Below are 55,785 nucleotides of genomic sequence, written 5' to 3' on the forward strand. Positions count from 1 at the left end.
CGCGATGCAGGTCGCGTGCGCGCCGCTGCTGGGCCGGCTGTCGGATCGCTACGGCCGCCGGCCGGTTCTGCTGGCGTCGCTCGCCGGCGCGACGCTCGACTATCTGGTGGCGGCGCAGGCGACGGGGCTGGCGATGGTTTATGCGGCGCGCATCGTGGCCGGCATCACCGGCGCGACCGGCTCGGTGGCGTCGTCGTGCATCGCGGATGCGGCGGCGCCGCGCGAGCGGGCGCGCTACTTCGGTCTGATCGGCGCGTGCTACGGCGGCGGCATGATCGCGGGGCCGGTGCTGGGGGGGCTGCTGGGCGGCGTTTCGTTGCAGGCGCCGTTCGTGATGGCGGCGCTGCTGAACGGCGCGGCATGCGTGGTTGCGTGGCGGCTGTTGCCTGCCACGCAACGCGGCGGGCACGCGCCCGAATCCGCCGCGTCCGGGCCGCGCCGTTCGCTGCGGTTCGATGCGAATGCGCGACGGCTGATCGGCGTGTACTTCGTCATGCAGTGGGTGGGACAGGTGCCGGCGACGCTGTGGACGATCTTCGGCGCGGACCGTTTTCACTGGAATGCCGGCATGATCGGCGGATCGCTGGCGGGCTTCGGCGTGTTGCATCTGCTGGTCCAGGCGCGCGTTGCCGGGCCGGCGGTCGAGCGATGGGGCGAGCGACGGGTGCTGATCGCCGGCATCGGTATCGACGCGACGGGCTACGTGCTGGTCGCGTGCGCGGCGAGCGGATGGCAGATGATCCCGGCGATGTTGTGCCTGGGCGCCGGCGGTGTCGGCATGCCCGCGATGCAGGGCTTGCTGAGCCGGCAGGTCGAGCCGGACCGGCAGGGCGAGCTGCAGGGCGTGCTGGCGCGCGTGACGGGCGTCGGCGCGATCGGCGGCCCGCTTGTCTTCAGTGCGCTGCATACGGCGACGGCCGCGTCGTGGGATGGCTGGACATGGTTGGCCGGCGCGTCGCTCTATCTGCTATGCGCGCCGGTGTGGTTGAGTCGCCGCGTGGCGCGTCGCGGCGACGCGCGACAAGGCAATGGGCGGGGCGGCGCCGGGTTGGCATGAATTGATGCATGATTGTCATTTCAGCCAGATGTCCGGATGGGACGATACCACTCATGCGAGGCTCCAGTTCGGGTGCTTGGCGTCCGCTGCCCGGCAGATCGTCGGACAGCCGTTGAAACGCCGCGCGGAGCGACTGAGCGCAGCGCCGTGCCGGCACCGGTCCGCGACGATCGCGCCGGGCCGCCGGATCGAACCAGGGAGACGCAATGACGAAGCAGATCGCGGGGACCGTGCCGCCGGTCAGGCATGTGGTGTTCGCGGTACCGCCCGATCTCGTGCTGCTCGATGCGGCCGGGCCGCTCGAAGCGTTCTGGCGGGCCGAACTGATCTCGGGTGGCTCACGCGACGCGGCGCGGGCCTATCGCCTGACGGTCGCATCGATCGACGGCGGACTGGTGGACAGCTATCCGGGGCTGCCGATTGCGACCGTGCGCCTCGATACGCTCGACGGCGCGCCGATCGACACGCTGATCGTGCCCGGCATGCCGGGCGATGCCGGGCCGTATCTGCAACCGGCGCTGGTCGACTGGATCGCTGCGCGGGCGCCGTCGGTGCGGCGCGTGTGTTCGGTCTGCACTGGGGCCTTCTATCTGGCGGCGGCGGGGCTGCTCGACGGACGGCGCGCGACCACGCATTGGCGCAGCGCGGCGTTGCTCGCGAGCCGCTTTCCGCGCGTCGAGGTGGACGCCGAGCCGATCTTCATTCGAGACCCGCGCGGCAGCCGGGCGGTCTGGACCTCGGCGGGCGTGACGGCGGGGATCGACCTGACGCTCGCGCTGATCGACGAGGATCTGGGCCATGCGGTGGCGATGCAGGTCGCGCGGCGGCTCGTGGTGTACATGAAGCGCCCGGGCGGGCAGTCCCAGTTCAGCGCGGCGCTGGCGGTGCAGACCACCGAGGGCTCGGGCGCGTTCGATGCATTGCACGGCTGGATGGCCGCGCATCTGCGCGGCGACCTGTCGGTGGCGCGGCTGGCCGAGCGGGTACGGATGAGTCCGCGAACGTTCGCGCGCCGCTATGTCGACGAAACGGGCCACACGCCGGCGAAGGCCGTGCTCGTGATGCGGGTCGAGGCAGCGGCGCGCGCGCTGGTGGACTCGCGCCGGCCGCTGAAACGGATCGCGCTCGAATCGGGGCTCGGCAGCGAACAGACTCTGCGGCGGGCGTTCGTGCGGCGCTTCGGCGTGCTGCCGCTCGACTACCGGGAACGCTTCGCCACGCCGCTCTGAGCCGGCGAGGGGGCGCGGCGGCTTGTCGCAGCCCGCCGTATAATCGAGCCCTTCCCGCAATACAGCAGAACGGAGCCATGATGCCCACCTCGCCCACCGCACCGGTCGATCGGACCGAAACCGTGTTTCGCTTTCTTGCCGAGCCGACGTCCGTGAATTTCGGCGGCAAGGTGCATGGCGGCGCGCTGATGAAATGGATCGACGAGACCGCTTACGCGTGCGCGGCGATCTGGTCGAGCCGCTATTGCGTGACGGTCAGCGTCGGCAATATCCGTTTCCAGCGGCCGATCCTGGTCGGCAACCTGGTCGAGCTGAAAGCGCGGGTGGTGGCGACCGGCCGTACCAGCATGCATATCCACGTGTCGGTGCATGCGGGCGATCCGAAGGGCGGCGTGCTGCGCCAGACGACCGATTGCCTGGTGGTGTTCGTGGCCGTCGACGAGAACGGCAATCCGGTACCCGTGCCCCCGTTCGTGCCGGCCAACGACGAGCAGCAGCGGCTCGCCCAGTACGCGATGGACGTGAAGGCGGCGCTCGACAAGATCGTCGAACTGAAGCCGGAAGAGGTGGCCAAAGGGGCGGTCTGAGCATCGGGTTGCCGGATCCGCAGGCCTGCGCCGCGCGGGATGCGCGCGCCGGGTTGCCGTTTTCGCGATGCGCCCGGCCGGCGCGGCGTCGGCGGGCCGGCCGGAGGTTCGACCGGCCGCGGGCTGAATGCAGCGTTGCGCAGCGGGTTGCGCGCGGACGACCTGCCGTGACCTGTCCCGCACGTGGCGAATCGCCCGGCTTTCTCTTTCTATCGGGTGCCGGGCGTTCCCGTACCGCCCATCCTGCCCTTCGCCCATCGGATCGTCTTGCCGATTCCCATGCGCAGCCTTTGCTCGACGCGGCTCGAGATGCGCATCGCTTGCCAGGACGCCAGCAGGATCGCGCCGACGATCACGGCCGTGGACACCATCACGGGCGAGCACGGATGGACGTCGAACGGGTGCCATGACGCGAACGTATGGAACTGGGCGCAGAACGGCACGTCCCGACTTTCCTTGATACCGAGGCTGCTCCAGGCGCCGATCGTCACCAGCATGAGCAGACCGGCCAGGAACTGGAACAGATCCCACAGAGCGACGGCGAAGAACAGTCCGACCAGGCTCGCGCCGATCAACCTGCCGTCCACATGCAGGAGCAGGTGCGCAAGCGCCAGGAGGACGACGGCGAGTGCCATGACGATCGTTCTCGGAATGCGGGCGACGGCCATCAGCAAACCATAGGCGGCGAATGCCCAGCCGGCGGTCGCGATCGCATCCGGAATCGCGGTGTCGAGGGCGATCCGCAGACCGACCAGCAGCACGCCCAGCGCGAAGATCGCGCCGTTCAGCGCGGCGCTGGTGCGCGACTGATGCGTGAGGCCGTTGGCGACGAAGTAGAACCCCAGGATCGGCAGCTTCAGCGACGCAAACAGGATGCCGACCGGTCCGAGTCGCGCCGCCTTGCTCGCCAGCGTGTTCTGCAGCGTGGCGAGCGTGTGCGCGAGGGTTCGCGTGAACAGATCCGACCCGGCCTCGCCGAGCAGGGTTTCGCTCGAGACCAGCCCGTCTTCGAGACGCTGCGCGGCTTGCTCGGGGGAGAACGGGTGGGCCGAGTCCCCCACGCCGAGCGTTTTCAGCATGGCTCCGCTCGCATTGGCGTTGTCGGCGCCCTTCGACTGATCCCAGGCGATCGCGTCGTACAGCGCGGGCAGTTCCTCGCGCAAGATGCCGTAGTGCAGGCGCAGCGTAACGATCTCGGCGCAGATCGGCAGCGAATCCGGCAGCGGCTGGCTTAGATCGTCCAGGAAGGCGAGTTCAGCCCGGAGCAGACGCGCATAGCAGCGCTTCGCCCAGGTACAGAGCAGTTCGTTCTTGAGCGGCCTGGACGGCACGGAATCGAGCGAGATGTCCTTGATCAGCGCGAAGGCGGCGTCCGCATGCCTGAAAAAGAACCGGTGCAGGCGCTCCGGATTCAGCAGGATCCGGGTCAGCCGTTCGGCACCGTCCAGCCGTCCGTAGGTCCAGTCGTTCGCGCGCCACGACTGTTTGTAGAAGGCGGCGAAATGGCCCAGCTGCAACCCCAGCAGTTTCTGTTTCGCGGCGTCAGGGCCGCCGATCGGACTCTTCGCATTGCCGCTGATCTGGATCAGTTCGATCACGGCGTCCTCGGCCAGCGAGTCGTGGTCGTTGAACGCGTATTCGATGACCTCGAATTGCAGGAGCCGGTACAGGATCGACTCTTGCGTCGGCGCTTCCCCGGGGTCGGTGGCGCTCAGGCGGGAGGCAAGCGTATTCAGCGCCTCGGCTTGCGACCGGTCGGCTTCTCTCAATCTGCCGTGTTGCTTGCTGGCCTGCACGATGCCGATGGCGACGCCTGTGGCATCCAGCAGCACGCCGGCGATGTCGAACATGAGGACTGCGCACTGCTCGCGTCGCTCCGTCGTCGACAGGAAGCTGAACATGTCGATGAACTGCTGCTGGACAACCTCGATGCCGCCGGCCTGGCCCGCGTGCAGGTGAGGGTTGGCGAGATAGACCGAATCGGCGAAGGCGTTCGCCTTCGCTGCCCAGGTGCGCTGTTCATCCGCGCGCTGCTTCGTCGACAGTTTGACGATTGCGTATGCGCGTTGCCAGAGCGCGGGGAGGACGGGGTGTGACGCGGACGCCGGCACTGCATCCGGCTCGCTGTCGGGCACATCGGGGTTCCACGTCCAGACCGCCGCTTGTTTGTCCCGGCGCCATCCCCGGGGTCGCGGCCTTCGCGTATGCGCCGCCGTTTTCCCCTCGTCGCGTCGATACGAATCGGACCAGTCGCCGGTGCCGGTCTCCGCGTTTTCGCCGATGTCGGAGGCGGCCGGCCGCAGAACCGGCGGAACGCCGGGCGCCGCGTAGTCCTGCAAGTTCTGGGCGATGCGAAGCAGATCCAGCAGAACCTTGATCGCGAATTCGACCGGGAAGAGACCCCATTCCCAGCTTGTCTTGCTGTTGTCCTGGTGCGTGGCGTGCGACGGCCACGTTTTCGGGATCCAGCCGTCCCAGTCGATCGATTCGAACACGTAGCGCATCTGCTCGCGTCCGCGTTTGCTCATCAGCCGATCGGGCACCCGGCGCTTCGCCTCCTGCAGATCGTTGCAGACGCTCTGGAAGGCATCCGTGATCCGTCGCGTGCGGTATACCTTGAACAAGGAGCCGGCGAGTTCGGCGAGCTTGCCCGGATCGAGCGTGGCCAGCGTCAAGACGTTGTTGCGGCGATGCCGCACTATCTCGTTATGGGAGGCGATCTCCTGCAATTGATCGGCGATGGTCTGCGATTGCGGAATGCCCAGGATGCTCGCGGTCAGCACGTCGGAGAGCGGCGGCATCGAACCGTCGGGATGTTTGGGCGGACCGTCGCCCGGGTCGGGATTGACATACGCGAGTACCCGGCGCACGCCGTGGTGCCGAGGCATCTGGAACATCGCTTCCAGCGCGCCGTGAAACGGCTTGTTGTCGAGAATGCCGCCGTCGACGACATAGCGCCGTTCAGGAAGCGGCTTGCCCGATGCGTCCTGAAGGTGGGTGTCGCACGGACGCCCCTTGACGACGGAAGGCTCGAATGCGAACGGAAACGACGCGCTCGAGCGTGCCGCGCGGGCCAGCGGGCCGATCACGTCGTCGCGATTCGCGAAATCGTCGTGGTTTTCCTTGCGGCCGAAGTGGAAGCTCGCGCGGTAGTCGACGTCGTTGACCGGCGTCCCGAGGTCGTCGACATGGTGACCCTGACGGCCGCTCAGCAGCGTGGCGGTCAGACGCAAGTCGATCGGCATCGCATCCGGACCCAGGATCGGCGTACTGCGGTTGCGGGCAAGCTCGGCGAGCGCGCTCTGGATGCCGGGGAGAAAATACTCGTCGCCCTTCAGCAACGAGCCGGGGTTTTCGCCGATCGGATGCCGCAGCAGATCGTCGAAGGTCGCGGTCCTCATCCAGACGTTGCGCAGCTCCGAGAACTCCCCGCCGTACAGCAGCGCGACGGCCAGCGCCGCGCCGTTGATCCCGCCCGCGCTGGTGCCGCTGATGACATCGACGCGCGCCGACGTGCGGGTCATCGCGAGCAGCCGGGAATAGACCGGGTGCTGGCGACGAACCAGCCGGAAGATTTCCTGGGTGACGCCGCCCATCCAGACGGCCAGACTCACGCCGCCGCTCATCACGAGGGCGATCCGGAGTTCTTCGTCGTTATCGCTGGTCATCGCTCATCTCCCGAACGATCCGGCGTCGGCGCGTCGATCGAAGCCGCTGCCGTCCCGCGCCGTTGCGCAGTCGGCGTATCGCGACAGGGCTCCCCTCAGGCGCTACACCGGGCGCGGGATGCCGCGAAGGCGATCCGACGTTCCCGTCGCGCGGAGCCGTGCCCGCGGACGCATCGGTGACGCGCGAGATTCCATGTACCCGACGTCGCGGGACGACGCGTCGATTCGATCAACATCTTGCGGCACGCTGTCTGGCGTGCCGCACCGGAAATGGATTCGACAGCGCAGCGTCGGGGAGATGTGGGAAGCGCGGCGACGGAATCTCAGCATCGAGCCGCGATGGCGTGCGCGCGGGCGCGCCACGCGCTCGGCGGATGTCCCGCCGCCGCATTCATGCGTGACCCCGTTGCTGTGGTTCGTGTTCCGCTGTCTTCCTAACCACTAAACATAGGTCAAACAACTCGAATGAAAATGAATTCCTGCTAAGGGGTTGTGCGGATGAGGCCGGTTTGCCCGGCGCGTGCCCATTGGCGAAGTTGGACGACGGGCGGAACGCATCGCGGTCCGTCTCGCACGGACGTGCGTCGGTGCGTCATGTCATCGGGCAATGACGTGCGCGAAGGCCGTCGACCGTTGCGCGGAACCGCACGATGTGCCGGAGCAGGGTGATCCGGCGCGCGAGGCGGCCGGATGCCGTGCGCGATCTTTCCATGAGGAGAGGGTGTCGGCGTCGACGCGGGATGTCGCGCCGAGGCACCGAGGGCGAGCGCGGCGGCGATCGCCCGTTCGACGCCGAACGCCGCGCTCCGTTTCCTCGTCGAGCGGCGTTTCAATGGCCGCCGACCATCTCCGCCGGGCGCACCCATTCGTCGAACTGCGCTTCGGTGACATACCCCAGCGCCAGCGCCGCGGCCTTCAGCGTGGATCCTTCCTTGTGCGCCTTCTTTGCGATCTGCGCGGCCTTGTCGTAGCCGATATGCGGATTGAGCGCCGTCACCAGCATCAGCGACTCGTTGAGCAGCGTGTCGATCCGCGCGCGATTCGGCTCGATGCCGACCGCGCAGTGATCGTTGAAGCTGAGCGCGCCGTCGGCGAGCAGCCGCACCGACTGCAGCACGTTGTGCGCAATCATCGGCCGGAAGACGTTCAATTCGAAATTCCCGCTCGCCCCGCCGAAATTCACCGCGACGTCGTTGCCGAACACCTGGCAGCACAGCATCGTCAGCGCTTCGGACTGCGTCGGGTTGACCTTGCCCGGCATGATCGAGCTGCCCGGTTCGTTCTCCGGAATCGACAGTTCGCCGAGTCCGCAGCGCGGACCGCTCGCGAGCCAGCGCACGTCGTTGGCGATTTTCATCAGGCTCGCGGCGACGGTCTTCAGCGCGCCGTGCGCGAACACCAGCGCATCCGCCGCCGCCATCACCTCGAACTTGTTCGGTGCGGTCACGAACGGCAATTGCGTCAGCTTGCCGATCTCGGCGGCGACCGCGGCGGCGAATGCCGGATGCGCGTTGAGGCCGGTACCGACCGCCGTGCCGCCCTGCGCGAGCTGGTAGAGATGCGGCAGCGCCGATTCGACGTGCCGGATGCCCTGCTCGAGCTGCGCGACGTATCCGGAAAACTCCTGGCCGAGCGTCAGCGGCGTCGCGTCCTGCAGGTGCGTGCGGCCGATCTTCACGATGCCGGCGAACGCCTTGGCCTTCGCGTCGAGCGTCGCGCGCAGCGTCTCCAGCGCGGGCAACAGATGGCGGGTGATCGCGTAGGCGGCCGCGACGTGCATCGCGGTCGGAAACACGTCGTTCGACGATTGGCCGCGGTTCACGTCGTCGTTCGGATGCACCTTGCGCGCTTCGCCGCGCACGCCGCCGAGCACTTCGCTCGCGCGGTTCGCGATCACTTCGTTCAGGTTCATGTTGGTCTGCGTGCCGGAGCCCGTCTGCCAGACGGCCAGCGGAAATTCGTCCGGATGCCGGCCGGCGATGATCTCGTCGGCGGCGGCGACGATCGCGCGGGCCTTGTCGTCCGCCAGCACGCCGAGTTCGAGATTGACCGTGGCCGCGGCGCGCTTGATGACCGCCAGCGCGTGGATCAGCTCCGGCGACTGCTTTTCGGTCGAGATCTTGAAGTTCTGCAGCGACCGCTGCGTCTGCGCACCCCAGAGCCGCGCATCGGGCACGGCGATCTCGCCGAACGTGTCGCGTTCCATCCGTACTGCTTCGCTCATGATTCACTCCATCGGATAAGAGGAAAGGCCGCGCGGCGCGCGGCGAAATAGCGTAAGTAGGGACATGGGCGCCGTTCTGGCGACGGCGTCCTGAAACGACAAGCATAGCGCCGCGCGCGATTTCGCGTCGCGGCGCCGGCTCAGGCGCGCGCGGCGAGCGATGCGCTCTTGCGGTGAAAGCGCCACGTCATCAGCACGGCGACGCTCGCCAGCCCGGCGGCGAGCCCCCACCACAGCCCGCGCACGCCGAGACCGGCATGGAACGCGAACCAGTAGCCGGTCGGGAAGCCGATGCCCCAGTAGCCGAGGGTCGCGGCGAGCATCGGGATGCGGGTGTCCTTCAGGCCGCGCAGGCAGCCGGAGCCGACCGTCTGCATGCCGTCGACGATCTGGAAGATCGCCGCGATGCCGAGCAGCGACATCGCGAGCGCGACGGTATGCGCGTTGGCCGGATCGTCGAGGTTCAGGTACAGGCCGACGATCGCGTGCGGCGCGACGATCAACACCAGACCCGACAGCGACATGAACGCGACGCCGAGCCCGAGCGCGACGAAGCCCGCGTGGCGCGCCGCGACGGGCGAGCCCGCGCCGGCCCAGAAGCCGACCCGCACGTTGGCCGCCTGGCCGATCGAGAGCGGCACCATGAAGGCTACCGACGCGACATTGAGCGCGATCTGGTGCGCGGCCAGCGACGATTCGCCGAGCACGCCGATCGTCAGGCCGGTGGCGAGGAAGAGCGTCGACTCGACGCCGTAGGTGATCGCGACCGGCCAGCCGATGCCGACCAGCTCGCCCATCAGCGGCAGCTTCGGCCGCGACGCGGTGACGAAATGCCGGAACGCCGGGCGGCCGTGCAGCAGCAGCACGAGCGTGATCGCGGTCAGCCAGATCGTGATCGTGGTGGCGGTCGCCGAGCCGAGGAAGCCGAGGCGGGGCAGCCCGAACGCGCCGTGGATGAGGCCGTAGTTGAGCACGCCGTTGACGCCGACGCAGCCGATCGACACCCACAGCAGGCGCTTCGCGGCGCCGATCGCGGGCAGGAACGAACGCATCAGCCCGACGCCGATCAGGCTGCCGAGCGTCGCGAAACGCAGCACGCCCGCGTACTCGCCGACGTTGTGCGCGAGCATCGGCGGTTCGTGGAACATCAGCAGGATCGGCTCCGCGAACGACAGCAGCACGAACGCGGGGATCGCGAGCAGCACCGACAGCGCGAACCCCGTCCAGTAGATATGCGGCACCTCGTGATCGGCCTGCGCGCCGCGCGCATGCGCGACGCTGACGCTGACCGACGTCAGCACGCCCTGCAGCAGCGTGACCACGACGAAAAAGAGGTTCGCGCCGAGCCCGCCGGCCGCGAGCGAGTCGGGGCCCAGCGAGCCGAGCAGCACGGTGTCGGTGACGCTCATCGCCATCTGCGACAACTGGGCGATCGCGAGCGGCGCGGCGAGGCGCGCGGTATCGGAGGCGTGACGAGAAATCGACGGCGCAGCGGCAGCCGCGCGGAGACCAGGATGCGACATGGAATGAGCGCTCGCGCGGGTGCCGGCCCACGCTGTGTTTATTTTTGAGAGACGATCAGCTTAAGGGTTTCGCGCGGCGCTGTCGAATCCGGGCGGCCAAGGCCCTCCGATCGGCAGGGGAACGCTACGCTTCGCGCACGGCGATCCGGGTATCGCCGAGCAAGACGACCTGGCCCGCGCGGATCTTGCAGGTCTTGCGCAGCTCGACCGCGCCGTCCACCTTCACCGCTCCCGACGCGACGATCATCTTCGCCGAGCCGCCGCTGTCGGCGAGCCCGGTGATCTTGAGCAAATTGTGCAGTTCGACGAATTCGCCGGTCAGTGTGAAATCCAGGTTGGGCATGGCGGGCAGAAAGAGGGGCGCGAGCGGCGCCGGGCGGATGGCTTCGCATGATAAGCCAGAGCGGGCCGCCCATGTAAGCGAGTGTGAGCGAGTCGTCAGCAAATGAAACGGTGGGTAACAGTCTGCGTGTTCGGCGAACCCGGCCCGAAGCGCGCCGGTCTGTAGTCGTACTCGCTGCATGTCGCGGCGGGCGGAGGCGACGGGCCGGCATGGCCGGGCCCGCGTCTGCCACTTTCTTGAGGAGGATTGCAATGTCCACGATTCGTACGATGCTGGTCGGTGCCGCGGTGGCGGCGTTTGCAACGACCGCCGCGTTCGCGCAGACGGCTGGCGTCTCCGCGCAGGGTTCGGCGGGCGGCTCGGCCGCGGTGTCGGGCCAGCAGGCCGGCGCGGATGCGCAACTGAAGGCGGGCGGCGATGTGTCGACCGCGACCCCGGAAAACGCGACGAACGCGGTCAAGCATTCGGCCAGGAAGCATGTGTCGCATGCGAAGGCGAAGGCGGGCGGTGCTGCCGACGGCGCGACGAACGGGCTCGGCGGCGCGGCCGGCGGCTCGGTGTCGGTCAACGGCGGCGCGAAGGCCGGCACGGGCGAATAAGTCCGTCAGGGTACGCCGGCGAGCGGCCGGGCGGTTCGCCCCGGAAGGCCCGCCCGAGGTTCGCCGGCGTGCCCGGTCCGACAGGGCCTGATGCGGTCCATCGGCATCCTTGGCCGGGCCCGTTCGCGGGTCGGGCAGCGCGGCCCGTGAGGGGCCGCGCGCCGTTTACGGGCGGCGTTGTCGCGGTTGCTGCTGTTGAGGCTGGCCGGATGCCTGGCGCGCCGGCACGGCGACCATGAAGAGGCTGCGCAGCCACGCGGCCATCCGCGAGAAGATGTCGTACGGCTCGTCGATGAAGATTTCGGGTTTCAGGAGCCGCAGATATTCCATGATCTGCTGCGCCTCCTGCTTCTGGAACGAGCCGTGCGCGAGCCCGAGCCTCAGCAGGCCGCGCAGTTCGCCGAGTTTCTCGCGCGCGGCGCTGCCGACACTCATCTCGCAAGCGATCTTTGCCTCGTACACCCGCTGTCGCAGCGATTCGGCGAGCCGCCACGCGGGCGTCTGCATCTGTTCCTCGAGCGACTGGATATCCTGCGCGGCCGCCTTGATCTGCGCGGCGAGCGGATCGATCAGCACTTCCTCGCCCTCCGCGTCCGTGACGATCGCGGCCGCCCAATCGCGGCAGGCCTTCGCGAGTTCGTCCGGAGTCCATTCGGAGCGCGACGCGAAGCCGAAGCCGAATTCGCCCGCCTGCCGCATCAGGACCGCGACGACGTCGGGAAATTCCTTGTCGAGCGTGCGCTTCGCCCACGCGTACTGGCCGCCCTGGAGCATCCGCTGCACCGCGTGCTCGGTGAGCGGCACCATGTTGTCGAGCAGCTTGGCGCGCAGGAAATCCTCGAACGACGGCGTCGCGAACTGCGGATCGAGCTTGAGCGACACGCGCAGGAACGCTTCGTAGTCTTTGCGCAAGGAGTCGAGGGTGTCGTCCTTGATGGATAGGGTGATCTGGCCCATGGGTTTCTCGATGCTCGATGCCGGCCGGCGTGAGTGGCGTGCCGACGTCAGGAAGCCGGGCCGCAGTGGCGGCGGCAGGCGCGCGGGCTGTACGGGCCGGACAGCCGGACGCGCGCCGGCGGTCTGCGCCGCTCGCGCTGCTGACGTCAACAGGTCGGATCCCGCCGCGACCGATGGCGGGTCTACACCCGCTTAACGGCAGCCGGGGCCGGAACTTGAGGCCGCCCGCCGCGACGGGGGCGGCGGCTCAGACCGGCAGCCAGCCGCGCGGCAGGACGACGCCTTGCCAGAAAAAGAACACCGCGAGGCCGACGGCAATCGTCAGCAGCGGCCGACGCGTGGCCGCCGACACCAGCACGGCGGCCAGCCCGCCGATCAGCTGCGGGTTGCGCCAGGTCAGTTCCGCGCCGCCGCCGTGTGGCGCGATGGTCATCGGCACGACGATCGCGGTCAGCACCGTCACCGGCACGAAACCGAGCGCGGTGCGCAGCAGCGGCGCAAACGTCAACCGTTCGCCGAACAGGAAGAGGGTTGTGCGAATCGCGTAGGTGATGAAGGCCATCCCGACGATCAGAAGCAGATAGGTCACGATGCGGCCTCCGGGCGATTGTGTCCGGCCGCGAAGTCGCGCAGCGACAGCGCGACGCCCACGGCGACGCCCACCGCCACGGCGGCCAGCAGGCCGAGCTTGTACGGCCATGCGTGGCAGGCGTACGCGAGCGTGCCGGCGGTCGCGGCGGCCGCCAGATAGCGCAGCGCGACGAGCTGCGGCACGACGATCGCGATGAAGGTCGCCGCCATCGCGAAGTCGAGACCGAGCGCCTGCAGGCCGGGAAAGGCCGCGCCGAACAACAGCCCGGCGATCGTCCAGACCTGCCAGTTCACGTACATCGCGAGACCCGAGCCGAAGCAGTAGTGCGGACCGATGCTGCCGGGCGCGAAGTGCCGGTAATGCGCGTAGGTCACCGCGAACACCTCGTCGGTCAGCAGCGCGCCGAGCGTGGCGCGCCAGCGCAGCGGCAGGTGCGCGACGTAGGGCGCGAGCGTCGCGCTGTACAGCAGGTGGCGCAGATTGACGATGAAGGTCGTGGCGAGTACGACGGTGAAGCCCGCGCCGCCGGCGATCAGGCCGAGGGCGATGAATTGCGCGGAGCCCGCGAACACGGCGAGCGACATCAGTTCGCCGTGCCACCAGGCGAGCGGCCCGGCTGCGACCAGCGTGCCGAAGATCACGCCGAACGGCGCGGCGCCGACCATCATCGGCAGGGTGTCGCGGGCGCCGTCGACGAATTCGCTCAGCGGGCGGCGCGGTTCATGGATGGGGTAAGACGGGTTCTGCACGGACTCCTCCTGGTTTCCTGGAGGATAGCGAAGCGGACGGCGCGGCGACTTGTATGTTTTTGCGCAAGCCGGCTATCGGGATGAGCGGGCTCTGGGTCGTCACGCCCGTTGCCAGCGGCCGGGCGGCACGCCGAACATCCGTTTGAAATGCCGGGTGAAGTGGCTCTGGTCGGTGAAGCCGCTCGCTGCGGCGATGTCGGTGACGGCCGCCCCGGCGCGCAGCGACGCGAGCGAGCGCTGCAGGCGCAACTGGTTGCGCCACGCGTGCGGCGGCATGCCGGTCGCGCGCGTGAACAGGCGCGTCGCGTGGAACGGCGACAGGCCGGCCGCGTGCGCGACCTCGGCGAGCGTCACGGTTTCGCCGAGGTCGGCGGCGAGCCGTTCGCGCATCGCTTCGATGCGGGGCTCGGCGGCCGCGAGCGGCTGCGGCCGGGGACGGGTGCCGGAATGACGGGCGAGCAGTGTCGAGAACGCGTCGAGCATCGCGGTTTCGGCCGCGAGCGGATCGTCGCCGGCCTCCATCGCGCGGTACGCAACGACGAGCCGTCGCGCGAGATCGGGGTCGTGGATCACGCCGGCTCTGAACCACGGCGCATCCTGCGGCGTGCCGGCGATCGCCCGCGCCAGGTCGCGGATGAAATCGACGGGGACATAGCCGACGCGATAGCTCCAGCCGTTGTCGTCCGCGCGCGAGCCGGTGTGCACGTCCCCCGGATTGATGACGGGGACGGAGCCTGTATCGGCGATGTAGCCGCTGCCTCGGGAATCGTAGCGCTCGGCGCCCGTCTCGATGACCGGGATGGTGTAGGCGTCGTGCCAGTGCGGCGCGAATTCGTGATCGCGGTAGCGGGCCGTGACGAGGTCCGCGCCCGGCAGCAGCGGGGTGCGCCAGTAGCGGACGGATTCGCGAAAGCGGGCGGCGGTCATGACGGAGCGGGCGAGGCGGCGGGTCGGCGGTCCTCCAGTGTAGACCGCCGCGTGCGGTGTGCGGCCGCTCGGCCGCCGCCCGGCGGGGCTACTTGAGCGGAATCGGCGTGCCGGCGGGCACCGGCACCGCGGTGACGCTGTTCTTCGGGCTGCCGGTGGCGATCCGGTCGCTGTAGGTCAGGTACACGAGCGTGTTGCGTTTCTGGTCGACGACGCGCACGACGTGCAGCGTCTTGAAGATGAACGACATGCGTTCGCTGAACACGTCGGTCTGTTGCTTGAGCGGCGCGGTGAAGCGGATCGGCGCCACCTGGCGGCAGGCGATCGACGCTTCGCTGGGATCCTCGGCAATGCCGAGGCTGCCCTTGATGCCGCCCGTTCGCGCGCGCGACACGTAGCAGGTCACGCCGTTGACGAGCGGGTCGTCGTACGCTTCGACCACGACGCGATCGGAGCCGGTCAGACGAAAGTTGGTGTTGACGCTGGCGACTTCCTCGGCCTGGGCAACGGATGCGGCGAGGATGGCGCAGAGGGCGAGGGCGGCGAAGGAGCGGGGATTCATCGGCTGCGGGCGTGACGGTGGGGCAAGGAGCACGACTCTAGCATGGCCGCCGCGCGCGTTCGGTGCGCGAAAAAACAAAAGGCCCGTCATAGACGGGCCTTTCATTGTTTGGCTCCCCGACCTGGGCTCGAACCAGGGACCTACGGATTAACAGTCCGGCGCTCTACCGACTGAGCTATCGGGGAATAAAAACTGTGCTGCGTGTTCGACGATCATGAAAAAGCCCGTCAGTAACGGGCCTTTGCAATTCTTGGCTCCCCGACCTGGGCTCGAACCAGGGACCTACGGATTAACAGTCCGGCGCTCTACCGACTGAGCTATCGGGGAATAAAAACTGTGCTGCGTGTTCGACGATCATGAAAAAGCCCGTCAGTAACGGGCCTTTGCAATTCTTGGCTCCCCGACCTGGGCTCGAACCAGGGACCTACGGATTAACAGTCCGGCGCTCTACCGACTGAGCTATCGGGGAATAAAAACTGTGCTGCGTGTTCGACGATCATGAAAAAGCCCGTCAGTAACGGGCCTTTGCAATTCTTGGCTCCCCGACCTGGGCTCGAACCAGGGACCTACGGATTAACAGTCCGGCGCTCTACCGACTGAGCTATCGGGGAACAAACAGCAGAGAAACGAGATTTTATGAGGTGCTGGCCAGTCTGTCAATACCTTCGGCTGACTCCGGCTGAAATTCCACGCCCGCGGCGACAGCCCGGCACCGGGCGATCAGCGCTCGAGCAGGTGCAGCTTGTCCTGGACGTCCTTCCATTCGTCGGCGTCGGCCGGCGCGGGCTTGGTCTTGGTGATCGACGGCCAGTTCTTGGCCAGTTCGGCGTTCAGCTCCGTGAACGATTGCTGGTCGCCGGGAACATCTTCTTCCGCATAGATCGCATTGGTCGGGCATTCGGCGACGCACACGGCGCAATCGATGCACTCGTCCGGATCGATGGCGAGAAAGTTCGGGCCTTCACGGAAGCAATCCACCGGGCATACATCGACGCAATCCGTGTATTTGCACTTGATGCAGCCTTCGGTCACAACGTGAGTCATTCAAAATGCTCCTGCTTGGCGGTATATATGGGGTAGGCGTGGCGCCAAAAGCGGCATTGTAACTGAAGCGCCAAACCCGTATATCCGAGTGGGCTTTCCACCTTATACCGTTTCGTGATTAGTTTATGGCGCCGGGCCGAGCGCCCCCGCGCGGCCCGGATGGTCCGGCCCGCATTCGGGTAACATGCGTGAACCGGACCGGGCAGCGCGCAGGTGCGCGCGGACATTCAGGCTCTGTCGCGATCTAGGCAGTTTCGACTCATGATCATCACTTCGCTGCTCGACACCGACCTGTATAAATTCACCATGATGCAGGTCGTCCTGCATCATTTTCCGGCCGCGAGCGTCGAGTACCGTTTCAAGTGTCGCACGCCCGGCGTCGACCTCGTGCCGTACATCGACGAGATCCGCGCCGAGCTCAAGGCGCTGTGTCAGTTGCGCTTCACCGACAGCGAGCTCGACTACCTGCGCCGCATGCGTTTCATCAAGAGCGATTTCGTCGATTTCCTCGCGCTCTTCCATCTCAGCGAAAAATACATCGATATCGCCCCTTCGCCGAAAGGCAACGGCGAGATCGAGATCGAGATCAAGGGACCGTGGCTGCACACGATCCTGTTCGAGATCCCGATGCTCGCGATCGTCAACGAAGTGTACTTCCGCAATACGCAGCGCGAGCCCGACTATCGCGAAGGGCGCGAGCGCTTGCGCGAGAAGATCGCGCTGCTGGGCGGCCAGCCGGAGTTCGCCGATTGCAAGATCGCCGACTACGGCACCCGGCGGCGCTTCTCGAAGGTCTGGCACGAGGAGGTGGCGCTGACGCTGCGCGACGGCCTCGGGCCGCAGTTCGCCGGCACCAGCAACGTGTATTACGCGATGAAGCACGGGATCACGCCGCTCGGCACGATGGCGCACGAGTACCTGCAGGCCTGCCAGGCGCTCGGGCCGCGGCTGCGCGATTCGCAGACCTATGGCTTCGAGATGTGGGCGAAGGAATATCGCGGCGACCTCGGCATCGCGCTGTCGGACGTCTACGGCATGCAGGCGTTCCTGCGCGACTTCGACATGTACTTCTGCAAGCTGTTCGACGGCGCGCGCCATGATTCCGGCGATCCGTTCGACTGGGGCGAGCGGCTCATCAAGCATTACGAGGACAACCGCTGCGACCCCCGCACCAAGGTGCTGGTGTTTTCGGACGCGCTCGACATCCCGAAGGTCATGCAGCTCTACGAACGGTTCCGCTCCCGCTGCAAGCTCGCGTTCGGGGTCGGCACCAATCTCACCAACGATCTCGGCTACGTGCCGCTGCAGATCGTGATCAAGATGGTGCGATGCAACGGCCAGCCGGTCGCGAAGCTGTCCGACTCGCCCGGCAAGAGCATGTGTGAAGACAAGGCGTATCTCGCCTATCTGAGGCAGGTGTTCGGGATCGAGCAGCCCGCCGACGAGAGCGACGCCGCCGGCAAGTGACGCCGGCGGACCGCGGCGCGCCACGATCCGGGTTCGCGCGCGGGGCATGGCCGGTATAATTGCGCCGGTATCGGATGCCATCGTCACAAGGATCGTTCATGGACACATCGGCCGCGCGCCGCAACATCCTGGCGCGCATTCGCGCAGCCCAGGGCCGTCCGGCGGAGCCCGACGCCGCGGAACGCGAGCGTGCCGCCGATTATCTGGCGCGTCATCCCGAAGGGCCGCGTCCGCTCATGCCGGCGGATCTCGCGGCCCGCTTCACCGAGGAAGCCACGCGGCTTTCGACGACCGTCGACACGGTCGCGTCGATGGCCGATGCGCCCGCCGCCGCGGCCCGCTACCTCGGCGCGCACGGCCTGCCTGCGGAGGCGATCGCCTGGCGCACGCTCGACGGGCTGGACTGGCGTGCCGCGGGGTTGACGGTCGCGTTTCGCCAGCCGGGGAACGCCGACCTGGTCGGCATCACCGGATGTTTTTGCGCGACGGCGGAAACCGGATCGCTCGTGCTGCTGTCTAGTCCCGAGACCGACGTGTCGGCCGCTCTGCTGCCCGAAACGCACATCGCGATCGTGCCGGCGTCGCGGATCGTGGCGGGGCACGAGGACGCGTTCGCGCTGATCCGCGCCGAGCGCGGCGAATTGCCGCGCGCCGTGAACTTCGTGTCGGGGCCGTCGCGGACCGGCGACATCGAGCAGACCATCGTGCTCGGCGCGCACGGGCCGTATCGCGTGCATGCGATCGTCGTCGGCGGCGCGTGAGCGCGGCATCCTCCGTCGCACCTGCAATCCATCTGTATTTCAAGAGGTAGTGAATATGAAACGACATGCCGCCTGCGCGGGCATGGCGCTGGGAGCCGCACTCTGCGTCTTTCCCGCGCTCGCATCGGCCGCGACTCTCGACGGCGCCACGCTTTCCGCGCTCTGGGGCGTCCCGTTCGCGGGCATCCTGCTGTCGATCGCCATTTTCCCGCTGGTCGCGCCGGTGTTCTGGCATCACCATTTCGGCAAGATCGCCGCTGCGTGGGCGATCGTCTTTCTCGTGCCGTTCGCGTTCGCGTTCGGGGCCGGTACCGCGTTCGGCACGCTGGTACACGCGCTGCTCGAAGAGTACATCCCGTTCATCGTGCTGCTGACGACGCTCTATACCGTCGCGGGCGGCATCTGCGTGCACGGCAACCTGCACGGCACGCCGAAGCTCAACACCGGCATCCTCGCGCTCGGCACCGTGCTCGCCAGCATCATGGGCACGACGGGCGCGGCGATGCTGCTGATTCGCCCGCTGCTGCGCGCGAACGACAACCGCAAGCACGTCGTGCATGTGGTCGTGTTCTTCATCTTTCTGGTCGCGAACGCGGGCGGCTCGCTGTCTCCGCTCGGCGATCCGCCGCTGTTCCTCGGTTTCCTGAACGGCGTGAGCTTCTTCTGGACCACGACGCATCTGGCGCTGCCGATGCTGTTCATCTGCGGCGTCCTGCTCGCATTGTTCTTCGCGCTCGACACGTACTTCTACCGGAAGGGCGGCGAGGAACGCAAAGCGTTCCTGGACCCGACCCCCGACAGCCACGGCATCTCGATCGACGGCAAGGTCAATTTCATCCTGCTCGGCGCGGTGATCGTGCTCGTGCTGATGAGCGGCCTGTGGAAGCCCGGCATCACGTTCGACGTGTTCGGCACCCATGTCGCGCTGCAGAACGCGGTGCGCGACGTCGCGCTGATCGCCGTTGCGCTGCTGTCGCTCGCGATCACGCCGCGTTCGGCGCGCGAAGGCAATGCGTTCAACTGGGCGCCGATCGAGGAAGTCGCGAAGCTGTTCGCCGGGATCTTCGTGACGATCGCGCCGGTGATCGTGATCCTGCGGGCGGGACAGGACGGCGCGTTCGCGCAGATCGTCCATCTCGTGACCGGCGCGGACGGCAAGCCCGTCGACGCGATGTATTTCTGGGCGACGGGCGTGCTGTCGTCGTTCCTCGACAATGCGCCGACCTACCTGGTGTTCTTCAACCTGGCGGGCGGCGATGCGCAGACGCTGATGACGACGGGGGCAACCACGCTCGCGGCGATTTCGGCGGGGGCGGTGTTCATGGGCGCGAACAGCTACATCGGTAACGCACCGAACTTCATGGTGAAGGCGATCGCCGAGTCGCGCGGCGTGAAGATGCCGAGCTTTTTCGCCTACCTGGGCTGGGCGCTGACGATCCTGGTGCCGGTATTCCTGCTGGCGACGTGGATTTTCTTCTGAGCGTAAGCTGACGGATTTCGATGATCGACGAGCGGCACACGGCGCGATGCGCACCGTGTGCCGCACGCAGTATACGGAGAGGGCAATGCAGAAAATATTGGTCGCGCGTCCGATCTTCCCGGACGTGGTGGAGCGGCTCCGGCAGTTTTTCGAGGTCGACTGGAACGACGGCGAAGCGCTCGCCTCCGATGCGCTGAGCCGGCGTCTGTCCGACAAGGACGGCGCGCTCACGGCGGGCGATCCGATCGGCGCGGCCGCACTCGCCGCCGCGCCGCGGCTGCGGGTCGTGTCGAATATGGCGGTCGGCTACAACAATTTCGATATGGCGGCGTTCAATGCTGCGAACGTGCTCGGCACCAACACGCCCGACGTCCTGAACGAATCCACCGCCGATTTCGGCTGGGCGCTGATGATGGCGGCCGCGCGCCGGATTACGGAATCCGAGCACTGGCTGCGCGCGGGCCGCTGGCGCAAATGGGAGTACGACGGTTTCCTCGGCTCGGATCTGTACGGCTCGACGCTCGGCGTGATCGGCATGGGGCGGATCGGCCAGGCGCTCGCGCGCCGCGCGCGCGGCTTCAACATGCGGGTGATCTATCACAACCGGTCGCGGGTCGCCCCCGCGATCGAAGCGGAGCTGAACGCCGAATACGCGACGAAGGAAGCGCTGCTCGCGCGCGCCGATCATGTCGTGCTGGTGTTGCCCTACACGAAGGATAGCCACCACACGATCGGCGCGGCGGAGCTGGCGCTGATGAAGCCCACCGCGACGCTGACCAACATCGCGCGCGGCGGCATCGTCGACGACGCGGCGCTTGCCGCCGCGTTGCGCGACAAGCGGATCGCCGCGGCGGCGCTCGACGTGTTCGAGGGCGAGCCGGCCGTTCACCCGGCGCTGCTCGAGGTACCGAACATCGTGCTCACGCCGCATATCGCGAGCGCGACGGAGGCAACGCGCCGCGCGATGGCGGATCTCGCCGCCGACAACCTGATCGCGGCACTGGGCGAAGGTCCGCGAGCGGGCCGTCCGCCGAACCCGATCAATCCCGAGGTCATGGGGAAGAACCGCTCATGACGTCCGTGCTGCTGGCTGCCGTCCTGATCCTGGCGGCGGCGCTCGTCATCGCGCTCGTCGTCGTAATGCGCGGCACGGGGCGCGACCAGGTCGAACTGCTCGGCGAGCAGCTCGACGAAGCGAGCGACGCGCAGACGCGCTCGGCCGAACGGCTCGAGCGCGAACTGCGCGGCGAGATCGTCACCAGCGCGCGGGGCGCACGCACCGAGATGACCGGCAATTTCGCGCAGCTGCAGCAGACGCTGGCCGCGCAGCTGACGAGCGTCGCGACGCTGCAGAACAACCAGATCGAAGGGTTCGGGCAGCAGTTGGCGTTGCTGGTAGCCGGCAATACGCAGCAGTTCGACGCGATGCGCGACACGCTGCAGCGGCAGGCGCAACTCGCGCGCGAAGAGCAGGGCGTCGCGCTCAAGCATTTCGGCGAGGCGCTCAATCAGCAGCTCAAGCAACTGAGCGAGGCGAACGATCGCCGGATGGGCGAGGTCCGGGCGACGCTCGAGCAGCGTCTGAAGGACATCGAGGCGAACAACGCCGCGAAGCTGGAGGAGATGCGGCGGACGGTCGATGAAAAACTGCATGCGACGCTGGAGCAGCGCCTCGGCGAATCGTTCAAGCTCGTTTCCGATCGGCTCGAACAGGTGCATCGCGGTCTGGGGGAAATGCAGACGCTCGCGGCGGGTGTCGGCGACCTGAAGAAGGTGCTGACCAACGTCAAGACGCGCGGGACCTGGGGCGAAGTGCAGCTCGAGGCGCTGCTCGAACAGATCCTGACGCCGGACCAGTACGCGAAGAATGTCGCGACGGTGCCGAAGAGCAGCGAGCGGGTGGAGTTCGCGATTCGCTTGCCGGGACGCCAGGACGCGTCCGGCCCCGCCGACACGCAGCCGGTATGGTTGCCGATCGACGCGAAATTCCCGCGCGAGGACTACGAGCGTCTGATCGATGCGCAGGAGCGCGCCGATGCGGCGGCGGTGGACGAGGCGGCGCGCGCGCTGGAGGCACGGATCCGGACGGAGGCGCGCAGCATTGCCGAGAAATACGTGGCGCCGCCGCACACGACCGATTTCGCGCTGCTGTTCCTGCCGACCGAAGGGCTGTATGCGGAGATTGTGCGCCGGCCCGGCCTCACGGATCTGCTGCAGCGCGATTACCGGGTGACGATCGCCGGCCCGACCACGCTGACGGCATTGCTGAACAGCCTGCAGATGGGTTTCCGGACGCTGGCGATCGAGAAGCGTTCGAGCGAGGTGTGGCAGGTGCTGGGCGCGGTCAAGACCGAGTTCGGCAAGTTCGGCGACGTGCTGGCGAGAACCAAGTCGCAGCTCGAGACGGTCACGCGCTCGATCGAATTGGCGGAGCAGCGCACCCGCGTGATGAATCGCAAGCTGAAGCAGGTCGAGGCGTTGCCGGGCGACGAGGCGAGCGGCTTGCTCGGGGGCGACGCGCAGGAGCCGGACGACGCCTGACGATCGGGCGAGGCGCGCCGGCGCACTGGTTTGCCGATATGAAACGGGGCGCCTCAGGGCGCCCCGTTTCGTTTATCGCGCTCGCCGCGCGAGCCGTTACCGCACCGGTTGCGCGAGTTGCGTCAGCGCATCGCCGGTGATGCGCGCGACCCGCCAGTCGGGCAGCACGGTCGCGCCCATCTTCTCGTAGAAGTCGATCGCGGGCTGGTTCCAGTCGAGCACGGTCCACTCGAAGCGCCCGCAGCGGCGCTCGACCGCGAGCGCCGCGAGACGGCGCAGGATCTGCGTACCGAGTCCCGACCCGCGCTGCGATGGCTGGACGTACAGGTCCTCCAGATACAGGCCGCGCCGGCCGAGAAACGTCGAATAATTGTGGAAGAACAGGGCGTAGCCGACCAGGGCGCCGCCGCGTTCGGCGACCAGCGCCTCCGCCGAGGGCCGTGAGCCGAACAGCGCGTCGGCGACGTCCGCATCGGTGGCGACGAACAGGTGCGTGAGCTGCTCGAATTCGGCCAGCTCGCGCATCAGTGCGACGATCGGTGCAACGTCGTCGCGGGTCGCCGCGCGGATCGTCGCGGCCGGCTGCGCGGCTATGCTCACGCTTCCTCCGGCGCGTCCGACAGCACGATTTCGATGCCGCCGAATCGCGACGCGACCCAGTTGTACGCGTGACAGGCGATCCACAGCAGCACGAAGCCGAGAATGGCATTGAGCAGCAGCGCGCTGAAGATCGTGCTCAGTTCCACCGAACCGTAGCGAACGAACGCGACCAGGATGCCGAGCAGCACGATCGGTACGCTGAACGTCAGGTAGACGAGAATCAGCGCCTTCGCGGTCTGTCCTGCGGCAATGGATGAGATTTGCTTTTTCATGTGCGAGTAGCCCCCGTCAATGTGTGCTGAAAATGAATCTAGATTGAGCCGTCGAACGGCAGGATATCGACCGTGGCGCCGGCGTCAACCCGTGCGGTGTCGTGCGCGAGCACGATGAAGCAGTTGGCGGCGGCGAGCCCGGCGAGCGACGCCGAGCTTTGCGAGCCGGCCGGCGTGACCTGCCAGGCGCCGTCGGCCGTGCGCGATGCGATGCCGCGCAGGTATTCGGTACGGCCCGGGCGCTTGGGGAGGGCGTGCGTGCAGACGGCCGGATAGTGCGGCGTCGGCTGGGGTTCGGCGCCCATCATCGCGAACAGCGCGTCGCGCACGATCACGTGAAAGGCAACCGCCACCGCGACGGGGTTGCCCGGCAGGCCGAACAACAGCGCGGGCCGTGCGCTACGCTCGCCCGACCAGATGCGCCCGCAAGCGAGCGGCCGGCCGGGACGCAGCGCGACACTCGCGAAAGTGACGTCGCCGAGCCGCGCCATCAGGACGCGCGTGAAGTCCGCGTCGCCGACCGATACGCCGCCCGACGTGATGATCGCGTCGGCTCGCGCGGCGGCGGTGCGCAGCGCGTGTTCGAGCGCGGCGGGATCGTCGCGGACGATGCCGAGGTCGAGCGGTTCGACATTGAGCCGTGTCAGGATGCCGTAAAGCGTGGCGCGGTTGCTGTCGTAGAGACCGCCGGCGCCCAGCGGTTCGTCGGGGGTGCGCAATTCGTCCCCGGTCGAGAAGAACGCGACGCGCAGCCGGCGGCGTACCGCGACTTCAGCGATGCCGAGCGACGCAAGCAGGCCGAGATCCGCGGCGCGCACGATGCGGCCCGCGTGCAGCACCCGCGAACCGCGGCCGAGATCCTCGCCCGCGCGCCGGCAGTGGTCGCCGCGCGCGACGCCGACGCTCGAAAATCGCACTGTGTCGCCGTCGAGCGCGATCCGTTCCAGCGGAATCACCGTGTCGGTGCCGGCCGGCAGCAGCGCGCCCGTCATGATCCTGACGCATCCGCCCGCCGGCACCGCGCCGTCGAACGGATGACCGGCCAGCGCCTGGCCGGCGACCGTCAGCGCGAGGGGGTCGGATTCGGCTCGCGCCGTGAGCAGCACGCCGTCGAACGCATAGCCGTCCATCGCGGAATTGTCGTAGGCCGGCACGTCGAGCGGCGACGCAACGTCGTCGGCCAGTACGCGGCCGAGCGCATCGCGCAGCGCGACCCGCTCGCTTGTCTCGACCGGCTCGGCGAAGCGCCGGGCGAGCGCGCGTGCGGCCTCGACCGGCAAGACTGCATCGGTGTCGGGCGGCGCGGGCGGGAGGGAGGTGGTATGCGTGGTCATCGATGAAGAAGCGCCGCGAGGCGTGCTGGATTCGTGGCCGGAGTGCCAATGCCGTGTTCTGGCAGAGCGCGCGGCGGCGTAAGCGGCGAGCGGCGCGCAGGAGCGGCGGGCGGTCAGTTGCGGTTCAGTCCGGCCAGTTCCTGCAAAGAGTTGGCATTGTAAAACGCGCGCTCGTCGTCAAAAGCCACTTCGACCGTCTTGTGGCGCGCGTACCACGCACGCATCTTGCGTTCGCCCGCGTCGAGCCGGGCCGCGAGATCGTCGGCGAGCGCCGTGCGCACGAGCGCGAAAACCGGCTGCGGGGACGCCGTGCCGTGTGCATCGACGGTCGTTGCCATGGCGATGTCGGCGCCGGCGGCGTCGAGTGCCGCCGCGAGGCGCGCGCCGAGATCGGCGGGCAGGAACGGCGAGTCGCATGGGGCACACAGCACGCGCGGCGCGGCGGCGGCGCGCATGCCCGCCAGCAGCCCGGCCAGCGGGCCGGAGAAATCGGCGTCGGCGTCGGCGACGACGCGCGCGCCAAACGGCGCGCCCAGCGCGGCGTAGTCGTCCAGGTGGCGATTCGCGCTGATCACGAGCCTGTCGACCTGCGGCGCGAGGCGCCGCAGTCCATGCAGCGCGAGCGCTTCGCCGCGCAGCAGCTGCAGCCCTTTGTCGACGCCGCCCATCCGCATGCCGCGTCCGCCGGCGAGCAGCAGTCCGGTAGCGGCGACGGAGGCATGGAGCGGCGGCATCGTGGAGATCGGGAGGGAAAATAGAGCGGGCGGCGGGCGGCGCTCAGCCGCCGATGTAGGACATCTCGACACGCTTGGCGTCGATCGCCGGTGCCGCCGCGCTGCCGCGCAGCTGCGAATAGCGGTCGGTGCGCGCATGCCAGATCCGGGCGATGGCGGTGCTGATCGCGGCGTCGCTCGCGCCTGCGCGCAGCAGTGCGCGCAGATCGTGGCCCGACGATGCGAACAGGCACAGGTACAGCTTGCCTTCCGTCGACAGCCGCGCGCGGGTGCAATCGCCGCAAAACGCGCGGGTGACGCTGGAGATCACGCCCAGTTCGCCGGTACCGTCCGCATAAGCCCATCGCTGCGCGGTTTCGGCGCGGCTGTGCGCATCGAGCGGGACCAGCGGGAAATGTTCCGCGATCCGTTCGAGCACCTCCGCGGACGGTAGCACTTCGGTCATGTCCCAGCCGTTCGATGTGCCGACATCCATGTATTCGATGAAGCGCAGGATGACACCCGTGTCGCGGAAGCGGCGCGCCATCGGCAAGATCTCGCTGTCGTTGGTGCCGCGCTTGACCACCATGTTGACCTTGATCGGCCCGAGTCCGGTCGCCTGCGCGGCGAAGATGCCGTCGAGCACGTCGGCGCTCGCGAAATCGGCATCGTTCATGCGCTTGAACAGCGCCTCGTCGAGCGCATCGAGGCTCACCGTGACGCGGGTCAGCCCGGCGTCCTTCAGGCTTCGGGCCTTGCGCGCGAGCAGCGATCCGTTCGTCGTCAGCGTCAGATCGAGCGGGCGTCCGTCGACCGTCGACAGGCGCGCGAGCCGCTCGATCAGGAATTCTAGGTTCTTGCGCAGCAGCGGTTCGCCGCCGGTAATGCGGATTTTCTCGACGCCGTGCGCGACGAAAAGCCGCGCGAGCCGCTCGATTTCCTCATGAGAAAGCAGGGCACCGTGCGGCAGGAACGGATAGTCCTTGTCGAACACCGTGCGCGGCATGCAGTACACGCAGCGGAAGTTGCAGCGATCCGTGACCGAGATGCGCAGGTCGCGCAGCGGCCGGGCGAAAGTATCGCCCAAGGCGCCGCTCGGGATGTGGGCAAGGCCGGTGATGTCCGGCATGCCGCTCACATCGGTCACAGGAATGATGCGTCGGGACATGATCGTTGAAAGGTGAGTCAGACTTCCATTTTAGCTGGAAGCCGCGGGTAGGGCCGGGGCACGGAAACCCCCGAAAAAGCAGCACAGACGAAAAAGCCCGCCTCGAGAGGCGGGCTTTTTCACCGGAACACGTCGAATTTAGTGGTTCGACGTCGTTTCGACCTGCTGCATCGGCGCCGAGTCGACGGGCGGCAGCGGTTTGCGTTCACGCGGTGCGCGGACTGCCGGCGCGTGCCGCTCGGCTTCGGCCTGGGCGGCGCGCAGCTTGTCCGTGTCGGTGTTGACCCACACGAGGCCGGCGGATTCCAGCACCGAGTCGAGGTTCGCGGCTGCCGGAACGGCAACCGGAGCCCGCGGCGCGGCCGGAATGCTGACCGGCTCGGGCTGCGGTGCCGGTTCGACGGCCGCGGCTTGCGGTGCGACGGGCTCCGCTGCCCCGACTGCCGGCGCGACAGACGCGACCGGTTCCGGATGCGGTTCGACGGCGATGGACGCCACGGCGGCTGCCGGTTCGGCCTGCGGCGCGGCAACCGGCGCTTCGACCTGAACCGGCGCGGCTTCCGCTGCGACCGGAGCGGCTTCGACCGGCGCTACCGCGACGGGCTCGACGTGCACTGAGGGCGTGTCGGCGACGACGGCGGGCTCGACCGGCGCGATCGAGACGACCGGCTCGGTTGCCTGCACGGCTTCGGCGGCGACTGCGACCGTTGCGACGGCTGCTGCTGCCGGCGCGGCCGCATGCACGGCGGCTTGCGGTTCGACGGCTGCGGCGGGTGCCGTATCGGCGTGAGCCAACCCGGTTTCAGCGGCTTCGTTGCCTTCACCACCTTCATCGGTCGGGTTTTGCACCGCACCCAGATTCTCGTCGTCGCGCTCACGGCGGCCACCACGACGGCCGCGGCGGCGGCGGCGGCGCTCTTCGCCGTCACGTGCGCCTGCTTCCGCGTCGATGGCTTCCTCGCCGGGTGCGTGGGCCAGCTTTTCCGCCTCGTCCGCGTGCGCTTCGCTACCGCGATTCACCGTTTCGAGCGTGGCGGCGTGCTGTACCGGCTTGCGGCGTTCGCCTCGCTCGCGGCGCGGCGCGTCGGCCGTTTCCGGCTGGTCGGCGCGTTCGCGCGGCTCGCGGGCTTCGCGCGGTTCACGACCTTCGCGGGGCTCCCGCGCCTCACGCGGTTCACGGCCTTCGCGAGGTTCCCGTGCTTCGCGCGGCTCGCGGCCTTCGCGGGACTCCCGTGCTTCGCGCGGTTCACGGCCTTCGCGCGGCTCGCGCGCTTCGCGGCCTTCACGGTTGCCGCGACCTTCGCGACCTTCACGCGGCTCACGGCCTTCGCGACCCTCGCGCGGCTCGCGTTGTTCGCGGCCTTCCTTGCCTTCGCGCTCGGCGCGCGGCTGTTGCGCGCGGCCGCCTGCCGCAGCCTGGTCGCGGCCGCCTGCTTGCTGCTGGCCGTTGGCTCCGCGACGGTTGCGGTTGCGCTCGCCGCCGCGCTCCGCCTTGTCGCCGCGCTCGCCGCGTTCACGTGCCGGACGGGCCGGTTGCTCCTGCGCCGGAGCCGGGGCGGGGGCCGCCGCCGGCTGGCCGCCGAACAGATTCTTCAGCCAGCCGAACAGGCCGCCGCTCGCCGGTGCCGCGACGGGCGCGGCCGGTGCGGGCTGCGCGCGCTGCGGCGCGGGGCTCGGGGCCGGCCGTTCGGGGGTAATACCCTTCACAGCGGCTTCCTGCTTCGGCTTCACGTCCTCGGTGCGCTTGCTGTAGCCGGTTTCCGATTCGAGCTCGCGGGCGGCTTCCTCGGCCATCTTCCACGAAGCGCGCGGATCGTCGAGGCGGGCGTCGTCGTGGCGCAGGCGCTCGAGCTTGTAGTGCGGCGTATCGAGATGCTTGTTCGGGATCAGCACGACGCCGACCTTGAAACGAGACTCGATCTTGTTGATTTCCTGGCGCTTTTCGTTGAGCAGGAAGGCGGTCACCTCGACCGGCACCTGGCAGTGGATCGCCGCGGTGTTCTCCTTCATGGCCTCTTCCTGAATGATCCGCAGCACTTGCAGCGCGGACGATTCGGTATCGCGGATGTGGCCGGTGCCGTTGCAGCGCGGGCAGGTCACGTGGCTGCCTTCCGACAGGGCCGGACGCAGGCGTTGGCGCGACAGCTCCATCAGGCCGAAGCGGGAGATCTTGCCCATCTGGACCCGGGCGCGGTCGTGCTTGAGCGCGTCTTTCAGGCGCTGCTCGACTTCACGCTGGCTTTTCGCCGATTCCATGTCGATGAAATCGATCACGATCAGGCCGCCGAGGTCGCGCAGGCGCAACTGGCGAGCCACTTCGTCGGCGGCTTCCAGGTTGGTGCGAGTGGCCGTTTCCTCGATGTCGGCGCCCTTGGTGGCGCGCGCCGAGTTCACGTCGATCGCGACCAGCGCTTCGGTGTGATCGATCACGATCGCGCCGCCGGACGGCAGCGGCACCGTGCGCGAGTACGCCGTCTCGATCTGGTGTTCGATCTGGAAGCGCGAGAAAAGGGGCACATCGTCGTGGTAGCGCTTCACCTTGCCGACATTGTCGGGCATCACGATGTCCATGAACGCGCGGGCCTGATCGTGGATCTCGGTGGTGTCGATCAGGATTTCGCCGATATCCGGCTGGAAATAGTCCCGGATCGCGCGGATCACGAGGCTCGATTCCAGATAGATCAGCATCGGCTGGCCGGCGTGGCCGCTTTGCGATGCGGCTTCGATCGCGCGCCACAATTGCAGCAGGTAGTTCAGGTCCCACTGCAGCTCTTCGGCGCTGCGGCCGATCCCGGCCGTGCGGGCGATCATGCTCATGCCTTCCGGCAGTTCGAGCTGCGCCATGGTTTCGCGCAGTTCCTGGCGCTCGTCGCCTTCGATCCGGCGCGACACGCCGCCGCCGCGCGGGTTGTTCGGCATCAGCACCAGATAGCGGCCGGCGAGCGAGATGAACGTGGTGAGGGCGGCGCCCTTGTTGCCGCGTTCTTCCTTCTCGACCTGGACGATCAGTTCCTGGCCTTCGCGCAGCGCATCCTGGATGCGCGCGGAACGCATGTCGATGCCGTCCTTGAAGTACTGACGGGCGACCTCCTTGAACGGGAGGAAGCCGTGCCGATCTTCGCCGTAGTTGACGAAGCAGGCTTCGAGCGACGGTTCGATGCGGGTAATGACACCCTTGTAGATATTGCCTTTGCGCTGTTCGCGGCCGGCGGTTTCGATGTCGATGTCGATGAGTTTTTGCCCATCGACGATGGCGACGCGCAGTTCTTCCTGCTGCGTCGCATTGAACAGCATGCGTTTCATTGAACGACTCCAGGCGGCGTTGTCGGCGGCGCCTCGCGGTTGTCAGCCGGAGGGCGGGAACGACGGCAGGCCGCGCCTTGTTGTGTTGTCACAAGCACGCTGGAGCGGGAATGCTGGCGGGAGAATTGCCTGAAGAGGCACGGGCCCGAACGACGGGGCCGGTGGCCATAGGGCACTGCGAATACGGCTTCAAAGCACGGTGTCGACACTCCGCGCGCCTCAGGGCGCGCTAAGCCTCCGACCGGGCATTGCCGCAATGGCGCGGCGCAAGGTGCGCGCGACGCCGATGGGCGGCATATGCTGCGGCTGGGCCGCAGCGGGGAGTATCGAATCCAGCCCGACTTTCCCGCCTGGGGTGTTCTTCCTTGGTTTGACGTCGCCACATTCCGCACTCTTCGCGAAACGACATCGGGCGCACGCCGCAACATTCGCAACCGGAAGCGCGAGCCCGCTCACATCGCGCTGCATCGAAGCTTCCAATTGAATTCTTTTTGTCCAACGTTCCGTTACCGCGGCATGGCTTCAACCGAATGCGCCTGTGGGCGCGATCCCTGCCGAAGACGGGTGCCGTGCGTGCAACTTGCTGCTTCTCTTTCATTAAGGACGAGCAGCGCGCCCCCGGCGCAAGTAAAATGACGGTTTGCGCTTGCGCCTTGCACAGTCCGCCCGAACCGGCCGATCAGGCCGCCCGCAGCGGAATGCTGGGCAAAATTATATTCAGTATGAATGAGTTAGGCAAAATATCCCAGAAATCGATCGCAAGCGGCCAGGTATCGATGATCGAAATTGACGAGGGCGCCGCCGGTCAGCGCATCGATAACTTCCTGTTACGCGTCTGTAAGGGCGTGCCGAAGAGCCATATTTACCGGATCCTGCGCAGCGGCGAAGTCCGGGTCAATAAGGGTCGGGTCGATGCCCAGTACCGGCTCGTGTACGGCGACATGGTCCGGGTACCCCCCGTCCGGGTCGCGGCGGCCGATCTTGCCCGCGCCGACACGCCCATCGTTCCCGCCACCGAATTCGAGATCCTGTTCGAGGACGACGCGATGCTGGTGATCAACAAGCCGGCGGGCGTGGCGGTTCATGGCGGCAGCGGCGTCGCGTTCGGGGTGATCGAGCAGTTGCGCACCGCGCGGCCGCAGGCGAAATTCCTCGAATTGGTGCACCGTCTCGATCGCGAGACGTCCGGCGTGCTGATGCTGGCGAAGAAGCGCTCGGCGCTGGTCGGCCTGCACGTCCAGATTCGCGAGAATCAGATGGACAAGCGCTACTATGCGTGCGTTCATGGCGATTGGGCGGCCGATTGGGGCCGCCGCCGCGCGGTGAAGGCGCCGCTGTTCAAGTACACGACGGCCGAGGGCGAGCGCCGCGTGCGGGTGCAGGACGACGGCCTGGCGTCTCATACCGTGTTCAATCTGGTCGACCGCTGGCCGGAGTACGCATTGCTGGAAGCAGAACTCAAAACGGGTCGGACCCATCAGATCCGGGTGCACCTCGCCCATCTCGGCCTGCCGATCGTGGGCGACGCGAAGTATGGCGATTTCGCGCTGAACAAGGCGCTGGCGCGCGCGAAAGCGGTGCCGTCGCTGAAACGGATGTTCCTGCATGCCTACCGGTTGCGCCTCGCGCACCCGCTGACGGGCGAGCCGCTGCAGTTCGATGCGCCGCTGCCCGCCGATTGCCGGAGCTTCATCGATCAACTTACCGACTTGCGCGATACCGCCCGACAGCATGGCCCGAGAGCAATTTGACCTGATCGTCTTCGACTGGGACGGCACGCTGATGGATTCGACCGCGCATATCGCGCACAGCATCCAGGCCGCCTGCCGTGATCTCGGCGTGCCGACGCCGTCCGAGGATGCCGCGCGCTACGTGATCGGCCTGGGCCTGCGCGATGCGCTGCAGATCACCGCGCCGAGCCTCGATCCCGCCGACTATCCGCGGCTCGCCGAGCGCTACCGCTTCCATTACCTGACGAAGGACCAGCACATCGAGCTGTTCGCCGGCGCCCGGGCGATGCTGGAGGAACTGCGCGACACCGGCTACCTGCTCGGCGTCGCGACGGGGAAAGGGCGGGTCGGGCTGAATCGGGCGCTCGACCAGGCAAAGCTGACGAGCCTGTTCGACGGGACCCGCTGCGCGGACGAAACCTTTTCGAAGCCGCATCCGGCGATGCTGCAGGAGCTGACCCGTGAATTGGGGCAGGATCTTGCGCGGACCGTGATGGTCGGCGATACCACCCACGATCTGCAGATGGCGGCAAGCGCCGGCGCGGCGGGGATCGGCGTCGCGTATGGCGCGCATCCGGCCGAGGCGCTGGCGGCGCTCGAGCCGCGTTTCGTCGCCGCCGACATCGAGGCGCTGGCCGGCTGGCTGCGCGAACACGCATGAGCGAAGCCGGCGTCGAAGTCCGGCGGATCTGCGCCGCGGACGAACTCGTGGACGGCGGTGCGGGCGTGCGCTGCGCCGCCACGTTGCGCGGCGAGCAGGCGGTCGTGTTCTTCGTGCGCTACGAAGGGCGCGCGTACGGTTATCTGAACCGCTGCGCGCATGTGCCGATGGAGCTGGACTGGGCCGAGGGCCAGTTCTTCGAATCGTCGGGCTTATACTTGATGTGCGCCACGCACGGCGCGATCTACGCCCCGGATACGGGCAAATGTGTCGGCGGGCCGTGCCGCGGCGGCCGGCTGCGGCCCGTCCAGGTCGACGAACGAGACACGCCGGAAGGCCGTGCGGTATTCTGGCTGCCCGATGACGATCTGCGTCCGGCTTCGACCTGACCTCTGACTACACCGCATGTCCGACCAACTGAACTCCTCTGATTCCCCCCCTCAACCCGCAGCCGGCGGCGCGCCCGCCCGCGAACCGAACTGGGAGCGCGCGGCGCTCGAGCGGATCGCGCTGGCGGCGATCAACGAGCAGCGCGCGGCGCGGCGCTGGCGGATCTTCTTCCGGTTTGCGTTCCTGGCCGTGATGGTCGGGTTGCTGTTCGTGCTGTTCGATTTTTCCGGCGACGGCAAGATGTCGAGCGGCCGCCACACCGCGCTCGTGTCGATCGACGGCGAGATCGCGGCGGGTACCAACGCGAACGCCGAGGACATCAATTCGGCGCTCGACGACGCATTCGACGACTCCGGCACCGCGGGCGTCGTGCTGCGCATCAACAGCCCCGGCGGCAGCCCGGTGCAGGCAGGCATCGTCTACGACGAGATCCGCCGACTGCGCGCGAAACACCCGTCCAAGCCGTTGTACGTGGTCGTGACCGACATGTGCGCGTCGGGCGGCTATTACATTGCGTCCGCGGCCGACAAGATCTATGTCGACAAGGCGAGCATCGTCGGCTCGATCGGCGTGCTGATGGACGGATTCGGCTTCACTGGCCTGATGGACAAGCTGGGCGTCCAGCGCCGCCTGCACACGTCGGGCGAGAACAAGGGCTTCTTCGACCCGTTCTCGCCGGAGACGCCGAAGATGGACGCCCATGCGCAGGAGATGCTCGACCAGATCCACGCGCAGTTCATCAAGGCGGTGAAGGACGGTCGCGGCGCGCGCCTGCACGAGACGCCCGACATGTTCTCCGGCCTGTTCTGGACCGGCGAGAAGAGTGTCGAACTCGGGCTGGCCGACGGCTTCGGCACGACCGACACCGTCGCGCGCGACGTGCTGAAGGCACCCGATATCGTCGACTACACGGTCAAAGAGAGCCTGACCAACCGGGTCGCGCGACGGTTCGGCGCGGCGGTCGGCCAGGCGGCGATGAAGGCGGCGCTGGTCGGCGGAGAGATGAAGCTGCGCTGAGCCCGCGGCCTAGTTCGCGAGCAGCAGGAAGATCGCGGGGCGCTTGTGCAGATCGGGCACAGGCGCCTTTTTCCATTCCGAAGCCGCGCGGCTCACGATCGTTTCGCTGGCCAGCGTCAGGTCGGCCGCGACGCAAATGAGCGTCGACGGCGCGCAGGTCGACACCAGCGTGTCGAGCATCGCGTGATTGCGGTAGGGCGTCTCGATGAAGATCTGCGTTTCGCGCGCCTTGCGGGATTGCTGCTCCAGTTCCCGCAGCCGCTTGGCGCGCGCGGCGGCGTCGACGGGCAGGTAGCCGTGGAACGCGAAACTCTGGCCGTTCAGGCCGGACGCCATCAGCGCCAGCAGGATCGAGCTCGGGCCGACCAGCGGCACGACCTTGACGCCGCGCTCGTGTGCGCGCCGCACCAGCAGCGCACCGGGATCGGCAACGGCCGGGCAGCCCGCCTCCGATACCAGGCCGGCATCCGCGCCGGCGAGCACCGGCGCGAGCAGCCGGTCGATTTCGCCTGCCGGCGTCTTGACGTTCAGTTCGCGGATCTCGATGTCCTGGATCGGCCGTTCGGCGCCGACCTTCTTCAGGAACGCACGGGTCGTTTTCGCGTTTTCGCCGATGTAGTAGCCGAGCGACGCGGCGCGGGCCTGGACCGCGGCGGGCAGCACGGCGGCCAGCATCGCCGCATCGCCTTCGCCGAGCGTGTTGGGAATCAGATAGAGCGTGCCGGCGGCCATCAGTCGTGCGCTCCGGAGGTGGACGCCGAAAGCGCGCCGAACAGCGGATAGCCGGCGGCGCGCAGCATGCCGGTCAACGCGATGAGCGGCAGGCCGATCAGCGCGGTGGGGTCGTCGGATTCGATGGCCTCGAGCAGCGCGATGCCGAGGCCTTCCGATTTGGCGCTGCCCGCGACGTCGTAGGGCGTCTCCGCGCGCAGGTAGGCATCGAGTTCGGCGTCGCTCAGCGAGCGGAAGCGGACCCGGGTGATCACATCTTCGGTCTGCGCGACGCCCGAGCGGCTGTCATACAGGCACAGCGCGCTATGGAATTCCACGTCGCGGCCCTGCATCGATTTCAATTGAGCGAGCGCTCGGTCGTGCGAGCCGGGTTTGCCGATCTGCAATCCGTCGAAGGTGGCGACCTGATCCGACCCGATCACGAGTACGCCGTCCGGCGCGTCGATCCGGCTCGCGACCGCTCGCGCTTTCGCGGCGGACAGCCGCAGCGCGGTGGCGGACGGCGTTTCGCCCGGTTGCGGGGTTTCGTCGAGGTCGGGCGTGATCACGTCGAACGGGATGTGCAGACGTTCGAGCAGTTCCCGCCGGTAGCGGGAGCTGGAAGCGAGAATCAGCCGCGGTGGGCGGTGAGCGTTATCCGGCATGGTCAGGATGGTCGAAAGCGGGTGAGTGGGGCGCAAGGGCCGGATCGTCGGAATGCTGCGCGGCGGTGCCGCGGGCCTTGTCTTAAGTGTTTGACTCGAAAAGATAAAACGGGTATGATTTTGGGCTTTTCATCGGCAGCATTGCCGATTTCTTCGGAAGCCATTCGAGGGCCGCGCAAAACGGCGCCGGACGGCGGGCAAAAAAAGCAAAAGGGCTTGTACTCGGCGCAGGGCTTGCCCGCGCGGGGCTTGCATTCCGGGTTGTACCGATCGATACGGCAGGATCGCACATGACATCTTCTGGCAAACCTGCAGTTTCGCTCGACCCGCACGCGGTCGATCTGTTCGAGTTCGCTCGCAGCGGACGTCAGGCGGCGGGCGCGGTGCAGCTTTCGCAACTGCCGCGCATGTTAAACGAAGTGCCGGCGGACGCGCCAGACCGCGATACCCGTTTCACTTGGCAGGCGGAGGGTTCGACCCAGTCCGAACTGCAGGACGACGGTACCGACGGCCAGCAGCCGTATCTGCGGCTCGCGCTGCATGGTTCGGCCTGGCTCGAATGTCAGCGCTGCGTGACCCCGTACCTGCAGCCGTTCGACGTCGATGTGGTGTACCGGATCGTTGCCACCGAAGAAGAAGCCGAGGAGTTTCCGCTCGACGACGATGATGTCGATGTGATCGTGGGCTCGCGCCAGTTCGATCTCGTCGACCTGATCGAAGAGGAGTTGTTGCTTTCCCTGCCGGTCGTGCCGAAGCACGAGGTCTGCCCGGCGGTGCATGAAAGCCTCGTGTCGGGCGTAAGCGGCCCCGAAGCCGATTCGGATGAGGAATCCGACGCGGCGCAGGGCGAGAGCGACAAGCCGAATCCGTTCGCGGCGCTGGAAGTGCTGAAGAAGGACGGCAAGAAACACTAGGTAGTAGGAGCTTGGGAAGGCGTTGGGCCGTTGGGCCGGGTGTTAAGCGTCGGATCGGGCTGTGTTAGAATCCGAAAAATTTTTAGGAGTTAGTCATGGCAGTTCAACAAAACAAGAAGTCGCCGTCGAAGCGCGGCATGCACCGTTCGCACGATTTCCTGACGACCACGCCGCTGGCCGTCGAGCCGAGCACGGGTGAAGTGCATATGCGTCACCACATCAGCCCGAACGGCTACTATCGCGGCAAGAAAGTCGTCAAGACGAAGAACGACTGAGCGTCGCGTCGCGCACGCCTGATGTTTATTCGGGCTTCTGCGCGGCAAGCGGTTCGCTTGACACTTTCCTGGCTCAACAAAAAGGCGGCATTCAACTGCCGCTTTTTTGTGCCTGAAATTCGTCGCACTCCATGACTGTAAAGCTCACAATCGATTGCATGGGAGGCGACCACGGCCCGTCCGTGACCGTTCCCGCGGCAGTCAAGTTCGTCCGTTCGCATCCCGATGCGAACCTGATGCTCGTCGGCATCGAGACTGCGATCCGTGCGCAGTTGAAGAAGTGCAAGGCGCTCAACGAGCCTGCGCTGACCATCGTGCCCGCCACCGAGGTGGTGGCGATGGACGACCCCGTTGAAGTCGCGCTGCGCAAGAAGAAAGATTCCTCGATGCGCGTCGCCCTCAATTACGTGAAGGACGGCAACGCGCAGGCGTGCGTGTCCGCCGGCAATACCGGCGCGCTGATGGCGGTGTCCCGCTATGTGCTCAAGACGCTGCCCGGCATCGAACGGCCCGCGATCGCGTTCGCGCTGCCGAATCCCACCGGTTACACGATGATGCTCGACCTCGGCGCGAACGTCGACTGCGAGCCGCAGCATCTGCTGCAGTTCGCGGAGATGGGGCACGCGCTCGTCGCGGCGCTCGAGGGCAAGGAGCGGCCGTCGATCGGGCTGCTCAACATCGGCGAGGAAGTGATCAAGGGCAACGAGACGATCAAGCGCGCCGGCGAACTGCTGCGCGCGAGCACGCTCAATTTTCGCGGCAACGTCGAAGGCAACGACATCTACAAGGGCACGGTCGACGTGATCGTGTGCGACGGCTTCGTCGGCAACGTGGCGCTGAAGACGTCGGAAGGGCTCGCGCAGATGCTCGCCGACATCATCAAGGAAGAGTTCAGCCGTTCGCTGATGTCGAAGCTGATGGCGGTGCTCGCGTTGCCGGTGCTGCTGCGTTTCAAGAAGCGCGTCGATCACCGTCAATACAACGGCGCGGCGCTGCTCGGCCTGCGCAGTCTTGTCATCAAGAGCCACGGTTCCGCCGATGCCTACGCGTTTGAGTGGGCGATCAAACGCGGGTATGATGCCGTCAAAAATGGCGTGCTGGAGCGCCTCTCGAGAGCGATGGCGGAAAACGCGGTGCCGCTTGCCGAGAGTCAGCGCGAAGCGGGCGGAGCGGGGCAGCCCGGCCCCTCCGCCGGCCAGCCAGCAGAGCCTTCTTCTGCGCTATCCTCTAAAGCATAAATGGCCCAATCGACTCTCTATTCCCGCGTGCTCGGCACGGGCAGCTACTTGCCGCCCGACCGCGTCACGAACCAGGATCTTGCCGATCGTCTCGCCAAGGAAGGCATTGAGACGAGCGACGAGTGGATCGTTGCGCGCACCGGCATCCATGCGCGCCACTTCGCCGCCCCCGACGTCACGACCAGCGATCTCGCGCTTATCGCCGCGCAGCGCGCGATCGAAGCCGCCGACGTCGATCCGCAGACGATCGACCTGATCATCGTCGCGACGTCGACGCCCGATTTCGTGTTCCCGAGCACCGCCTGCCTGTTGCAGAACAAGCTCGGCATCAAGAACAACGGCGCCGCGTTCGACGTGCAGGCCGTGTGCTCCGGCTTTGCCTATGCGCTCGCCACGGCCGACAGCTTCATTCGCAGCGGCCAGCACCGCACGGCGCTCGTGATCGGCGCGGAAACCTTCTCGCGGATTCTCGATTTCAAGGATCGCACCACCTGCGTGCTGTTCGGCGACGGCGCGGGTGCGGTGATCCTCGGCACGGCCGACGAGCCGGGCATCCTCGGCAGCGCATTGCATGCCGACGGCAGCTATTCTCACATCCTCTGCACGCCCGGCAACGTGAACGGCGGCGTGATTTCGGGCAGCGCGTTCCTGCACATGGACGGCCAGGCCGTCTTCAAGCTGGCGGTCAACGTGCTCGAGAAGGTCGCCATCGAGGCGCTGTCGAAAGCGAATCTGGCGCCGGAGCAGATCGACTGGCTGATTCCGCATCAGGCCAACATCCGTATCATGACCAGCACCTGCCGCAAGCTCGGCCTGCCGCAGGAGCGCATGGTCGTCACCGTGGGCGAACACGGCAACACGTCGGCCGCGTCGATCCCGCTGGCGTTCGACGCCGCGGTGCGCGACGGCCGCATCAAGCGCGGCCAGCACGTCCTGATCGAAGGCGTCGGCGGCGGCTTCACGTGGGGTGCCACGGTGTTCCGTTTCTGATTCGTCAGACGCTATCCCATCCGGCGCGCAGTGCCTGCGCGCCGTTCGAACCGAATCATTTGGGGACGATATGAAATTTGCCTTTGTTTTTCCGGGCCAGGGTTCGCAGGCGGTCGGCATGCTCAATGCGTTCGCCGATCTCGCCATCGTGCGTGAAACGGTCCAGGAAGCGTCCGATGTGCTCAACCAGGATCTCGGCAAGCTGATCGCCGAAGGTCCGGCCGAAGAGCTGAACCTGACGACCAACACGCAGCCGGTGATGCTGACGGCCGCTTACGCGTGCTACCGCGCGTGGCAGCAGGCCGGTGGCCCGGCGCCGTCGATCGTCGCGGGGCACAGCCTCGGCGAATACACCGCGCTTGTCGCCTCGGGCGCGCTCGCGTTCGGCGCCGCGGTGCCGCTCGTGCGGTTTCGCGCGCAGGCGATGCAGACCGCCGTGCCGGTCGGGCAGGGCGGCATGGCCGCGATTCTCGGTCTCGACGACGATACCGTGCGGGCCGTATGCGCTGAAGCGGCGAGCGAGGGTGTCGTGGAAGCCGTGAATTTCAACGCGCCGGCCCAGGTGGTGATCGCCGGCGCCAAGACGGCGGTCGACAAGGCCTGCGAAGTGGCGAAGGCGAAGGGCGCGAAGCGCGCACTGTTGCTGCCGGTGTCGGCGCCGTTCCATTCGTCGCTGCTCAAGCCCGCTTCGGACCAACTGCGCGATTATCTGGCCGGCGTCGAGGTGAAGGCGCCGCAGATCCCCGTCGTCAATAACATCGACGTCGCGGTGGTGTCGGACCCGGCTGCGATCAAGGATGCGCTGGTGCGTCAGGCCGCGGGTCCGGTGCGCTGGGTGGAGTGCGTGCGGCATATCGCCGGCACGGGCGTCACGCAAGTGATCGAATGCGGCCCGGGCAAGGTGCTCGCCGGTCTCACGAAGCGGATCGACAGCAACCTGACGGGCGCATCGGTGTTCGATCCGGCATCGCTCGACGAAGCGCTCAAGCTGGTCGCCGCGTAACTGCGAGCGGCCCGGCTGGCATCCCATCGGAACACGGAATACTCAATGGATAAGACTCTCGACAAACAGGTAGCGATCGTCACCGGCGCGTCGCGCGGCATCGGCCGGGCAATCGCGCTCGAACTGGCGCGCCAGGGCGCGACGGTGATCGGTACCGCGACCAGCGAAGCGGGTGCCGAAGGCATCGGCGCCGCGTTCAGGGAAGCGGGTCTCGAAGGCCGTGGCGCGGTGCTGAACGTGAACGACGCGACTGCCGCCGAGGCGCTGATCGACGCGACGGTCAAGGAATTCGGCACGCTCGGCGTGCTCGTCAACAATGCGGGCATCACGCAGGACCAACTGGCGATGCGGATGAAGGACGAGGACTGGGACGCCGTGATCGACACCAATCTGAAGTCGGTGTTTCGCCTGTCCCGCGCGGTACTGCGCCCGATGATGAAGGCCCGCGGCGGCCGCATCATCAATATCACGTCGGTGGTCGGTTCGGCCGGCAACCCCGGCCAGGTCAACTACGCGGCCGCCAAGGCCGGCGTGGCGGGCATGACCCGCGCGCTTGCGCGAGAGATCGGCAGCCGCGGCATCACGGTGAACTGCGTGGCGCCGGGTTTCATCGATACCGACATGACGAAGACGCTGCCCGAAGAACAGCAGGCCGCGCTCAAGACGCAAATTCCGCTGGGCCGCCTCGGCAGCCCGGAGGATATCGCCCATGCCGTCGCGTTCCTGGCATCGCCGCAGGCCGGTTATATCACCGGCACGACGCTGCACGTGAACGGCGGCATGTACATGTCGTAACGGAATTCGTTTACTATCCGCGCCGTGGCTCGTGATGAGCGCATCGGCGCCGGATAAACCGTAAAGCCAGCGCGCGTTTTTGGCGGCATCAAACCTGATAAAATGCGCGCACTTGTAAATTTGAACTTTCCCTCGGAGGGGTAATGGACAATATCGAACAACGTGTCAAGAAGATCGTCGCCGAGCAACTGGGCGTCGCTGAAGGCGAAATCAAGAACGAAGCATCGTTCGTGAATGATCTGGGTGCGGACTCGCTCGACACGGTCGAACTGGTGATGGCGCTGGAAGACGAGTTCGGCATGGAAATTCCGGACGAAGAAGCCGAGAAGATCACGACCGTTCAGCAAGCGATCGACTACGCTCGCGCAAACGTCAAGCCCTGAGCGCGCGTCTGCACGCTATATGGTGCAAACGCTGCGTTTGACGCGCTATCGCGCCGGTGCTGAAAGCCGGCCGAGCTAACAGCCACAGGGCTGCAGGGCTGATTCCTGTGGCCGCTGTGGCTTTTGTTTTTGTTATCCAATGGAAAAGAGATCACCGTGAGCCGCCGTCGTGTTGTTGTTACAGGCCTTGGGCTGATTTCGCCTGTTGGCAATAATGTTGCCGACGGCTGGGCCAATCTCGTGGCCGGCAAGTCCGGCATCGCCAATATCACGAAGTTCGACGCAACGAACTTCTCGACCCGCTTCGCAGGCGAGGTGAAGGGCTTCAATATCGAAGACTACATCCCGGCCAAGGAAGCGCGTCACATGGACACGTTCATCCACTACGGCATTGCCGCCGGCATGCAGGCCATGAAGGACAGCGGCCTGGAAGTCACGGACGAGAGCGCCGAGCGGATGGGGGTTGTCGTGGGCTCGGGCATCGGCGGCCTGCCGATGATCGAAGTCACGCAGACCGAACTGCTCAATCGCGGCCCGCGCCGGATTTCGCCGTTCTTCGTGCCCGCGTCGATCATCAACATGATTTCCGGCCACCTGTCGATCAAGTTCGGCCTCAAGGGCCCGAACCTGGCGATCGTGACCGCGTGTACGACCGGCCTGCACTGCATCGGCGAGGCTGCGCGCCTCATCGAGTACGGTGACGCCGACGTGATGATCGCCGGCGGTGCGGAATCGACCGTGTCGCCGCTCGGCATCGGCGGTTTCGCCGCGGCGCGCGCACTGTCGCAGCGCAACGACGATCCGGCGACGGCGAGCCGTCCATGGGACAAGGACCGTGACGGTTTCGTGCTGGGCGAAGGCGCAGGCGTGATGGTGCTTGAAGAGTACGAGCACGCGAAGGCTCGCGGCGCGAAGATCTATGCCGAAGTAGCGGGCTACGGGATGAGCGCCGACGCCTACCACATGACCGCGCCGCTGGAAGACGGCGACGGCGCGCGCCGCTGCATGCTGGCCGCGCTGCGCAATGCAGGCGTCAACATCGACCAGGTGAATTACCTGAACGCGCACGGCACGTCGACGCCGCTCGGCGACATCGCGGAAACCACCGCGATCAAGCGCGCGTTCAACGACCACGCGAAGCAGATCGTCGTGAATTCGACCAAGTCGATGACGGGCCACCTGCTGGGCGGCGCGGGCGGCCTCGAGTCGGTGTTTACGGTGCTGGCCATTCATAACCAGCTGTCGCCGCCGACGATCAACATTCTCAATCAGGATCCCGAGTGCGATCTCGATTACTGCGCGAACGAAGCGCGCGAGATGAAGATCGATGTCGCGCTGAAGAACTCCTTCGGCTTTGGCGGGACTAACGGCACGCTGGTCTTCAAGCGCGCCTGAAGCCGGATCGCTTGACGGATCCTTTCCACGCATCGTCCGACCGCGCGCAGCCTGTTGCGCTGCGCGCGTCGGTGCTGCTGCGCGCGGCATTCGCGGGTTTCGCGGCGATCGCGTCGCTCGGGCTCCAGGTCGGCATGGCGCCGCTGATCGGGCAAGGCGGAGCGACGCTCTGCGCGCTGCTGGTCGCGGCATGGTTGGCCGTGCTGGCGCGGGCAGTCTGGCGACGTCATCCCGCCGAGTTGCGGATCGATGCCCGCACGGGCGGGCTCGCGGCGTTCGATCGTACGGGTAGTCTGGTGGCGGAAGGGCGCATCGCCGGGTGCACGCAATGGAGCGATCTGTTGCTGGTGCTGGAGGTGCGAAGCAGGGCCGGCCGTGCTGTATCGCTTCTCATCCCCGCAGATGCGCTCGACGCATCCGCGTTTCGCGTACTCTCCGTGCTGGGCCGGCGTGCGTCTCGCGGCGGGCTCGCGAAGGTGTAACCGCTCCCGGTTGCGCCGGGTAACGTGACGCGAGGCGGGAACGCTACAATATGGCGCTCTGTGTTGTATCCCTAGTTAACGGATTTGTCAGGTGAGTGAAAAAGAAATCGATCAGGTTCTGGTCGAGCGCGTACAGAAGGGCGACAAGGCGGCGTTCGAACTCCTGGTCACCAAATACCACCGCAAGATCATCCGGTTGATCTCGCGCCTCGTGCGGGATCCCGCCGAGGTCGAGGATGTGGCTCAGGACGCGTTCATCAAGGCATATCGTGCGTTGCCGCAATTTCGCGGCGAATCGGCGTTCTACACGTGGTTGTACCGTATTGCGGTCAATACGGCGAAGAACTACCTTGCGACCCAGGGTCGCCGCGCGCCCACGTCCACTGAAGCGGACGCCGAAGAAGCTGAAACTTTCTCCGACGCAGACCAACTAAGGGATATCAACACGCCTGAGTCGATGTTGATGAGCAAGCAGATCGCCGAAACGGTCAATGCTGCGATGGCCCTGCTGCCCGAGGAATTGCGCACGGCCATTACGCTGCGGGAGATCGAAGGGCTGAGCTACGAGGAAATCGCGGAAATGATGGGGTGCCCGATCGGCACCGTTCGTTCGCGGATTTTCCGGGCTCGCGAGGCGATCGCGGCAAAATTGCGGCCGCTTCTCGATACGCCGGATGGCAAGCGCTGGTGAGCGTTCGCGGCTGATCGGGGCGGATTGGGGTCTAGTTCTAGTTACTGAAGTCGTGTATTACGACGGGGTGTGTAAGATGGGGAGCATCATGGGGTCGGTCTCTACGCAATCGCAAGCATGCTCGCAAGGCGAGCGCCTGTCCGCTCTGGTCGACGGCGAGCCGCTCGACGGCCTTCAGTTGGGCCAGATCCTGGCCGGGCTGGGCGAAGCGGAGCGCAAGACGTGGGCGCATTATCACGTGATCGGCGACGCGCTGCGTTCCGACGAGCTTGCGCTGTCGCCCGCCGTCAGCGAAACCTTCATGACGCGCTTCTCCGCAAGCTTCGAGGCCGAGCCGCACCTGCTCGCGCCGGCGCCGGTCGTGCGCACGCTGCTGTCGCTGCGCCGCCGGGTCGTACCGGCGTTCGCGGTGGCCGCCGCGGCCGCCACGCTGACCTGGATCGTCGTGCCGCAACTGCAGGTCGCAGGCGGCCAGGGAGCCCAGGTCGCATCGGTCAGTGCCCCGCAGGGCGCGATGCAGCGCGTCACGGTTGCGCAGGCTGCCCCGCAGCCGGCCATGCAGGAGGCCAACATCATCCGCGACGCGAGCCTCGATCAGTATCTTGAAGCGCATCAGCAGTTCGCGCAGCAGCCGGTCGTGTCGGGCTCGATGCCGCTCATTCGCGCCGCCGTGACCACGCAAGGCCAATAAACTCGATGCGGACATTGCAGTTGAATCGCGCCATCCCCGGTTGGAGGCGGCTGCCGGCACTTTTGCTCTGCGCAGCCGCACTGTTGTCCGTTCAATCCCACGCTTTCGCCCAGCAGGCCGACGATCCCGTTGCCACCCGGCGCGCCGCCGCGGACTGGCTCGACAGGATCCAGCAGGCCGCGCAGCAGCAGAACTACGAAGGTACGTTCGTCTACCAGCGCGGAACCTACGTGCAGTCGTCGCGGATCGTCCATTTCGCGGCGAAGGGCGATGGCGAATACGAGCAGATCGAAAGCCTCGACGGCAAGCCCCGCAAGCTGCTGCGTCATAACGACGATCTCTACACGTTCGTGCCCGAACGGCATCTGTGCGTCGTCGAGCGGCGCCAGAACAAGGATTCGTTTCCGGCGCTGCTCGGCGCGAGCGGCGAGCAGGTGCTGTCGGCCTATGAGCCGAAACTGCTCGGCAAGGACCGTGTGGCGGGCCTCGACGCGCAGGTCGTCGAACTGATGCCGAAGGATGCATATCGCTTCGCCTACAAGCTCTGGACCGACGCGAAGACCGGCCTGCTGCTGCGTTCGCAGACGCTCGACGCCGACGATCACGTGCTCGAGCAGATCGCTTTCTCCCAACTGCAATTCGGCTCCGCTACCGTGAGCCAGAAGAACGCGATCGCGGCGGGCATGCGCAATCTCGGCGGCTGGACGGTCGTGCGGCCGCCGGTGGCGCCCGTCGACATCGAGGCGCAGGGCTGGCAGATCGCGCCGACCGTGGCAGGCTTCCGCAAGATTCGCGAGGTCCGGCGCCCGATGGCGCCGCGCGACGCGGGCGATCCGCCGATTCCTGTCGACCAGGCGGTGTTTACGGACGGCCTCGCGACCGTCTCCGTGTTCATCGAGCCGACCGAGAAAAATACCCGCAAGGAAGGGGCGGGCAGCACGGGCGCGACCCATGTACTCGTCAAGCGCCGCGGCGATTTCTGGATCACGGTGCTGGGTGAAGTACCGCCGGCAACCTTGCAGCAGTTTACGTCTGCCATAGAATACAAGGCTTCCAAGTAACCTTCCGGTTCCCGACATGATGAAACTTTCGCTGCGCAACTGGTTGGCCGCTGCGGCGGTGGCGGCCTGTGTTCCGTTCGTCCCCCAAGCAGTGGCGGCGCCGACGGCCTCGGGTGCGAGCGCACCGGCGGCCGCGCCGGCCGCGTCGCGCGCGAGCCTGCCCGATTTCGCCGATCTGGTCGAAAAGGTCGGCCCGGCCGTCGTCAACATCCGGACCACGGCGAACGTACCGACCGACACGCGCGGCATGCTGCCTCCCGGGATGGACAACGGCGACATGTCGGAATTCTTCCGGCGCTTCTTCGGCATCCCGTTGCCGCAGATCCCGGGCGCACCGAAAAGCGCACCGAATGCGCCGAGCGCTCCCGATGCGCCGGACGCCGAGCAGAATCGCGGCGTCGGTTCGGGCTTCATCCTGTCCGCCGACGGTTATGTGATGACCAACGCGCACGTGGTCGACGACGCGGACACGATCTACGTGACCCTGACCGACAAACGCGAGTTCAAGGCGAAACTGATCGGCGTCGACGAGCGTACCGATGTGGCCGTCGTGAAGATCAACGCGACCAACCTGCCGAGCGTCGCGATCGGCGATTCGAACCGGGTGCGCGTCGGTGAGTGGGTGGTCGCTATCGGTTCGCCGTTCGGCCTCGACAACACCGTGACGGCCGGCATCGTGAGCGCGAAGGGGCGCAATACCGGCGACTATCTGCCGTTCATCCAGACCGATGTGGCGGTCAATCCCGGCAATTCCGGCGGCCCGCTGATCAACATGCAGGGCGAGGTCATCGGCATCAATTCGCAGATCTACAGCCGCACCGGCGGATTCATGGGCATTTCCTTCGCGATTCCGATCGACGAGGCGATGCGGGTGGCCGACCAGCTCAAGGCGTCGGGCAAGGTCGTGCGCGGGCGGATCGCGGTCGCGATCGGCGAGGTGACGAAGGACGTCGCGGACTCGATCGGCCTGCCGAAGGCGGAAGGCGCGCTGGTCAGCAGCGTCGAGCAGGGCGGCCCGGCGGAGAAGGCGGGCATTCAGCCAGGCGACATCATCCTGAAGTTCAACAACCGTCCGGTCGACACGGCGACCGACCTGCCGCGCATGGTCGGCGATACCAAGCCCGGCACGAAGGCGACGGTGACGGTGTGGCGCAAGGGGCAGTCGAAGGATCTGCCGATCACGATCGCCGAGGTGCCGACCGACAAGAACGCGAAGACCGACGCCGGCAAGACCCCGCAACCGAAGCCGCGCCAGAGCAATTCGCTCGGCCTGACGGTGAGCGATCTGTCGGCCGACCAGCTGAAGACGCTGAAACTGCGCGGCGGCGTGCAGATCGACGGCGTCGACGGTCCGGCCTTGCGGGCAGGCCTGCAGCGCGGCGACATCGTATTGCGGGTCGGCGACACCGACATCGCGAACGCGAAGCAGTTTGTCGACGTCACGTCGCAGCTCGATCCGCAGAAGATGGTGGCGGTGCTCGTGCGGCGCGGCGAAAACACGCAATTCATCCCGATCCGGCCGCGTCAGAAGTAGGCGCGCCGTGCTCTTCACGCTCTACGGCCGCGGCTGGTGCCACTTGTGCGACGACCTGCGCGACGCACTCGCGCCCGTCGCGGCCGAGTTCTCCGTGGCGGTCGAGGTTGTCGATATCGACAGCGATCCGGCACTCGTCGCGCGGTACGACGAGGCGGTGCCGGTGCTGATGCTGGATGGCGCTGAGGTCTGCCGCCATCGCTTCGACGAGGCGCGCGTCAGGCAGGCGCTGGCGGCCCGGACATGAACCCTGCGCGCGGCCGCGCCGAAATGCCGCCCCGGACGGGGCTTTTCGGCTAAAATAGGCTGTTTTTTCACCGACTTACACAAGGCGTGCTCTGCAGTCGTCGAGCGCGCCTTTTTCGCTTGATCGGCACTGAATGGATCATATTCGTAATTTCTCGATCATCGCGCACATCGACCATGGCAAGTCGACGCTCGCGGATCGCATCATCCAGGTATGCGGCGGCTTGTCCGATCGCGAGATGGAAGCGCAGGTGCTCGACTCGATGGATCTCGAGCGCGAGCGCGGCATCACGATCAAGGCGCAGACCGCCGCGCTGTCGTATCGCGCGCGCGACGGCCAGGTCTACAACCTGAATCTCATCGATACGCCGGGGCACGTCGACTTCTCCTACGAGGTCAGCCGCTCGCTGTCCGCCTGCGAAGGCGCGCTGCTCGTGGTGGACGCGAGCCAGGGCGTCGAGGCGCAGACGGTCGCGAATTGCTACACCGCGATCGAACTGGGTGTCGAGGTGGTGCCGGTCCTGAACAAGATCGACCTGCCCGCGGCCAACCCGGAAAACGCGATCGCCGAGATCGAGGACGTGATCGGTATCGATGCGACCGACGCGACGCATTGCAGCGCGAAGACGGGCCTCGGCGTCGAGGATGTGCTCGAGGCGCTGATCGTGAAGGTGCCGCCGCCGAAGGGCGACCCCGACGCACCGCTGCAGGCGCTCATCATCGACTCGTGGTTCGACAATTACGTCGGTGTCGTGATGTTGGTGCGCATCGTCAACGGCACGCTGCGTCCGAAGGACAAGATCAAGATGATGGCGACGGGCGCGCAGTATCCCGTCGAGCACATCGGCGTGTTCACGCCGAAGTCGCGCAATCTCGAATCGCTGTCGGCCGGGCAGGTGGGCTTCATCATCGCCGGCATCAAGGAACTGACGGCGGCGAAGGTGGGCGATACCGTCACGCTCGTCACGAAACCGGCGACGCAAGCGCTGCCGGGCTTCAAGGAGGTAAAGCCGCAGGTGTTCGCGGGTCTTTATCCGGTGGAGGCGAACCAGTACGACGCGCTGCGCGAATCGCTCGAGAAGCTGAAGCTCAACGATGCGTCGCTGCAGTACGAGCCGGAAGTGTCGCAGGCGCTCGGCTTCGGTTTCCGTTGCGGCTTCCTGGGTCTTCTGCACATGGAAATCGTGCAGGAGCGTCTGGAGCGCGAATTCGACATGGACCTGATCACCACGGCGCCGACCGTGGTGTACGAAGTCCTGATGAGCGACGGCTCGATCGTGATGGTCGAGAATCCCGCGAAGATGCCGGAGCCGCCGAAGATCGAGGAAATCCGCGAGCCGATCGTCACCGTGAATCTCTACATGCCGCAGGATTACGTCGGCTCGGTGATCACGCTGTGCACGCAGAAGCGCGGCTCGCAGATCAACATGCAGTATCACGGCCGCCAGGTGCAGCTCACCTACGAAATTCCGATGGCCGAGATCGTGCTCGACTTCTTCGATCGCCTGAAGTCGGTATCGCGCGGCTATGCGTCGATGGATTACGAGTTCAAGGAATACCGCTCGGCGGACGTCGTGAAGGTCGACATGCTGATCAACGGCGACAAGGTCGATGCGCTGTCGGTCATCGTGCACCGGTCGCAGTCGCAGTACCGCGGCCGCGAAGTGGCGTCGAAAATGCGCGAAATCATTCCGCGCCAGATGTACGACGTGGCGATCCAGGCCACGATCGGGGCGCATATCATCGCCCGGGAGAACATCAAGGCGCTGCGCAAGAACGTGCTGGCGAAGTGTTACGGCGGCGACATCACACGCAAGAAGAAGCTGCTCGAAAAGCAGAAAGCAGGTAAGAAACGCATGAAGCAGGTGGGTTCGGTCGAGATCCCGCAGGAGGCGTTCCTGGCGATCTTGCGAGTCGAAGACAAATAACAGGACTGATCCTTTATGAATTTTGCGCTGATTCTTTTTGTGCTCGTCGTCGTGACGGGCATCGCGTGGGTGTTGGACAAACTGTTTTTCCTGCCGCAGCGGCGCAAGGCGGCGGACGCGGCGGTCGAAGAGTTCGACCGCCAGCAGGCCCGCGTCGGCGAGCGCTTCGCCGACGAAAACGCGCCGCAGACGCGCGCGCGCCTGCGCGACGACAAGCTGCGCCAGCCGTGGTGGCTCGAATACACAGCCAGTTTCTTCCCGGTGATTCTCGTCGTGTTCGTGGTTCGCTCGTTCATCGTCGAACCGTTCAAGATTCCGTCGGGCTCGATGGTGCCGACACTCCTCGTCGGCGACTTCATCCTCGTCAACAAGTACGACTACGGCCTGCGTTTGCCGATCACCAACACCAAGCTGACCGAGGGCCGTCCGCTCGAGCGCGGCGACGTGGTGGTGTTCCGCTATCCGAAGGACGAGTCGGTCGATTACATCAAGCGCGTGATCGGCTTGCCGGGCGACACGGTCGCGTACCAGGACAAGCAGCTGACGATCAACGGTCAGCCGGTGCCGGAGACGCCGCTGCCCGACTACTTCGACGAAGAGCGGATGAACTACGCGAAGCAGTTTGAAGAAACACTGGGCACGCGCAAGAACGCAATCCTGAACAATCCGGCGGTGCCGCCGTTCGTGATGGGCGCGGACGATTATCCCTACCGCGACAACTGCACGTACAACAGCCGCGGCGTCATCTGCAAGGTGCCGCCCGGCAACTACTTCATGATGGGCGACAACCGCGACAACAGTGCGGACAGCCGTTACTGGGGTTTCGTGCCGGACAAGAACATCGTCGGCCGCGCGTTCTTCATCTGGATGAACTTCAGCAGCCTGAAACGCATCGGCTCGTTCCACTGATCGTCCGCGGTCCGGGCAATACCTCATGCCCGCGCCTGCGCGAGGTGTTGCCGAACTACTTTAAGAACCGGCGGTAACGCCGCTTCGTCATGCCTTTTCGTGCCCGGCTCCGTCTGTTCGACGGAGCCGGCGCCCGCGTTATACTCCTGCACATGCCCCTATCCCAGTTGGAAAGCCGGCTGCGCTACGAATTTCGCAATGCGGAATTGTTGCGCCAGGCTTTGACCCATCGCAGTCACAGTGCCACGCATAACGAACGGCTCGAGTTTCTCGGCGACTCCGTTCTGAATTGCGCGGTGGCTGCCCTTTTGTTCCAGCGTTTCAGCAAGCTCGACGAAGGCGATTTATCGCGCGTCCGGGCGAATCTCGTCAAACAGCAGTCGCTGTACGAGATTGCTCAGGCCCTCAATATTGCCGACGGGCTGCGTCTAGGCGAGGGCGAGTTGCGCAGCGGCGGGTTCCGGCGGCCTTCGATTCTCGCGGACGCATTCGAAGCCATCATCGGGGCGGTGTTCCTCGATGGCGGCTTCGAAGCCGCCCAAGGGGTGATCAAGCGCCTTTACGTGCCGATCCTCGACCATATCGACCCCCGTACTCTCGGCAAGGACGCCAAGACGCTGCTGCAGGAGTACCTGCAGGGGCACAAGATCGCATTGCCGACCTATACGGTCGTCGCGACGCATGGTGCGGCGCACAATCAGCAATTCGAAGTCGAATGCACTGTACCGAAGCTGGACGTCAAGGTGTCCGGGTCGGGCGCGAGCCGCCGAGCGGCCGAGCAGGCCGCGGCGAAAAAGGCACTCGATGAAGTGATGGCCGCGGCGCCGATGCTCGCCGCCAAGCCCAAGCGTTCGAAGAGTTCGCGCGCGGCGAAACACGCGGAGCCGGATATCGTGCCCGGCGTGAAGGGCGTGCAGGAAGCACTCGATCTGCGTTCGCCGGATCGCAAGGAGCGGATGTCGGTCCGCTCGGCCGTCGGCGCGGCCACCGAGATCAAGGCGGCACCCGCCGCCACTGCGGGCTCGGGGCAGACGCCCGTCGGCGAAGTTCCGGAGCGGGCCGTGGCACCCATCGCGGTGATTCGCGGCACGCATGTGGACAAGCCCGAGCGCGCACCGAAGCCGGTCGAGAATGGCTCGGGCGCCGAAAAAACGGTCGAAAAAGCCGATGCCGTGCCGCGCGCGGCGTCCGTCGCGACCGACAAGCCCGTCCGCCCCCGGGATGCAGCGTCCGCGCTGACGTCCGAAGCCGAGCCCGACATCGCCGCCGCCCCCGTGCGCGTCGCCGATGCCGGCCATTGAATCGCACCCCGTACCGAGGCCGCGCGGTGCGCGCGGCCGGTTCCGAACCTGCAGCATCCTGATATGAACGCTCCCGCTCCCACTGGTTTCCGCTGCGGCATGATCGCGATCGTCGGCCGTCCGAATGTCGGCAAATCGACGCTGATGAATGCGCTCGTCGGCCAGAAGATCAGCATCACGTCGCGCAAGGCGCAAACGACTCGCCACCGGATCACCGGCATTCACACGCTCGAGGACGCGCAATACATCTTCGTCGACACGCCCGGTTTCCAGACTCGCCACAGCACGGCGCTGAACCGCTCGCTGAATCGCGCGGTGACGTCGACGCTGACGTCGGTCGACGCGATCCTGTTCGTGATCGAGGCGGGCCGCTTCGGTCCGGACGACCAGAAGGTGCTCGACCTGATTCCGTCGTCGACGCCGACGCTGCTGATCGCGAACAAGCTCGATCGCGTCAACGACAAGGACACGCTGTTCCCGTTCATGCAGCAGATGGGTACGCTGCACGAGTTCGCGCAGATCGTGCCGCTGTCCGCGAAGCACCCGGACGACATCCGTCGGCTGATGGACACGATCAAGCCGTATCTGCCGGAAGGCGAGCCGATCTACGGCGAGGACGATCTGACCGACCGCAGCGCGCGCTTCCTGGCCGCCGAGATCCTGCGCGAGAAGGTGTTCCGCTGGACGGGCGACGAGCTGCCCTATACGAGCACCGTGATCATCGACAAGTTCGAGGAGGAGGGCCGTCTGCGGCGTGTGTTCGCGACGATCCTGGTCGAACGCGATACGCACAAGGCGATGGTGATCGGCAAGAAGGGCGCCAAGCTCAAGCAGATCAGCACCGAAGCGCGGATGGACATGGAAAAGCTGTTCGACGGCCCGGTGTATCTCGAAACCTTCGTCAAGGTGAAGAGCGGCTGGGCCGACAACGAAGCGGGGCTTCGCGCCTATGGGTACGAATGACGCGTGGATGATTCCCGCGGAGGGCGAGGCCGAGCCGCAACCGGCCGCCGCGCCCCCTCCGGCGCCGCTGCCCGAGCCGCCTCGCAAGGCGCGCCGGAGCAGCGCGCGCACGTCCGAATTCCGGATCGCCGAGCAGCCGGCGTTCGTGCTGCACAGTTATCCGTATCGCGAGACGAGCCTCATCATCGACGTGCTGACGCGCGACCATGGCCGCCTCGCGCTCGTCGCGAAAGGCGCGAAGCGCCCGCACTCCGCGTTGCGCGGCGTGTTGCAGACCTTCCAGCCGCTTGCGCTGTCGTGGTCGGGCAAAGCCGAAGTCCGTACGCTGACGGGGGCGGAATGGGTGGGCGGCATGCTGCCGCTCGCGGGGGATGCGCTGTTGTGCGGCTTCTATGCGAACGAACTGCTGGTCAAGTTCTGCGCGCGCGAAGATCCCCATCCGCCGTTGTTCAAACACTACCTCGTTACCTTGACGCGTCTCGCGCACGGCGATGCGCCCGTGCAAGTGCTGCGTTCGTTCGAGCGCGTGCTGCTGCGGGAGACCGGCTATGCGCTCGCGCTCGGCCGCACGGCCGCGCGGCGCGCGGTGCAGCCGGACGGCCTCTACGTGTTCGACCCCGAGCGCGGCGTGCGCGACGCGGACGACGGTCTGCCGCCGCACTGGCCCGTGGTATCCGGCCAGACGTTGCTCGACATGGAAGAGGACGATTACCATCGGGCGCAGACCGTCGCGCAAAGCAAGACGCTGATGCGCTTCCTGCTCAACACCTACCTGGGCGGCACGCCGCTCGCCACGCGTCAGATCCTGATCGACCTGCAAAATCTATGAGCTTTTTCCTGACCTCGCCCGCCGCCATCGATCTTGGCGTCAACATCGACCACGTCGCGACGCTGCGCAATGTGCGCGGTACGACCTATCCGGATCCGATCCGCGCCGCGCTGGCCGCGGAGGACGCCGGTGCGGACGCGATTACGCTGCATTTGCGCGAGGATCGCCGCCACATCGTCGATGCCGACGTGCGGAACCTGCGTCCGCTGCTGAAGACACGGATGAACCTCGAATGTGCGGTAACGGCCGAGATGCTCGACATCGCCTGCGAGATCCGTCCGCACGATGCATGCCTCGTCCCCGAAAAGCGCGAGGAGCTGACGACGGAAGGCGGCCTCGACGTCGCCGGCCATTTCGATGCGGTGCGCGCCGCGTGCAGGCAGCTCGCGGAGGCGGGCGTGCGCGTGTCGCTGTTCGTCGATCCGGACGAAACCCAGATCCGTGCCGCGCATGAGGCGGGCGCTCCCGTTGTCGAACTGCATACCGGCCGTTATGCCGACGCGCACGACGAGGCCGAGCAGCAGCGCGAATACGAGCGGATCGTCGCGGGCGTGCAGGCGGGCGTGAAGCTTGGCGTCAAGGTGAACGCGGGGCATGGCCTGCACTACACGAACGTGCAGCCGATCGCCGCGATCGACGGCATCGTCGAGCTGAACATCGGCCATGCGATCGTCGCGCATGCGGTCTTCGTGGGCTGGGACAACGCCGTGCGCGAGATGAAGGCGATCATGGTCGCGGCACGCGTTGCCGCGCTGCACGGCGGTCGCTGAGCGCCGATGGCGATCTACGGCATCGGTACCGATATCGTCCAGGTGAGCCGCATCGCCGCCGTGCTCGAACGCACCGGCGGGCGCTTCGCGGACAAGGTGCTCGGCCCCGACGAACTCCGCGTGTTCCACGCGCGCCGCGCCCGTTCCGAGGCACGCGGCATCGCGTTTCTCGCTACCCGGTTTTCCGCAAAGGAGGCGTTCTCGAAGGCCATCGGCCTCGGGATGCGCTGGCCGATGACGTGGCGCGCGCTGCAGACGCTCAACGAGCCGAGCGGGCAGCCCGTCGTGGTGGCGTCGGGCGAACTGGCCGCGTGGCTCGACGCACGCGGCATTACCGCGCGCGTGACCGTCAGCGACGAGCGTGACTATGCGGTGTCGTTCGTGATCGCCGAAACGTCCGGGACGGACGCGGCCTCCGATGCCGTCCGTCCGGCAATCTGATTTTCCCCTACGGATCCTGACTCGATGAAACAGACTCCCGGCCCGGTCATGCTCGACATCGTCGGCGCCACGCTGACGCGCGACGATGCCCGTCGTCTCGCGCACCCGCAAACGGGCGGCGTGATCCTGTTCGCCCGCCATTTCAAGGACCGCGCCCAGCTGATCGCGCTGACCGATGCGATCCGCGCGGTGCGCGAGGACATCCTGATCGCGGTCGACCACGAGGGCGGGCGGGTGCAACGGTTTCGCACCGACGGGTTCACGGTGCTGCCGGCAATGCGTCGACTCGGCGAACTGTGGGACAAGGACGTGCTGCTCGCGACCAAGGCCGCGACGGCGGTCGGCTACGTGCTCGCGGCCGAACTGCGCGCGTGCGGCGTCGACCTGAGCTTCACGCCGGTGCTCGATCTCGACTACGGCCACTCGCAGGTGATCGGCGATCGCGCGTTTCACCGCGATCCGCGCGTTGTCGCGCTGCTCGCGAAGAGCCTCAATCACGGACTGGCGCTGGCAGGCATGGCGAACTGCGGCAAGCATTTCCCCGGCCACGGCTACGCGGAAGCCGATTCGCACGTCGCGCTGCCGACCGACGACCGTTCGCTCGAAACGATTCTCAAGCACGACGTCGCACCTTACGACTGGCTTGGATTGTCGCTGGCCGCGGTGATCCCCGCACACGTGATCTACACGCAGGTCGATCCGAAGCCCGCCGGCTTTTCGCGCATCTGGCTGCAGGACATCCTGCGCGGCCGGCTGCGATTCCCGGGCGCGGTGTTCAGCGACGATCTGTCGATGGAAGCCGCGCGCGAAGGCGGTACGCTGACGCAGGCCGCGGAAGCGGCGCTCGCGGCCGGCTGCGACATGGTGCTGATCTGCAATCAGCCCGAGGCCGCCGAGCGGGTGTTGAACGAGTTGCAGACCGCGCCGTCGCGAGAATCCCAGCAGCGGCTCAAGCGCTTGCGTCCGCGCGGCAAGCCGCTCAAGTGGGACAGGCTGATGCGTCAGCCGGAGTATCTGCGCGCGCAGGAACTGCTGCGCGGCGCATTCGCGTAAGCGGCCCCGCGCCGGCGCAGGCCGGCGCGAACCTCGGGCGGCCCGCCGATGCCGCGGCCACCGACCGGCGCCGCCGTACCCGCGGTCAGTTCACCTTCATCCGCTGCAACTTGTTGTAGAGCGTTTTCGGGCTGATGCCGAGCAGCGAGGCGGCGCGATGGCGCGTGCCGCCGACCGCGTCGAGCGTGGCGCGGATCAGAAGATCCTCGACGTCCGAGAGCGGCGTGCCCACCCGAACCTGAACACTGCTGCCGTTCAACGACGTGCCCGCCGACAGGCTCGACTCCCCCGCGCGCAGCGTCTCGATGAAATCGCCCGACGCATCGTAGGCAAACCGGACGCGGTCGTGCAGCTCGCGGACGTTGCCGGGCCAGTCGTAGGCCAGGCATTCGCGCACGAAGCCGGGCGCAATGCGCTTGCCGGTCGCGCTGAGCCCCGCCGCGCGGGCCTCGCGGTTCAGGTCGTCGACGAAGGCTTCGGCGATATGCACGACATCGTCGTCACGCTCGCGCAGCGGCGGCAAGCCGATCGACGCCGCATCGAGGCGCAGCCAGAGATCTTCGCGCAGCGTGCCGTTGGCCACCGCTTCGCGCGCCGGGCGGCGGGTGGTCGCGATCAGCCGGAAGTCGCTCGCCACCTCGCTCGTGCCGCCGACGCGCATGAAATTCTGCGAGTCGAGCGCGTGCAGCAGCGATTCCTGCAATGCGAGCGGCAGCGCCGTGATCTCGTCGATCAGCAATGTGCCGCCGCTCGCCTGCTCGAACAGCCCGGGTTCGCGTCGCTCCGAGCCGCCGTAGCCGCCGCGTTCGCGCCCGAACAGCATCCCTTCGAGCGCCGCGCCGCTGGTTTCGACGCTGCGGGCCGATTGCGCGGCCGTCCGGCAGTCGAACGCGACGAACGGCCCCTTGCGGCGCCGGCTCAGGTCGTGCAGCGTGCGCGCGGCGATTTCCTTGCCGGTGCCGGGCTCGCCCCACAGCAGCACGGCCGTTTCGGTGCGGGCGTTGTGCTCGATCATGTCG

General features: G+C 66.8%; 54 protein-coding genes and 4 tRNA genes (2 of these 58 cut by a window edge). 35 read left to right on the plus strand and 23 right to left on the minus strand.

All coding sequences use genetic code 11. The annotated features are described in order from the left end of the window. The 3 genes from RZR99_RS04665 to RZR99_RS04675 form a co-directional block, all read left to right on the plus strand. A protein-coding gene (locus RZR99_RS04665; RefSeq protein ID WP_323118563.1) for a TCR/Tet family MFS transporter crosses the window boundary here: on the plus strand, positions 1-1,057 show its 3' portion. It extends 155 nt beyond the left edge of the window; the window shows 1,057 of its 1,212 coding nt (coding positions 156-1,212); the start codon falls outside the window, past its left edge; the stop codon is at positions 1,055-1,057. Between the two features lie 206 nt (positions 1,058-1,263). After that, a complete protein-coding gene (locus tag RZR99_RS04670; RefSeq protein WP_323118564.1) occupies positions 1,264-2,286 on the plus strand; it encodes a GlxA family transcriptional regulator in 1,023 nt (340 codons plus the stop codon). A gap of 80 nt (positions 2,287-2,366) precedes the next feature. Further along, the gene (locus tag RZR99_RS04675) at positions 2,367-2,873 is read left to right on the plus strand and encodes an acyl-CoA thioesterase (RefSeq protein ID WP_323118638.1); all 507 of its coding nucleotides are present in this window, start codon (positions 2,367-2,369) and stop codon (positions 2,871-2,873) included. Positions 2,874-3,082: 209 nt separating this feature from the next. Here RZR99_RS04675 and RZR99_RS04680 read toward each other — a convergent pair whose 3' ends face one another. From RZR99_RS04680 to RZR99_RS04695, 4 genes are all read right to left on the minus strand, one after another. Then, the gene (locus RZR99_RS04680; protein ID WP_323118565.1) at positions 3,083-6,541 is read right to left on the minus strand and encodes a patatin-like protein; all 3,459 of its coding nucleotides are present in this window, start codon (positions 6,539-6,541) and stop codon (positions 3,083-3,085) included. Between the two features lie 829 nt (positions 6,542-7,370). Further along, positions 7,371-8,765: a class II fumarate hydratase gene (fumC, locus tag RZR99_RS04685; RefSeq protein ID WP_323118566.1), complete on the minus strand. Its 1,395-nt coding sequence runs from the start codon at positions 8,763-8,765 to the stop codon at positions 7,371-7,373. A gap of 140 nt (positions 8,766-8,905) precedes the next feature. After that, positions 8,906-10,288, minus strand: a complete 1,383-nt coding sequence (locus tag RZR99_RS04690) for an MATE family efflux transporter (RefSeq protein ID WP_323118567.1) — start codon at positions 10,286-10,288, stop codon at positions 8,906-8,908. Between the two features lie 124 nt (positions 10,289-10,412). Then, on the minus strand, positions 10,413-10,631 hold the full coding sequence (locus RZR99_RS04695; protein ID WP_323118568.1) for an RNA-binding S4 domain-containing protein: 219 nt from the start codon (positions 10,629-10,631) through the stop codon (positions 10,413-10,415). 251 nt (positions 10,632-10,882) lie between these two features. Between RZR99_RS04695 and RZR99_RS04700 the strand changes: the two genes are divergently transcribed. Continuing rightward, positions 10,883-11,230, plus strand: a complete 348-nt coding sequence (locus tag RZR99_RS04700) for a hypothetical protein (RefSeq protein ID WP_323118569.1) — start codon at positions 10,883-10,885, stop codon at positions 11,228-11,230. A 165-nt stretch (positions 11,231-11,395) separates the two neighbouring features. Here the strand turns inward: RZR99_RS04700 and RZR99_RS04705 are convergent, their stop codons facing one another. From RZR99_RS04705 to fdxA, 10 genes are all read right to left on the minus strand, one after another. Continuing rightward, the gene (locus tag RZR99_RS04705) at positions 11,396-12,187 is read right to left on the minus strand and encodes a DUF4088 family protein (RefSeq protein ID WP_323118570.1); all 792 of its coding nucleotides are present in this window, start codon (positions 12,185-12,187) and stop codon (positions 11,396-11,398) included. 247 nt (positions 12,188-12,434) lie between these two features. Then, positions 12,435-12,776 (minus strand): AzlD domain-containing protein, encoded by a 342-nt coding sequence (locus RZR99_RS04710; protein WP_323118571.1) that lies wholly within the window; start codon positions 12,774-12,776, stop codon positions 12,435-12,437. Beyond that, positions 12,773-13,528, minus strand: coding sequence for an AzlC family ABC transporter permease (locus RZR99_RS04715; protein ID WP_323118572.1), 756 nt, complete (start codon positions 13,526-13,528; stop codon positions 12,773-12,775). The genes RZR99_RS04710 and RZR99_RS04715 overlap by 4 nt, the downstream gene beginning before the upstream one ends. A gap of 99 nt (positions 13,529-13,627) precedes the next feature. Next, positions 13,628-14,455, minus strand: coding sequence for an AraC family transcriptional regulator (locus tag RZR99_RS04720; RefSeq protein ID WP_323118573.1), 828 nt, complete (start codon positions 14,453-14,455; stop codon positions 13,628-13,630). A gap of 88 nt (positions 14,456-14,543) precedes the next feature. After that, positions 14,544-15,017: a CreA family protein gene (locus RZR99_RS04725; protein ID WP_323118574.1), complete on the minus strand. Its 474-nt coding sequence runs from the start codon at positions 15,015-15,017 to the stop codon at positions 14,544-14,546. 109 nt (positions 15,018-15,126) lie between these two features. Next, positions 15,127-15,202, minus strand: a tRNA-Asn gene (locus tag RZR99_RS04730). Positions 15,203-15,268: 66 nt separating this feature from the next. Continuing rightward, a tRNA-Asn gene (locus RZR99_RS04735) sits at positions 15,269-15,344 on the minus strand. Positions 15,345-15,410: 66 nt separating this feature from the next. Next, a tRNA-Asn gene (locus tag RZR99_RS04740) sits at positions 15,411-15,486 on the minus strand. A gap of 66 nt (positions 15,487-15,552) precedes the next feature. After that, positions 15,553-15,628, minus strand: a tRNA-Asn gene (locus tag RZR99_RS04745). A 109-nt stretch (positions 15,629-15,737) separates the two neighbouring features. Then, entirely contained in the window at positions 15,738-16,061 is a 324-nt protein-coding gene (gene fdxA, locus RZR99_RS04750) for a ferredoxin FdxA (RefSeq protein WP_323118575.1), read from the minus strand. A 261-nt stretch (positions 16,062-16,322) separates the two neighbouring features. On the opposite strand from fdxA, the gene pncB reads away from it, so the two are divergent. The 5 genes from pncB to RZR99_RS04775 all read left to right on the plus strand — a co-directional run bounded on the left by pncB (position 16,323) and on the right by RZR99_RS04775 (position 22,310). Continuing rightward, the gene (gene pncB / locus RZR99_RS04755; protein ID WP_323118576.1) at positions 16,323-17,528 is read left to right on the plus strand and encodes a nicotinate phosphoribosyltransferase; all 1,206 of its coding nucleotides are present in this window, start codon (positions 16,323-16,325) and stop codon (positions 17,526-17,528) included. 98 nt (positions 17,529-17,626) lie between these two features. Beyond that, positions 17,627-18,289 (plus strand): LutC/YkgG family protein, encoded by a 663-nt coding sequence (locus RZR99_RS04760; RefSeq protein WP_323118577.1) that lies wholly within the window; start codon positions 17,627-17,629, stop codon positions 18,287-18,289. Between the two features lie 55 nt (positions 18,290-18,344). After that, entirely contained in the window at positions 18,345-19,769 is a 1,425-nt protein-coding gene (locus tag RZR99_RS04765; protein WP_323118578.1) for a sodium:proton antiporter, read from the plus strand. A gap of 85 nt (positions 19,770-19,854) precedes the next feature. Beyond that, positions 19,855-20,844: a 2-hydroxyacid dehydrogenase gene (locus tag RZR99_RS04770; protein WP_323118579.1), complete on the plus strand. Its 990-nt coding sequence runs from the start codon at positions 19,855-19,857 to the stop codon at positions 20,842-20,844. After that, positions 20,841-22,310 (plus strand): DNA recombination protein RmuC, encoded by a 1,470-nt coding sequence (locus tag RZR99_RS04775; RefSeq protein WP_323118580.1) that lies wholly within the window; start codon positions 20,841-20,843, stop codon positions 22,308-22,310. Before RZR99_RS04770 ends, RZR99_RS04775 begins: the two co-directional genes overlap by 4 nt. Before the next feature lie 96 nt (positions 22,311-22,406). On the opposite strand, the gene RZR99_RS04780 is transcribed toward RZR99_RS04775, so the two are convergent. From RZR99_RS04780 to RZR99_RS04805, 6 genes are all read right to left on the minus strand, one after another. Continuing rightward, complete coding sequence (locus RZR99_RS04780) at positions 22,407-22,835, minus strand: GNAT family N-acetyltransferase (protein ID WP_323118639.1); 429 nt, start codon at positions 22,833-22,835, stop codon at positions 22,407-22,409. Between the two features lie 71 nt (positions 22,836-22,906). Further along, positions 22,907-23,182 carry a hypothetical protein gene (locus RZR99_RS04785; RefSeq protein WP_323118581.1) on the minus strand — a complete coding sequence of 92 codons (276 nt, stop codon included), beginning with the start codon at positions 23,180-23,182 and terminating at the stop codon, positions 22,907-22,909. Positions 23,183-23,220: 38 nt separating this feature from the next. Beyond that, positions 23,221-24,516 (minus strand): molybdopterin molybdotransferase MoeA, encoded by a 1,296-nt coding sequence (gene moeA, locus RZR99_RS04790; RefSeq protein ID WP_323118582.1) that lies wholly within the window; start codon positions 24,514-24,516, stop codon positions 23,221-23,223. Between the two features lie 113 nt (positions 24,517-24,629). Next, the gene (gene mobA, locus RZR99_RS04795; protein WP_323118583.1) at positions 24,630-25,250 is read right to left on the minus strand and encodes a molybdenum cofactor guanylyltransferase MobA; all 621 of its coding nucleotides are present in this window, start codon (positions 25,248-25,250) and stop codon (positions 24,630-24,632) included. A 43-nt stretch (positions 25,251-25,293) separates the two neighbouring features. Beyond that, positions 25,294-26,397: a GTP 3',8-cyclase MoaA gene (gene moaA, locus RZR99_RS04800; protein WP_323118584.1), complete on the minus strand. Its 1,104-nt coding sequence runs from the start codon at positions 26,395-26,397 to the stop codon at positions 25,294-25,296. 138 nt (positions 26,398-26,535) lie between these two features. After that, entirely contained in the window at positions 26,536-29,700 is a 3,165-nt protein-coding gene (locus RZR99_RS04805) for an Rne/Rng family ribonuclease (RefSeq protein WP_323118585.1), read from the minus strand. A 722-nt stretch (positions 29,701-30,422) separates the two neighbouring features. Between RZR99_RS04805 and RZR99_RS04810 the strand changes: the two genes are divergently transcribed. From RZR99_RS04810 to RZR99_RS04825, 4 genes are read left to right on the plus strand one after another with little or no spacing between them, the layout of a single operon-like run. Beyond that, a complete protein-coding gene (locus RZR99_RS04810; RefSeq protein ID WP_323118640.1) occupies positions 30,423-31,451 on the plus strand; it encodes an RluA family pseudouridine synthase in 1,029 nt (342 codons plus the stop codon). Then, the gene (locus RZR99_RS04815) at positions 31,432-32,091 is read left to right on the plus strand and encodes an HAD-IA family hydrolase (RefSeq protein WP_323118586.1); all 660 of its coding nucleotides are present in this window, start codon (positions 31,432-31,434) and stop codon (positions 32,089-32,091) included. The genes RZR99_RS04810 and RZR99_RS04815 overlap by 20 nt, the downstream gene beginning before the upstream one ends. After that, a complete protein-coding gene (locus RZR99_RS04820) occupies positions 32,088-32,480 on the plus strand; it encodes a Rieske (2Fe-2S) protein (RefSeq protein ID WP_323118587.1) in 393 nt (130 codons plus the stop codon). Before RZR99_RS04815 ends, RZR99_RS04820 begins: the two co-directional genes overlap by 4 nt. Positions 32,481-32,496: 16 nt before the next feature. Beyond that, a complete protein-coding gene (locus RZR99_RS04825) occupies positions 32,497-33,498 on the plus strand; it encodes a S49 family peptidase (RefSeq protein ID WP_323118588.1) in 1,002 nt (333 codons plus the stop codon). Between the two features lie 9 nt (positions 33,499-33,507). Here the strand turns inward: RZR99_RS04825 and RZR99_RS04830 are convergent, their stop codons facing one another. Together RZR99_RS04830 and RZR99_RS04835 are read right to left on the minus strand one after the other, a co-directional pair. Beyond that, positions 33,508-34,230, minus strand: a complete 723-nt coding sequence (locus RZR99_RS04830; protein WP_323118589.1) for an SAM-dependent methyltransferase — start codon at positions 34,228-34,230, stop codon at positions 33,508-33,510. Then, on the minus strand, positions 34,230-34,874 hold the full coding sequence (locus RZR99_RS04835; protein ID WP_323118641.1) for a Maf-like protein: 645 nt from the start codon (positions 34,872-34,874) through the stop codon (positions 34,230-34,232). The genes RZR99_RS04830 and RZR99_RS04835 overlap by 1 nt, the downstream gene beginning before the upstream one ends. 290 nt (positions 34,875-35,164) lie before the next feature. Between RZR99_RS04835 and RZR99_RS04840 the strand changes: the two genes are divergently transcribed. The 22 genes from RZR99_RS04840 to nagZ all read left to right on the plus strand — a co-directional run bounded on the left by RZR99_RS04840 (position 35,165) and on the right by nagZ (position 54,766). Continuing rightward, the gene (locus RZR99_RS04840) at positions 35,165-35,788 is read left to right on the plus strand and encodes a DUF177 domain-containing protein (protein WP_323118590.1); all 624 of its coding nucleotides are present in this window, start codon (positions 35,165-35,167) and stop codon (positions 35,786-35,788) included. A 95-nt stretch (positions 35,789-35,883) separates the two neighbouring features. Further along, positions 35,884-36,063, plus strand: a complete 180-nt coding sequence (rpmF, locus tag RZR99_RS04845) for a 50S ribosomal protein L32 (protein ID WP_010105341.1) — start codon at positions 35,884-35,886, stop codon at positions 36,061-36,063. 131 nt (positions 36,064-36,194) lie between these two features. Beyond that, positions 36,195-37,301, plus strand: coding sequence for a phosphate acyltransferase PlsX (gene plsX / locus RZR99_RS04850; RefSeq protein WP_323118591.1), 1,107 nt, complete (start codon positions 36,195-36,197; stop codon positions 37,299-37,301). After that, positions 37,302-38,291 (plus strand): beta-ketoacyl-ACP synthase III, encoded by a 990-nt coding sequence (locus RZR99_RS04855; RefSeq protein ID WP_323118592.1) that lies wholly within the window; start codon positions 37,302-37,304, stop codon positions 38,289-38,291. Positions 38,292-38,361: 70 nt separating this feature from the next. Then, the gene (gene fabD / locus RZR99_RS04860; RefSeq protein WP_323118593.1) at positions 38,362-39,294 is read left to right on the plus strand and encodes an ACP S-malonyltransferase; all 933 of its coding nucleotides are present in this window, start codon (positions 38,362-38,364) and stop codon (positions 39,292-39,294) included. A gap of 45 nt (positions 39,295-39,339) precedes the next feature. Then, complete coding sequence (gene fabG, locus RZR99_RS04865) at positions 39,340-40,089, plus strand: 3-oxoacyl-ACP reductase FabG (protein ID WP_323118594.1); 750 nt, start codon at positions 39,340-39,342, stop codon at positions 40,087-40,089. Between the two features lie 143 nt (positions 40,090-40,232). Further along, positions 40,233-40,472, plus strand: coding sequence for an acyl carrier protein (acpP, locus tag RZR99_RS04870; protein WP_323118595.1), 240 nt, complete (start codon positions 40,233-40,235; stop codon positions 40,470-40,472). A 156-nt stretch (positions 40,473-40,628) separates the two neighbouring features. After that, positions 40,629-41,867, plus strand: a complete 1,239-nt coding sequence (fabF, locus tag RZR99_RS04875; protein ID WP_323118596.1) for a beta-ketoacyl-ACP synthase II — start codon at positions 40,629-40,631, stop codon at positions 41,865-41,867. 11 nt (positions 41,868-41,878) lie between these two features. Further along, positions 41,879-42,349, plus strand: coding sequence for a hypothetical protein (locus tag RZR99_RS04880; RefSeq protein ID WP_323118597.1), 471 nt, complete (start codon positions 41,879-41,881; stop codon positions 42,347-42,349). A gap of 91 nt (positions 42,350-42,440) precedes the next feature. Further along, the gene (gene rpoE / locus RZR99_RS04885) at positions 42,441-43,040 is read left to right on the plus strand and encodes an RNA polymerase sigma factor RpoE (RefSeq protein ID WP_323118598.1); all 600 of its coding nucleotides are present in this window, start codon (positions 42,441-42,443) and stop codon (positions 43,038-43,040) included. Between the two features lie 88 nt (positions 43,041-43,128). Next, positions 43,129-43,731, plus strand: a complete 603-nt coding sequence (locus RZR99_RS04890) for a sigma-E factor negative regulatory protein (RefSeq protein WP_323118599.1) — start codon at positions 43,129-43,131, stop codon at positions 43,729-43,731. Positions 43,732-43,736: 5 nt separating this feature from the next. Beyond that, positions 43,737-44,792: a MucB/RseB C-terminal domain-containing protein gene (locus RZR99_RS04895; protein WP_323118600.1), complete on the plus strand. Its 1,056-nt coding sequence runs from the start codon at positions 43,737-43,739 to the stop codon at positions 44,790-44,792. Positions 44,793-44,808: 16 nt separating this feature from the next. Further along, positions 44,809-46,326 carry a DegQ family serine endoprotease gene (locus RZR99_RS04900; protein ID WP_323118601.1) on the plus strand — a complete coding sequence of 506 codons (1,518 nt, stop codon included), beginning with the start codon at positions 44,809-44,811 and terminating at the stop codon, positions 46,324-46,326. Positions 46,327-46,333: 7 nt separating this feature from the next. After that, positions 46,334-46,573, plus strand: a complete 240-nt coding sequence (locus RZR99_RS04905) for a glutaredoxin family protein (RefSeq protein ID WP_323118602.1) — start codon at positions 46,334-46,336, stop codon at positions 46,571-46,573. A 133-nt stretch (positions 46,574-46,706) separates the two neighbouring features. Then, the gene (gene lepA, locus RZR99_RS04910; protein WP_323118603.1) at positions 46,707-48,500 is read left to right on the plus strand and encodes a translation elongation factor 4; all 1,794 of its coding nucleotides are present in this window, start codon (positions 46,707-46,709) and stop codon (positions 48,498-48,500) included. A gap of 15 nt (positions 48,501-48,515) precedes the next feature. Then, on the plus strand, positions 48,516-49,409 hold the full coding sequence (lepB, locus tag RZR99_RS04915) for a signal peptidase I (RefSeq protein ID WP_323118604.1): 894 nt from the start codon (positions 48,516-48,518) through the stop codon (positions 49,407-49,409). Between the two features lie 152 nt (positions 49,410-49,561). Next, entirely contained in the window at positions 49,562-50,710 is a 1,149-nt protein-coding gene (rnc, locus tag RZR99_RS04920; RefSeq protein WP_323118642.1) for a ribonuclease III, read from the plus strand. Between the two features lie 63 nt (positions 50,711-50,773). Beyond that, a complete protein-coding gene (gene era, locus RZR99_RS04925; protein ID WP_323118605.1) occupies positions 50,774-51,673 on the plus strand; it encodes a GTPase Era in 900 nt (299 codons plus the stop codon). Continuing rightward, positions 51,660-52,502, plus strand: a complete 843-nt coding sequence (gene recO / locus RZR99_RS04930) for a DNA repair protein RecO (RefSeq protein WP_407655401.1) — start codon at positions 51,660-51,662, stop codon at positions 52,500-52,502. The genes era and recO overlap by 14 nt, the downstream gene beginning before the upstream one ends. Then, positions 52,499-53,272: a pyridoxine 5'-phosphate synthase gene (gene pdxJ / locus RZR99_RS04935; protein WP_323118606.1), complete on the plus strand. Its 774-nt coding sequence runs from the start codon at positions 52,499-52,501 to the stop codon at positions 53,270-53,272. The genes recO and pdxJ overlap by 4 nt, the downstream gene beginning before the upstream one ends. A 6-nt stretch (positions 53,273-53,278) precedes the next feature. Beyond that, on the plus strand, positions 53,279-53,713 hold the full coding sequence (acpS, locus tag RZR99_RS04940; RefSeq protein ID WP_323118607.1) for a holo-ACP synthase: 435 nt from the start codon (positions 53,279-53,281) through the stop codon (positions 53,711-53,713). A gap of 24 nt (positions 53,714-53,737) precedes the next feature. Beyond that, a complete protein-coding gene (gene nagZ, locus RZR99_RS04945; protein WP_323118608.1) occupies positions 53,738-54,766 on the plus strand; it encodes a beta-N-acetylhexosaminidase in 1,029 nt (342 codons plus the stop codon). Between the two features lie 85 nt (positions 54,767-54,851). Here nagZ and RZR99_RS04950 read toward each other — a convergent pair whose 3' ends face one another. After that, positions 54,852-55,785: the 3' portion of a sigma-54-dependent transcriptional regulator gene (locus RZR99_RS04950; RefSeq protein ID WP_323118609.1), read on the minus strand. The gene runs 464 nt beyond the window's last position; only the last 934 of its 1,398 coding nucleotides appear in the window; the start codon falls outside the window, past its right edge — the gene reads right to left on this strand; its stop codon occupies positions 54,852-54,854.

It is taken from the genome of Burkholderia alba (genome assembly GCF_034721475.1).
Lineage (GTDB): Bacteria > Pseudomonadota > Gammaproteobacteria > Burkholderiales > Burkholderiaceae > Burkholderia > Burkholderia alba.

What these genes read in the sequence shown, in the direction of transcription:
- RZR99_RS04680 (WP_323118565.1), bottom strand. Translation starts at nt 6,541, where the DNA reads ATGACCAGCGATAACGACGAAGAACTCCGGATCGCCCTCGTGATGAGC.
- RZR99_RS04725 (WP_323118574.1), bottom strand. Translation starts at nt 15,017, where the DNA reads ATGAATCCCCGCTCCTTCGCCGCCCTCGCCCTCTGCGCCATCCTCGCC.
- RZR99_RS04690 (WP_323118567.1), bottom strand. Translation starts at nt 10,288, where the DNA reads ATGTCGCATCCTGGTCTCCGCGCGGCTGCCGCTGCGCCGTCGATTTCT.
- era (WP_323118605.1), top strand. Translation starts at nt 50,774, where the DNA reads ATGAACGCTCCCGCTCCCACTGGTTTCCGCTGCGGCATGATCGCGATC.
- RZR99_RS04815 (WP_323118586.1), top strand. Translation starts at nt 31,432, where the DNA reads ATGGCCCGAGAGCAATTTGACCTGATCGTCTTCGACTGGGACGGCACG.
- acpP (WP_323118595.1), top strand. Translation starts at nt 40,233, where the DNA reads ATGGACAATATCGAACAACGTGTCAAGAAGATCGTCGCCGAGCAACTG.
- RZR99_RS04830 (WP_323118589.1), bottom strand. Translation starts at nt 34,230, where the DNA reads ATGGCCGCCGGCACGCTCTATCTGATTCCCAACACGCTCGGCGAAGGC.
- RZR99_RS04695 (WP_323118568.1), bottom strand. Translation starts at nt 10,631, where the DNA reads ATGCCCAACCTGGATTTCACACTGACCGGCGAATTCGTCGAACTGCAC.
- RZR99_RS04835 (WP_323118641.1), bottom strand. Translation starts at nt 34,874, where the DNA reads ATGCCGGATAACGCTCACCGCCCACCGCGGCTGATTCTCGCTTCCAGC.
- fumC (WP_323118566.1), bottom strand. Translation starts at nt 8,765, where the DNA reads ATGAGCGAAGCAGTACGGATGGAACGCGACACGTTCGGCGAGATCGCC.
- RZR99_RS04900 (WP_323118601.1), top strand. Translation starts at nt 44,809, where the DNA reads ATGATGAAACTTTCGCTGCGCAACTGGTTGGCCGCTGCGGCGGTGGCG.
- lepA (WP_323118603.1), top strand. Translation starts at nt 46,707, where the DNA reads ATGGATCATATTCGTAATTTCTCGATCATCGCGCACATCGACCATGGC.
- RZR99_RS04780 (WP_323118639.1), bottom strand. Translation starts at nt 22,835, where the DNA reads ATGCGCGAGCTGGCCGAATTCGAGCAGCTCACGCACCTGTTCGTCGCC.
- RZR99_RS04810 (WP_323118640.1), top strand. Translation starts at nt 30,423, where the DNA reads ATGAATGAGTTAGGCAAAATATCCCAGAAATCGATCGCAAGCGGCCAG.
- RZR99_RS04890 (WP_323118599.1), top strand. Translation starts at nt 43,129, where the DNA reads ATGGGGTCGGTCTCTACGCAATCGCAAGCATGCTCGCAAGGCGAGCGC.
- RZR99_RS04670 (WP_323118564.1), top strand. Translation starts at nt 1,264, where the DNA reads ATGACGAAGCAGATCGCGGGGACCGTGCCGCCGGTCAGGCATGTGGTG.
- RZR99_RS04765 (WP_323118578.1), top strand. Translation starts at nt 18,345, where the DNA reads ATGAAACGACATGCCGCCTGCGCGGGCATGGCGCTGGGAGCCGCACTC.
- moeA (WP_323118582.1), bottom strand. Translation starts at nt 24,516, where the DNA reads ATGACCACGCATACCACCTCCCTCCCGCCCGCGCCGCCCGACACCGAT.
- RZR99_RS04675 (WP_323118638.1), top strand. Translation starts at nt 2,367, where the DNA reads ATGCCCACCTCGCCCACCGCACCGGTCGATCGGACCGAAACCGTGTTT.
- moaA (WP_323118584.1), bottom strand. Translation starts at nt 26,397, where the DNA reads ATGTCCCGACGCATCATTCCTGTGACCGATGTGAGCGGCATGCCGGAC.
- RZR99_RS04700 (WP_323118569.1), top strand. Translation starts at nt 10,883, where the DNA reads ATGTCCACGATTCGTACGATGCTGGTCGGTGCCGCGGTGGCGGCGTTT.
- RZR99_RS04705 (WP_323118570.1), bottom strand. Translation starts at nt 12,187, where the DNA reads ATGGGCCAGATCACCCTATCCATCAAGGACGACACCCTCGACTCCTTG.
- RZR99_RS04855 (WP_323118592.1), top strand. Translation starts at nt 37,302, where the DNA reads ATGGCCCAATCGACTCTCTATTCCCGCGTGCTCGGCACGGGCAGCTAC.
- RZR99_RS04785 (WP_323118581.1), bottom strand. Translation starts at nt 23,182, where the DNA reads ATGAAAAAGCAAATCTCATCCATTGCCGCAGGACAGACCGCGAAGGCG.
- rnc (WP_323118642.1), top strand. Translation starts at nt 49,562, where the DNA reads ATGCCCCTATCCCAGTTGGAAAGCCGGCTGCGCTACGAATTTCGCAAT.
- plsX (WP_323118591.1), top strand. Translation starts at nt 36,195, where the DNA reads ATGACTGTAAAGCTCACAATCGATTGCATGGGAGGCGACCACGGCCCG.
- fabG (WP_323118594.1), top strand. Translation starts at nt 39,340, where the DNA reads ATGGATAAGACTCTCGACAAACAGGTAGCGATCGTCACCGGCGCGTCG.
- RZR99_RS04840 (WP_323118590.1), top strand. Translation starts at nt 35,165, where the DNA reads ATGACATCTTCTGGCAAACCTGCAGTTTCGCTCGACCCGCACGCGGTC.
- rpmF (WP_010105341.1), top strand. Translation starts at nt 35,884, where the DNA reads ATGGCAGTTCAACAAAACAAGAAGTCGCCGTCGAAGCGCGGCATGCAC.
- mobA (WP_323118583.1), bottom strand. Translation starts at nt 25,250, where the DNA reads ATGCCGCCGCTCCATGCCTCCGTCGCCGCTACCGGACTGCTGCTCGCC.
- RZR99_RS04720 (WP_323118573.1), bottom strand. Translation starts at nt 14,455, where the DNA reads ATGACCGCCGCCCGCTTTCGCGAATCCGTCCGCTACTGGCGCACCCCG.
- pdxJ (WP_323118606.1), top strand. Translation starts at nt 52,499, where the DNA reads ATGAGCTTTTTCCTGACCTCGCCCGCCGCCATCGATCTTGGCGTCAAC.
- RZR99_RS04770 (WP_323118579.1), top strand. Translation starts at nt 19,855, where the DNA reads ATGCAGAAAATATTGGTCGCGCGTCCGATCTTCCCGGACGTGGTGGAG.
- RZR99_RS04775 (WP_323118580.1), top strand. Translation starts at nt 20,841, where the DNA reads ATGACGTCCGTGCTGCTGGCTGCCGTCCTGATCCTGGCGGCGGCGCTC.
- RZR99_RS04820 (WP_323118587.1), top strand. Translation starts at nt 32,088, where the DNA reads ATGAGCGAAGCCGGCGTCGAAGTCCGGCGGATCTGCGCCGCGGACGAA.
- recO (WP_407655401.1), top strand. Translation starts at nt 51,660, where the DNA reads ATGGGTACGAATGACGCGTGGATGATTCCCGCGGAGGGCGAGGCCGAG.
- acpS (WP_323118607.1), top strand. Translation starts at nt 53,279, where the DNA reads ATGGCGATCTACGGCATCGGTACCGATATCGTCCAGGTGAGCCGCATC.
- fdxA (WP_323118575.1), bottom strand. Translation starts at nt 16,061, where the DNA reads ATGACTCACGTTGTGACCGAAGGCTGCATCAAGTGCAAATACACGGAT.
- lepB (WP_323118604.1), top strand. Translation starts at nt 48,516, where the DNA reads ATGAATTTTGCGCTGATTCTTTTTGTGCTCGTCGTCGTGACGGGCATC.
- pncB (WP_323118576.1), top strand. Translation starts at nt 16,323, where the DNA reads ATGATCATCACTTCGCTGCTCGACACCGACCTGTATAAATTCACCATG.
- nagZ (WP_323118608.1), top strand. Translation starts at nt 53,738, where the DNA reads ATGAAACAGACTCCCGGCCCGGTCATGCTCGACATCGTCGGCGCCACG.
- RZR99_RS04760 (WP_323118577.1), top strand. Translation starts at nt 17,627, where the DNA reads ATGGACACATCGGCCGCGCGCCGCAACATCCTGGCGCGCATTCGCGCA.
- RZR99_RS04825 (WP_323118588.1), top strand. Translation starts at nt 32,497, where the DNA reads ATGTCCGACCAACTGAACTCCTCTGATTCCCCCCCTCAACCCGCAGCC.
- fabD (WP_323118593.1), top strand. Translation starts at nt 38,362, where the DNA reads ATGAAATTTGCCTTTGTTTTTCCGGGCCAGGGTTCGCAGGCGGTCGGC.
- RZR99_RS04895 (WP_323118600.1), top strand. Translation starts at nt 43,737, where the DNA reads ATGCGGACATTGCAGTTGAATCGCGCCATCCCCGGTTGGAGGCGGCTG.
- RZR99_RS04805 (WP_323118585.1), bottom strand. Translation starts at nt 29,700, where the DNA reads ATGAAACGCATGCTGTTCAATGCGACGCAGCAGGAAGAACTGCGCGTC.